The 57,671-nt window shown below is 72.4% G+C and carries 47 protein-coding genes, 2 tRNA genes and 2 pseudogenes (2 of these 51 running past the window's edge); 25 read left to right on the forward strand and 26 right to left on the reverse strand.

From position 1 onward, the window contains the following. On the reverse strand, positions 1–2,074 hold the 5' portion of the coding sequence (locus DDQ41_RS04665) for an MDR family MFS transporter (protein ID WP_262508640.1). It extends 5 nt beyond the left edge of the window; only the first 2,074 of its 2,079 coding nucleotides appear in the window; the start codon lies at positions 2,072–2,074; the stop codon falls past the left edge of the window. 148 nt (positions 2,075–2,222) lie between these two features. On the opposite strand from DDQ41_RS04665, the gene DDQ41_RS04670 reads away from it, so the two are divergent. Further along, positions 2,223–3,380, forward strand: coding sequence for a peptidoglycan-binding domain-containing protein (locus tag DDQ41_RS04670; protein WP_109293335.1), 1,158 nt, complete (start codon positions 2,223–2,225; stop codon positions 3,378–3,380). Positions 3,381–3,796: 416 nt separating this feature from the next. Here the strand turns inward: DDQ41_RS04670 and DDQ41_RS04675 are convergent, their stop codons facing one another. The 3 genes from DDQ41_RS04675 to DDQ41_RS04685 form a co-directional block, all read right to left on the reverse strand. Continuing rightward, positions 3,797–4,507 carry an HAD-IA family hydrolase gene (locus tag DDQ41_RS04675; protein WP_109293336.1) on the reverse strand — a complete coding sequence of 237 codons (711 nt, stop codon included), beginning with the start codon at positions 4,505–4,507 and terminating at the stop codon, positions 3,797–3,799. Positions 4,508–4,935: 428 nt separating this feature from the next. Then, a complete protein-coding gene (locus tag DDQ41_RS04680) occupies positions 4,936–5,520 on the reverse strand; it encodes a TMEM165/GDT1 family protein (protein ID WP_109293337.1) in 585 nt (194 codons plus the stop codon). Between the two features lie 501 nt (positions 5,521–6,021). Then, entirely contained in the window at positions 6,022–6,900 is an 879-nt protein-coding gene (locus DDQ41_RS04685; RefSeq protein WP_262508355.1) for an ABC transporter permease, read from the reverse strand. Between the two features lie 182 nt (positions 6,901–7,082). On the opposite strand from DDQ41_RS04685, the gene DDQ41_RS04690 reads away from it, so the two are divergent. Next, positions 7,083–7,736, forward strand: coding sequence for an HNH endonuclease family protein (locus DDQ41_RS04690; protein ID WP_109293338.1), 654 nt, complete (start codon positions 7,083–7,085; stop codon positions 7,734–7,736). Positions 7,737–7,989: 253 nt separating this feature from the next. After that, positions 7,990–9,867 carry an alkaline phosphatase D family protein gene (locus tag DDQ41_RS04695; RefSeq protein ID WP_109293339.1) on the forward strand — a complete coding sequence of 626 codons (1,878 nt, stop codon included), beginning with the start codon at positions 7,990–7,992 and terminating at the stop codon, positions 9,865–9,867. Between the two features lie 1,202 nt (positions 9,868–11,069). On the opposite strand, the gene DDQ41_RS04705 is transcribed toward DDQ41_RS04695, so the two are convergent. Then, on the reverse strand, positions 11,070–11,612 hold the full coding sequence (locus DDQ41_RS04705; protein WP_309475799.1) for a superoxide dismutase family protein: 543 nt from the start codon (positions 11,610–11,612) through the stop codon (positions 11,070–11,072). Between the two features lie 603 nt (positions 11,613–12,215). Between DDQ41_RS04705 and DDQ41_RS04710 the strand changes: the two genes are divergently transcribed. Then, positions 12,216–12,881, forward strand: a complete 666-nt coding sequence (locus tag DDQ41_RS04710) for a DedA family protein (RefSeq protein WP_109293341.1) — start codon at positions 12,216–12,218, stop codon at positions 12,879–12,881. Here DDQ41_RS04710 and DDQ41_RS04715 read toward each other — a convergent pair. Continuing rightward, positions 12,850–13,110 carry a DUF2277 domain-containing protein gene (locus DDQ41_RS04715; protein ID WP_109293342.1) on the reverse strand — a complete coding sequence of 87 codons (261 nt, stop codon included), beginning with the start codon at positions 13,108–13,110 and terminating at the stop codon, positions 12,850–12,852. The genes DDQ41_RS04710 and DDQ41_RS04715 overlap by 32 nt on opposite strands. A gap of 219 nt (positions 13,111–13,329) precedes the next feature. Beyond that, entirely contained in the window at positions 13,330–13,593 is a 264-nt protein-coding gene (locus DDQ41_RS04720) for a hypothetical protein (protein WP_245991552.1), read from the reverse strand. A 255-nt stretch (positions 13,594–13,848) separates the two neighbouring features. Between DDQ41_RS04720 and DDQ41_RS04725 the strand changes: the two genes are divergently transcribed. Continuing rightward, positions 13,849–14,283, forward strand: a complete 435-nt coding sequence (locus tag DDQ41_RS04725; protein WP_109293343.1) for a protein-tyrosine phosphatase family protein — start codon at positions 13,849–13,851, stop codon at positions 14,281–14,283. A 998-nt stretch (positions 14,284–15,281) separates the two neighbouring features. On the opposite strand, the gene DDQ41_RS04740 is transcribed toward DDQ41_RS04725, so the two are convergent. Both DDQ41_RS04740 and DDQ41_RS04745 read right to left on the reverse strand, forming a co-directional pair. Beyond that, positions 15,282–16,979 (reverse strand): IS1634 family transposase, encoded by a 1,698-nt coding sequence (locus DDQ41_RS04740; protein WP_109297466.1) that lies wholly within the window; start codon positions 16,977–16,979, stop codon positions 15,282–15,284. Between the two features lie 67 nt (positions 16,980–17,046). Continuing rightward, positions 17,047–17,262, reverse strand: a complete 216-nt coding sequence (locus DDQ41_RS04745) for a hypothetical protein (RefSeq protein ID WP_109293345.1) — start codon at positions 17,260–17,262, stop codon at positions 17,047–17,049. Between the two features lie 252 nt (positions 17,263–17,514). Here DDQ41_RS04745 and DDQ41_RS04750 point away from each other — a divergent pair, with 252 nt between their 5' ends. The 4 genes from DDQ41_RS04750 (at position 17,515) to DDQ41_RS04765 (ending at position 22,281) form a co-directional block, all read left to right on the forward strand. Continuing rightward, positions 17,515–18,006 carry a hypothetical protein gene (locus DDQ41_RS04750; protein WP_109293346.1) on the forward strand — a complete coding sequence of 164 codons (492 nt, stop codon included), beginning with the start codon at positions 17,515–17,517 and terminating at the stop codon, positions 18,004–18,006. Then, positions 18,003–18,356, forward strand: a complete 354-nt coding sequence (locus DDQ41_RS32235; protein ID WP_109293347.1) for a hypothetical protein — start codon at positions 18,003–18,005, stop codon at positions 18,354–18,356. Before DDQ41_RS04750 ends, DDQ41_RS32235 begins: the two co-directional genes overlap by 4 nt. Before the next feature lie 396 nt (positions 18,357–18,752). After that, on the forward strand, positions 18,753–20,450 hold the full coding sequence (locus DDQ41_RS04760) for an IS1634 family transposase (RefSeq protein WP_109297466.1): 1,698 nt from the start codon (positions 18,753–18,755) through the stop codon (positions 20,448–20,450). Positions 20,451–20,709: 259 nt separating this feature from the next. After that, positions 20,710–22,281 carry an IS1182 family transposase gene (locus DDQ41_RS04765; RefSeq protein ID WP_262508641.1) on the forward strand — a complete coding sequence of 524 codons (1,572 nt, stop codon included), beginning with the start codon at positions 20,710–20,712 and terminating at the stop codon, positions 22,279–22,281. Positions 22,282–22,809: 528 nt separating this feature from the next. Here DDQ41_RS04765 and DDQ41_RS04770 read toward each other — a convergent pair. Then, positions 22,810–22,950, reverse strand: coding sequence for an HAD family hydrolase (locus DDQ41_RS04770; protein WP_109293349.1), 141 nt, complete (start codon positions 22,948–22,950; stop codon positions 22,810–22,812). A 32-nt stretch (positions 22,951–22,982) separates the two neighbouring features. Here DDQ41_RS04770 and DDQ41_RS04775 point away from each other — a divergent pair. Beyond that, positions 22,983–23,237 (forward strand): annotated as a pseudogene (locus DDQ41_RS04775) (tyrosine-type recombinase/integrase); the annotation flags it as partial. Positions 23,238–23,318: 81 nt separating this feature from the next. Here the strand turns inward: DDQ41_RS04775 and DDQ41_RS04780 are convergent. Then, positions 23,319–23,393 (reverse strand) — tRNA-Val (locus DDQ41_RS04780). 508 nt (positions 23,394–23,901) lie between these two features. Between DDQ41_RS04780 and DDQ41_RS04785 the strand changes: the two genes are divergently transcribed. The 3 genes from DDQ41_RS04785 (at position 23,902) to DDQ41_RS04795 (ending at position 26,531) form a co-directional block, all read left to right on the forward strand. Beyond that, positions 23,902–25,236 (forward strand): hypothetical protein, encoded by a 1,335-nt coding sequence (locus DDQ41_RS04785; protein WP_262508356.1) that lies wholly within the window; start codon positions 23,902–23,904, stop codon positions 25,234–25,236. 452 nt (positions 25,237–25,688) lie between these two features. Beyond that, positions 25,689–26,303 (forward strand): DUF4383 domain-containing protein, encoded by a 615-nt coding sequence (locus tag DDQ41_RS04790; RefSeq protein WP_109293351.1) that lies wholly within the window; start codon positions 25,689–25,691, stop codon positions 26,301–26,303. 9 nt (positions 26,304–26,312) lie between these two features. Continuing rightward, entirely contained in the window at positions 26,313–26,531 is a 219-nt protein-coding gene (locus DDQ41_RS04795; protein WP_109293352.1) for an FmdB family zinc ribbon protein, read from the forward strand. A 295-nt stretch (positions 26,532–26,826) separates the two neighbouring features. Here DDQ41_RS04795 and DDQ41_RS04800 read toward each other — a convergent pair whose 3' ends face one another. From DDQ41_RS04800 to DDQ41_RS04810, 3 genes are read right to left on the reverse strand one after another with little or no spacing between them, the layout of a single operon-like run. Next, on the reverse strand, positions 26,827–27,783 hold the full coding sequence (locus DDQ41_RS04800) for an HAD family hydrolase (protein WP_109293353.1): 957 nt from the start codon (positions 27,781–27,783) through the stop codon (positions 26,827–26,829). Then, positions 27,780–30,821 carry a phosphoribosyltransferase domain-containing protein gene (locus DDQ41_RS04805; protein WP_109293354.1) on the reverse strand — a complete coding sequence of 1,014 codons (3,042 nt, stop codon included), beginning with the start codon at positions 30,819–30,821 and terminating at the stop codon, positions 27,780–27,782. The genes DDQ41_RS04800 and DDQ41_RS04805 overlap by 4 nt, the downstream gene beginning before the upstream one ends. Further along, entirely contained in the window at positions 30,821–32,047 is a 1,227-nt protein-coding gene (locus tag DDQ41_RS04810) for an HpcH/HpaI aldolase/citrate lyase family protein (RefSeq protein WP_109293355.1), read from the reverse strand. Before DDQ41_RS04810 ends, DDQ41_RS04805 begins: the two co-directional genes overlap by 1 nt. 366 nt (positions 32,048–32,413) lie before the next feature. Between DDQ41_RS04810 and DDQ41_RS04815 the strand changes: the two genes are divergently transcribed. Continuing rightward, a complete protein-coding gene (locus DDQ41_RS04815; protein ID WP_109293356.1) occupies positions 32,414–33,232 on the forward strand; it encodes a TerD family protein in 819 nt (272 codons plus the stop codon). A gap of 78 nt (positions 33,233–33,310) precedes the next feature. Here the strand turns inward: DDQ41_RS04815 and DDQ41_RS04820 are convergent, their stop codons facing one another. The 6 genes from DDQ41_RS04820 to DDQ41_RS04845 all read right to left on the reverse strand — a co-directional run bounded on the left by DDQ41_RS04820 (position 33,311) and on the right by DDQ41_RS04845 (position 38,187). After that, a complete protein-coding gene (locus tag DDQ41_RS04820; RefSeq protein WP_109293357.1) occupies positions 33,311–34,048 on the reverse strand; it encodes a TerD family protein in 738 nt (245 codons plus the stop codon). A gap of 146 nt (positions 34,049–34,194) precedes the next feature. Beyond that, positions 34,195–35,331: a DUF475 domain-containing protein gene (locus tag DDQ41_RS04825; protein WP_109293358.1), complete on the reverse strand. Its 1,137-nt coding sequence runs from the start codon at positions 35,329–35,331 to the stop codon at positions 34,195–34,197. Between the two features lie 294 nt (positions 35,332–35,625). After that, complete coding sequence (locus tag DDQ41_RS04830) at positions 35,626–36,201, reverse strand: TerD family protein (protein ID WP_109293359.1); 576 nt, start codon at positions 36,199–36,201, stop codon at positions 35,626–35,628. Positions 36,202–36,291: 90 nt separating this feature from the next. After that, positions 36,292–36,867 carry a TerD family protein gene (locus tag DDQ41_RS04835; protein ID WP_109293360.1) on the reverse strand — a complete coding sequence of 192 codons (576 nt, stop codon included), beginning with the start codon at positions 36,865–36,867 and terminating at the stop codon, positions 36,292–36,294. A 132-nt stretch (positions 36,868–36,999) separates the two neighbouring features. Then, positions 37,000–37,458: a peroxiredoxin gene (locus DDQ41_RS04840; protein ID WP_109293361.1), complete on the reverse strand. Its 459-nt coding sequence runs from the start codon at positions 37,456–37,458 to the stop codon at positions 37,000–37,002. Positions 37,459–37,758: 300 nt separating this feature from the next. Continuing rightward, on the reverse strand, positions 37,759–38,187 hold the full coding sequence (locus tag DDQ41_RS04845; RefSeq protein WP_109293362.1) for a DUF3052 domain-containing protein: 429 nt from the start codon (positions 38,185–38,187) through the stop codon (positions 37,759–37,761). A gap of 338 nt (positions 38,188–38,525) precedes the next feature. Between DDQ41_RS04845 and aceE the strand changes: the two genes are divergently transcribed. Next, a complete protein-coding gene (aceE, locus tag DDQ41_RS04850) occupies positions 38,526–41,273 on the forward strand; it encodes a pyruvate dehydrogenase (acetyl-transferring), homodimeric type (RefSeq protein WP_109293363.1) in 2,748 nt (915 codons plus the stop codon). 72 nt (positions 41,274–41,345) lie between these two features. Further along, positions 41,346–42,125 (forward strand): potassium channel family protein, encoded by a 780-nt coding sequence (locus DDQ41_RS04855; RefSeq protein WP_109293364.1) that lies wholly within the window; start codon positions 41,346–41,348, stop codon positions 42,123–42,125. Here DDQ41_RS04855 and DDQ41_RS32870 read toward each other — a convergent pair. Together DDQ41_RS32870 and DDQ41_RS04865 are read right to left on the reverse strand one after the other, a co-directional pair. Then, positions 42,106–42,450, reverse strand: a complete 345-nt coding sequence (locus DDQ41_RS32870; protein ID WP_316684124.1) for a peptidase inhibitor family I36 protein — start codon at positions 42,448–42,450, stop codon at positions 42,106–42,108. The genes DDQ41_RS04855 and DDQ41_RS32870 overlap by 20 nt on opposite strands. Before the next feature lie 563 nt (positions 42,451–43,013). After that, on the reverse strand, positions 43,014–43,472 hold the full coding sequence (locus DDQ41_RS04865; protein WP_109293365.1) for a hypothetical protein: 459 nt from the start codon (positions 43,470–43,472) through the stop codon (positions 43,014–43,016). Between the two features lie 249 nt (positions 43,473–43,721). Between DDQ41_RS04865 and DDQ41_RS04870 the strand changes: the two genes are divergently transcribed. From DDQ41_RS04870 to DDQ41_RS04895, 6 genes are all read left to right on the forward strand, one after another. Next, complete coding sequence (locus tag DDQ41_RS04870; RefSeq protein ID WP_174720259.1) at positions 43,722–44,942, forward strand: alpha/beta hydrolase; 1,221 nt, start codon at positions 43,722–43,724, stop codon at positions 44,940–44,942. A gap of 77 nt (positions 44,943–45,019) precedes the next feature. Further along, on the forward strand, positions 45,020–45,889 hold the full coding sequence (locus DDQ41_RS04875) for a DUF4429 domain-containing protein (RefSeq protein WP_109293367.1): 870 nt from the start codon (positions 45,020–45,022) through the stop codon (positions 45,887–45,889). A gap of 250 nt (positions 45,890–46,139) precedes the next feature. After that, on the forward strand, positions 46,140–47,687 hold the full coding sequence (locus tag DDQ41_RS04880) for a sensor histidine kinase (RefSeq protein ID WP_167450236.1): 1,548 nt from the start codon (positions 46,140–46,142) through the stop codon (positions 47,685–47,687). Continuing rightward, positions 47,684–48,364, forward strand: a complete 681-nt coding sequence (locus DDQ41_RS04885; RefSeq protein WP_109293368.1) for a response regulator — start codon at positions 47,684–47,686, stop codon at positions 48,362–48,364. The genes DDQ41_RS04880 and DDQ41_RS04885 overlap by 4 nt, the downstream gene beginning before the upstream one ends. A 250-nt stretch (positions 48,365–48,614) precedes the next feature. Next, complete coding sequence (locus tag DDQ41_RS04890) at positions 48,615–49,766, forward strand: alpha/beta hydrolase (protein WP_109293369.1); 1,152 nt, start codon at positions 48,615–48,617, stop codon at positions 49,764–49,766. Then, complete coding sequence (locus DDQ41_RS04895) at positions 49,763–50,965, forward strand: acyltransferase family protein (protein ID WP_109293370.1); 1,203 nt, start codon at positions 49,763–49,765, stop codon at positions 50,963–50,965. The genes DDQ41_RS04890 and DDQ41_RS04895 overlap by 4 nt, the downstream gene beginning before the upstream one ends. Before the next feature lie 76 nt (positions 50,966–51,041). Here the strand turns inward: DDQ41_RS04895 and DDQ41_RS04900 are convergent. Further along, positions 51,042–51,329 (reverse strand): annotated as a pseudogene (locus tag DDQ41_RS04900) (acyl-CoA dehydrogenase family protein); the annotation flags it as partial. 224 nt (positions 51,330–51,553) lie between these two features. On the opposite strand from DDQ41_RS04900, the gene DDQ41_RS04905 reads away from it, so the two are divergent. Continuing rightward, positions 51,554–52,783, forward strand: a complete 1,230-nt coding sequence (locus DDQ41_RS04905) for a hypothetical protein (RefSeq protein WP_109293371.1) — start codon at positions 51,554–51,556, stop codon at positions 52,781–52,783. A gap of 142 nt (positions 52,784–52,925) precedes the next feature. On the opposite strand, the gene DDQ41_RS04910 is transcribed toward DDQ41_RS04905, so the two are convergent. The 3 genes from DDQ41_RS04910 to DDQ41_RS04920 form a co-directional block, all read right to left on the reverse strand. Continuing rightward, positions 52,926–52,998 (reverse strand) — tRNA-Lys (locus DDQ41_RS04910). A gap of 429 nt (positions 52,999–53,427) precedes the next feature. Next, a complete protein-coding gene (locus tag DDQ41_RS04915; protein WP_109293372.1) occupies positions 53,428–55,653 on the reverse strand; it encodes a DEAD/DEAH box helicase in 2,226 nt (741 codons plus the stop codon). Between the two features lie 612 nt (positions 55,654–56,265). After that, positions 56,266–56,859: a hypothetical protein gene (locus DDQ41_RS04920; RefSeq protein ID WP_262508357.1), complete on the reverse strand. Its 594-nt coding sequence runs from the start codon at positions 56,857–56,859 to the stop codon at positions 56,266–56,268. 211 nt (positions 56,860–57,070) lie between these two features. Here DDQ41_RS04920 and DDQ41_RS04925 point away from each other — a divergent pair, with 211 nt between their 5' ends. After that, positions 57,071–57,421 (forward strand): metallopeptidase family protein, encoded by a 351-nt coding sequence (locus tag DDQ41_RS04925; protein ID WP_109297544.1) that lies wholly within the window; start codon positions 57,071–57,073, stop codon positions 57,419–57,421. Positions 57,422–57,540: 119 nt separating this feature from the next. Then, positions 57,541–57,671, forward strand: the start of a protein-coding gene (locus tag DDQ41_RS04930; RefSeq protein WP_109293374.1) for a metallophosphoesterase family protein. Its footprint extends 1,426 nt past the window's final position; 131 of the gene's 1,557 nt are visible here — the first part of the coding sequence; its start codon is at positions 57,541–57,543; the stop codon falls past the right edge of the window.

A 57,671-nucleotide genomic window follows, 5' to 3' on the forward strand; every position in this document is an offset into this window, starting at 1 on the left:
GCGAGGGGAAGCGCCAGGCCTGGTGGTCCCGGTGCGGTTCACCGCCGTCGGGGCGCTCCCCGTCGGAGCCGGACAGCTCGGCGGTCAGCTCCTTCACCAGTTGGACGAGGTCGGTGGGCCGGTCCGGTCCCCACCAGTCGCCCAGCAGCTCCGCGAGCGACTCCTCCCGTGCCGCGGACAGCTTCGCCGCCGCGTCCACGCCCGGATCGGTGAGCATCAGCGACAGGCCCTCCCGCCGGGCGAGCCCGCGCTCCTCCACCTCACGTGACGCGTCGGTGACGGCCTTGACCGGCACATGGGTCGCCTCGGCGAGCCTGGCCGGTTCAACCAGCCCGTGGCGCTTGATGCGCAGCAGGAGCCAGCCGGCCGCCGGGCTGAGGTCGAGCCCGGCCCTGGCGGTGATCTTGACGTAGACCTCCTTGCGGCCCTCGCGCGAGCCGAGGAGGGACAGCGCTCGGGCGCACTCGTCGTACGAGGAGCGCTGGGCCGGGTTGGGGGCGATGGTCTGGCTGGTCTCGGGCGCGGTGACGGAACCGCGCAGCGTGTCCTCCCGCAGGAGGAAGGCGAGGACGAAGCCGACGGCGACAACCGGGGCCGCGTACAGGAAGACGTCGGTGATGGAGGTCGAGAACGCCTCGACGACCACCGGGCGCAGCCCGGGGGGCAGCAGGGTGATCGCGCGTGAGTCGTCGGCGAGCTGCTCGGGGCTCGCTCCGGGCGGCAGGGTGCGGCCGGCGAGCGCTTCGCCGAGGAGTTCGCGCAGCCGTCCGGTGAAGAGCGTCCCGAAGAGCGCGACGCCGAACGAGGCGCCGATGGAGCGGAAGAAGGTGGCGCCGGACGTGGCGACGCCGAGGTCCTCGTATCCGACCGCGTTCTGCACCGCGAGCACCAGCACCTGCATGACCAGGCCGAGTCCGGAGCCGAAGACGAAGAAGTAGGCACCCACCTCCCAGGTCGGGGTCTCCGGCTCCAACTGGTGGAGCAGCAGGAGCCCGACGGCGGTCACTGCGGTGCCGGCCACGGGGAAGGCCTTCCAGCGGCCGGTACGGCTGGCGACCTGGCCGGACGCGGTCGAGGTGATCAGCAGTCCGATCACCATCGGGAGCATGTGGACGCCGGAGACGGTGGGGGTGACGCCCTGGACGACCTGGAGGAACATCGGCAGATAGGTCAGTGCGCCGAACATCGCGAACCCCACGATGAAGCTGATGGCGGAGACGACGGCGAAGGTGCGGTTCCGGAAGAGCTTCAGCGGCAGTACGGGCTCGGCCGCGCGGCGCTCGGTGCGGACGAAGGCGACGAGGAGCAGGGCACCGAGCACCAGCAGGGCGATGATCTGCGGCGAGCCCCAGGCCCAGGTGGTGCCGCCGAGCGAGGCGGCGAGGACCAGGCAGGTGGCGACGGCCGCGATGAGGCCCGTGCCCAGGTAGTCGATGGTGTGCCGGCTCTGCCGCACCGGTATGTGCAGCACGGCGGCGATCACGAAGAGCGCGACCACACCGATGGGCAGATTGACGTAGAACACCCAGCGCCAGCTGAGGTGCTGGGTGAACAGGCCGCCGAGCAGCGGCCCGAGCACACTGGTCGCCCCGAAGACGGCACCGAACAGCCCCTGGTAGCGGCCTCGTTCGCGCGGGGAGACGATGTCGCCGACGATCGCCATCGACAGCACGATGAGGCCGCCGCCGCCGAGTCCCTGGACGGCGCGGTAGGCGATGAGCTGCGGCATGTTCTGCGCGATGCCGCACAGCGCGGAGCCGATCAGGAAGATGACGATCGCCGTCTGGAAGAGCTTCTTGCGGCCGTACTGGTCACCGAGCTTGCCCCAGAGCGGAGTCGCCGCGGTGGAGGCGAGGATGTACGCGGTGACCACCCAGGACAGGTGCTCGAGGCCGCCGAACTCGCTCACGATCGTCGGCAGCGCGGTGGCCACGATCGTCTGGTCGAGCGCGGCGAGCAGCAGACCCAGCAGCAGCGCGCCGATCGCCACGAGGACGCTCCGGCGGTTGGGGCTCTCGCCGGGCCGGGGCGCCGTTCCGGGGCCGGAGGCCGGCGTGCCCGCTTCCCGCGCCATGCAGTAGCCCTCCGGTCCGCAGCGCACACGTCTGCTCCTCCCATCGTGGGCGTTTCGTACGGTTATGGCCCGCCGAGCGGAGGCATCCCGTCCGGGTGCTGGACAGGGGCTGCATAATCGCTGGCAGCGCGAGGGGAGGGAACCCACGATGACGGGACACGTCTGCCCCGGATGCGGCAGGCAGGACGGCACCGGCGGTGGATCCGGCGGTGGATCCGGCGGTGTCGGGAACTGCCGCTGCGGGCAGGGCGCGACGGCGGAGGGATTCGACCCGCTGAGAGTGAGGCCGTATGTGGCCCTGCCGGATCCGGCGGGCACTGCGGGCACGGCGGGCACGGCGGGCACGGCGGGCACGGCGGACACCACCCCGGCCGAGCCGCTGCCCGAGTTGCTGCCCGAGCCGCTGCCCGAGCCGCTGCCCGAGCTGACGCGGGTGCTGCCGCCGGGGGCCGGCGGCGCCGGGCCGAACACCGCAACCGGGCCGAACACCGCAGCCGGGCAGCAGGGTGTTCCCGAGGCACCGTCCGGCGCGTCGCGCACGCCACGGGACGGGGTTACGGACGACCACCGGCACGGACACGGCCTCGCGTACGACATGACCGGGGCGGGGCCGGGGCCCGCGCCCGGAGGCCGCCGGCGGGCACGCGGCCGGAACGGGCGGCACATGGCGGTGGCCGCCGGCGCCGTGGTGGCGGTGCTGCTGGCCACGGCCTACGCGAGCGGGCTGCTGACGACGGACGGCGGCGGGGACGACCGGGCACTGCCCGACGGCGAGACGACGGCCCCCTTCGTGTCGGCCGCGCCCGAGGCGCCCGAAGCGCCGCCGTCCGCCTCGCCGTCCCGGACGCGGAGCGCGTCGTCCTCCGCGCCGCCGTCACCCTCGGAGTCGGTCCCGGCCTCGGCACCGGCCCCGTCCGCCCCGGCCCCGTCCGCCACGGGCCTGTCGTCCCCGGCTCCGCTCGTCACAGGCCCGACGCCCACGCAGGCGACGGCCACCCCGACGGGCGCGACCCCGCCCGGCCCCTCCTCCCCCGACCCGGGGGTCACCCTGCGGCGCGGGGACGTCGGCCCCGAGGTCGTCGAGTTGCAGGAGCGCTTGGAGCAGGCCGGCTACTACCGCGGACGGGACGACGGCCGCTACAACCGCCGCGTCGAGAACGCGGTGGCGGCCTACCAGTACCGCAACGGCATCCAGGACGACCCCGAGGGCGTCTACGGCCCGGCGACCCGCCGCGCCCTGGAGGCCGAGACGCGCTATCCCGAGGACGGCCAGGGCCACGGCGACGGCGTCTGGGACGGACGCTGACGGCGAACACCGGGGCGAAGGCGACCGGGACAAACGCTGGCGGACGCTGACCGACGCTGATAAACGGTGGCGGACACCGCCGAGCACGGCGTCCCGCGGCGGGCGCCTACCGCGGCGACCGGGTCGGCACCCGGGGCCGCACCCGGGGCGGCGAACGCCGCGGGCGCCGCATGACGCGGGCGGCATGTGCGGCCCGGTCGCGTCCCGAGTCGCGCGGATGGCGTCGCGCGGATGGCGTCGCGCGGATGGCGTCGCGCCGGCGCCCGCGGCTCGGTCCGGCGGCGGTCCGGGCACCCGCTACACGGGACACCGAGGGGCGCCCGGCCGGCCGACCGCGCCAAGGGCCGCCCGCGCCAAGGGCCGGCCGCTGAGGGCCGCCCGCGCAAGGGCCGCCCGCGCAAGGGCCGCCCGCCGAATCAGCCCTGGCGCACGGGAGCGAACGCCAGCGCGCCCGTCGCATCGGCCCGGACATCGACGCCGGTGAGGTCGGGCGCGTGGGCGTCCGGGGCGAAGGCGGCGGCACGGGGGCCGATGCCGAGAACCCGCATCCCCGCGGCACGCGCGGCCGCGATACCGGCCTCGGAGTCCTCGAGCACCACGCAGTCCGCCGGTGCGAAGCCGAGTTCCGCCGCGCCCTTGCGGAAACCCTCCGGGTCCGGCTTGCTCGCGCCGACGCACTCGGCGGTGATCCGAGTGTCGGGTATACGCAGCCCTGCCGCGTTCATCCGGGCCGTTGCGAGCGCCGCGTTCGCGGAGGTGACCAGCGCGTGCGGCAGGGCGGCGATGGCCTCCATGAAGGCGGGCGCCCCGGCGATCGGCACGACGCCGTCCAGATCGGCCGTCTCCTGCGCGAGCAACTGCCGGTTCTCGGCGTGGTTCTGCTCCATCGGCCGGTCCGGGAGCAGCACGGCCATGGTCGCGTACCCCTGCCGCCCGTGGACGACCTTGAGCGCCTCGTCCGGGTCGAGCCCGTGGCCGACCGCCCAGGAGCGCCAGACGCGCTCCACGACGGCGTCCGAGTTGACGAGCGTGCCGTCCATGTCGAGCAGCAGCGCCCTGAAGACGCCGATGGTCTCGGGGCGGGATCCCGGGTCGACGGTCGCTGCGGGCGTCTCGGAGCTGGGCATCGGGCCGTCCTGGGAAGTCGGTGCGGAGGGCAGGGCCGCCGACGGCAGACCGTGGCCATGGGTGCAGAGCGGCCTCCGCCCACCGGTCAGGGGTTGCGGGCGGAGGCCACTTTGTTCCTTCACGATACAAACCAAACGGCTTCCGCGCCAATCCGAGTCCGGAACGCCCTCGGCGGGGACGGGCACGGACGCCCGGCACCCGGGCGAACCCGCACCCGGGACGCGCGCGGACGAGACACCCGGGCGGACTGGCGGGTGGAAGGCACAGATGGAAGGCACGGGCGGCAGGCACGGACGGAACGCGAGGTCCCCGCCGGGCCCGCATACCTCGCCGTACCGCCGGGATCGACTCGGCCCGCGATCGCCCCGTACAGGCTCCCCGTACAGACTCGGCCCGCGATCGCCCCGTACAGGCTCCGCGCACAGACTCAGCCCGCGATCGCCTCGTACAGGCTCAGCCCGGCGAGCACCAGCATCAGCCCGGCCGCGATCCTCGTGATCAGCTTCAGCGGCAGGTACTTGAGGAGCGTCCGGCCGCCCACGATGCCCAGTGCGGCCACCGCCCACAGCGCAAGGACCGCGCCGAGGCCGACGGAGAGCGGATTGTCGTAGCGGGCCGCCAGGTTGGCGGTCATGATCTGGGTCAGATCGCCGAACTCCGCGACCAGGATCAGCATGAAGCCGGCGCCGGAGACCTTCCAGAAGGACTGGTCGGACGGGGCCTTGATGCTCTCGTCGTCGTCATCGGGCTTCTTCAGCAGCAGCATCGCCGCGCCCGCGAGAAAGAGCACGCCGACGACCGCCTGCACCAGCCGCTGCGGCAGCAGGGTCAGCACGCTGCCCGCCGCGATCGCCAGCGCGACATGCACGGCGAAGGCCGCGGCGACTCCGACGAAGACATACGAGGCGCGGTAGCGGGTGCCGAGCACCAGTCCGGCCATGGCCGTCTTGTCGGGAAGCTCGGCGAGGAAGACGACGCCGAAGGTGATCGCCATGGTCGTGATACTGAACACGGATGGAGGTTCCTCGATCGGTCGGGCCCTGCCGCGCCGAGAGACCTGAGCGAGTGCGTTCCAGGGGTCGCCTCGGCACCGGCAGCAGCCATGGACGGTCATAAACGGTCATGGTCACTGCTTGCCGAAGGTCTCGCCGGCGGACCGCTGCGCGGCCGCCTCCGGGCGCCGGCCGGGCGAGCCCGGCAGTATGTCGACGTTCCGGCACAGGGCTACTCCCCTTCTGCTGCGTACAGAGTACGGGACGCCTACGGGAGACGACGGGGGCCGGTCGCCGACGCCGTCACGTACCCGGCCCGGCGCCGGCCCCGATGACCCTGACCCGACCCGACCGTCGTCACGTAACCGGCCCCGATGACCCCGACCCGGCCCCAGCCCGACCCCGGGTTCGGGGTCGGGGTCGGGGTCGGGGTCGGGCGGAGTCCGGGCCGACCCGGCCCCAGCCCGGAGCCGGGGACCCGGTCCGGTGGGAATCACGGACCCGGTATCCCGCCTCGTCCGTCACGAGCCCGGTCCGGTCGGCATCACGGACCCGGGCCCCTCCTCGCCCCTCACGAGCCCGGTCCGGTCGGCATCACGGACCCGGGCCCCTCCTCGCCCCTCACGAGCCCGGTCCGCGCCCTTCGCCGACCCGGCCGGGAGGTCCCGGTGCAGCCGACCGCGCGACACCAGCTCCAGTACCACCGCGACCGCGACGGCCTGCACCGCCATCAGCGCGACGAGGACGAACAGCTGCACCGCACCCGCCTGGAGCGGTGACGCCCCGCCGAGCAGCATCCCGACGAACGCGCCCGGGAGCGTGACCAGCCCCACCGTCCTGGTCTGGTCGAGTCCCGGCAGCAGCGCGTCGGCGGCCGCGTCCCTCACCACCTCGAGCCGGGCGTCGCGGTCGGACAACCCGATCGCCATTGCGGCCTCGACCTCCCCGTGCCGGGTGGCGAGTTCGTCGAGCGCGCGCCGTCCGGCGAGCACCGTCGCGGTCAGCCCGCCGCCGATGAGGATGCCGGTCACCGGAATGAGCGCGATGCCCTTCACCGGGACGAGCCCGGTGAGCAGCAGGGCGGCGACGACCGGCACGACACCCGCGCCGATCGGCAGAGCCGTCAGCCACCAGGTGCCGTTCGGGGTGACCCGCCGGCCCGCGGTGCGTACGGCCACGGCGTACATCACCAGCAGGAAGGCGAGCAGCAGCGGGACGGAGCGGACAGCCCAGCCGATGACGAGCGAGACCGCGCCCAGCTGGACCGCGGCGCGCAGACCGGCCACCACCATCTCGCGGGCACGACCCGGCCCGAGGTGGGCGACGGCCGCGACACAGGCGGCGGCGGCCAGGAGCACGGCGAGGACGATCCCGAACGTCACATTGACCGGCAGCAGCACGCGCCAACCCTAAGCCTGCCGGGGGGAATTGCCGGTGCCGCGAACCCTTGAAGTGACGTGTTCATGTCGTCACTCTGTTACCTGGCGCCCATCCCCGGGCAATCCGGCGCCGCAACCATGGCGCGGGCCCGGCCCTTCGGGGTCCGGTCCGGGCAACGCCCCCCACCAACAGAGGAGTTCTCATGTCAGGTCTCTACGCGCGTCGAGCCACCCGGACCGCGGTGCTCGCCGCGTCCGTCGCCCTCGCGTCGGCCACCGCGCTGCTCACCGCGCCCGAGGCCCAGGCCGCCCCGCCCACGCCGGTCAGCGCGGCCACCGCCCGCACCTATCTGGGCCAGCTCACGGTCAAGGCGGAAGGTTCCTCCTCCGGCTACAACCGCGACAAGTTCCCCCACTGGATCACCCAGTCGGGCGCCTGCAACACGCGCGAGGTCGTCCTCAAGCGCGACGGTTCCGACGTCGTCCAGGACTCCGGCTGCGCCGCCGTCAGCGGAAGCTGGTACTCCCCGTTCGACGGCGCCACCTGGTACGCCGCCTCGGACGTCGACATAGACCACATCGTGCCGCTCGCGGAGGCCTGGCGCTCCGGAGCCGGCTCGTGGTCCACCTCCGCGCGCCAGGCGTTCGCCAACGACCTGACACGGCCGGCGCTGATAGCCGTCACCGACAACGTGAACCAGTCCAAGGGCGACCAGGACCCCGCCGAATGGATGCCGCCGAGCAGTTCCTACCACTGCATGTACGCCCGTATGTGGGTGCACACCAAGCACCACTGGAACCTGTCCGTCGACTCCGCCGAGAAGTCCGCCCTGCAGTCCGTCCTCAACGGCTGCTGACCCGCCGACGGCCACGGCCACGGAACGAGCACGGCCTTGGCACGGGCACGGCCTCGGAACGGGCACGGCCTCGTCCACACCCTCGCCACGGCCACAACCGGACACCGGCACCGGCCGGAGGCACCGATACGTCCGGGGCCCGGACGCGCGACCGGCCCTCAGCGGGCAGCGGCCGAACGCCCCTCCGGCATGGAACCGCGCCGCCCTACCCCGTCGTTCCGTACCGTACGGGTGGGGCGACGGAGGAGGGCACATGGCAGCGGGGCTGCGCCTGGGACCGCTACTGCGTTACGTGGACTGGGAGACCGGTGAGCACGCGACCGTCTGGATCGAGGCGGACCGGCCGTGCACGGCAGAGGTGCGGTGCCTCGGCGCGCCCTCCGGAGAGGGTCCCGGCGAGGTCCCCGGGCCGACCGCCGGGGGCGCGGGAGCGAGCGGCGTCCCCGGCGACGCGGGTGCCCAGGGTGCCCAGGACGCCCAGAGTGCCGAGGACGCCCAGAGTGCCGAGGAGGCGCAAAGCGACCAGAGCCCCCAGAGCCCCGACAGCACCCAGAGCACCGGCTCTACGGGCGGCCCGTCTGCCGTCTCGCCGAAGGGCGCGGGCGGCTCCGCCCGCACGTTCCGGATCGAGGGCCACCACTACGCCCTGATCCCGGTCTCCGGCCTCTCCCCCGCCTCGTCGACGGAGTACGAGGTACTGCTCGACGGCCGCCGGGTCTGGCCCCCGGCCGACTCGCCGTACCCGCCGAGCGTGATCCGCACGCCGGCCATCCCCGCCGAGTCGGTACGGGTCGCCTTCGGCTCCTGCCGGTGGTCCGCGCCACCGGCCCGCAAGCGCGATCCGATCGGACCGGACGCGCTGGACACCCTGGCCGCGAGGCTGGCGGCCGAGCCGGAGGCCGAGCGTCCCGACCTGCTGGTGTTGCTGGGCGACCAGGTGTACGCGGACGCCACGTCGCAGGAGACCCAGCGGTGGATGGCGACCCGGCGCGATCTCGGCCGGCCGCCCGGGACCCAGGTGGCGGACTACGAGGAGTACACCCGGCTGTACGAGGAGTCCTGGCTGGACCCGGAGGTGCGGTGGCTGCTGTCGACCGTCCCCAGCTGCATGATCTTCGACGACCACGACGTCATCGACGACTGGAACACCAGCGCCTCCTGGGTCGCCGAGATGCGGGCGACGCCCTGGTGGCGGGAGCGCATCCTCAGCGGCCTGATGTCCTACTGGGTCCATCAGCACCTGGGCAACCTCTCCCCGGCCGAGCTGGCCGTGGACCCGGTCTACGCGGCCGTGCGGGACGCCCCGGACGGCACGGAGGCCCTCCGGGCGTTCGCCGCCCGGGCGGACACCGACCCCGCCTCGGTCCGCTGGAGCTACCGGCGCGACTTCGGCAGGACCCGGCTGCTGATGATCGACACCCGTGCCGCCCGGGTCCTCGACGAGCGGTGCCGGGCGATGCTCGACGACGAGGAGGCGCGCTGGCTGCGCGACCAGGCGCTTCAGGCGCCGGGCTCGTACGACCATCTGCTCATCGGGACCTCGCTGCCCTGGCTGCTGCCCCCGGCCATCCACGACGTGGAGAGCTGGAACGCGGCGCTGTGCCGGGGGGCTCGGGGCGCGCGCTGGGCACGTGTCGGGGAGAACCTGCGAAGACGGGCGGACCTGGAGCACTGGGCGGCGTTCCCGTCCTCGTTCGAGGAGCTGACCGCCCTGATCAGGGAGGTGGGCAGTGGCCCGCTGGCGCCCTCGACGGTCTGCGTGCTGTCCGGGGACGTGCACCACGCCTATGTGGCGGAGCCCCGCTGGCCGGATCCGGCGCCCTCCGCCCGGGTGTTCCAGCTGACCTGCTCCCCCGTGCACAACTCCGTCCACGCCTCGGTGCGGGTCGGTTTCCGCTTCGGGTGGAGCCGTGCGGGGCGGCGGCTCGGCCGGGCCATGGCCCGGCACGGCAGGACCGGGCGGCCGACGGTCCGATGGGACAAGAGCGGCGGCCCCTGGTTCGGGAACCAGCTGATGACCCTGACCCTGAACGGGCGTTCGGCCGGACTCCGGCTGGACCAGACCGGCACGGACCGTACGGGTACGCGGCTCCTGACCGTGGACGAGCGGAACCTCACGCATGGCCCGTGACCCTTCACCCGGCCGGAGGCGAACCTGACCGCCACCCCGGACTCCTCACACGGCAGGGGGCATGCCGAGGCGGACGCTCCCCTTCCCGCGCCACCGTGCACCCCGCCTCGGCCCGGGAGTCAGTACCCTGCCCGCGTTCCCTCCGGCCCCCTCCGGCCCCCTCCGGCTCCCTCCGCCGCAGCCCTGGTCGGCGCGGGTCCCCGCGGTACATCCGGGAGGCCCCGAGGCGACCGGGCGCCCGGACCAGGTCGTGCCCCGCGATGTGGTGTAGGTGATCAAGTGCTCCACGTTCCGGTTCGAGGCCCATGGCGATCTCCGTGGGGACGGCGACCCACGAAGCGTCCCGCTGAAACGGGTTGAACATCCAATCCGGCCGAGTCACCGTCTCCGACCTGCGGCTTCCGCCGTCCTGATCCCCTACACCACCCGGCGGGACGCGATCCCGGACCACCTGACCGGCCGTCAGGGACGGGTGCGTCCGGGCAGGTTCGCCGTCGGGGTGCCCACCGAGGGAGTGCACTGGTTGACGGCCCCCGGCACACGGCCGGGGGTGGACTCCGTGACGCTCTCCGACACCGGCGCGGCGGGCCCGCGCGGTGCTCCGCGTGAGCGCGCGGCCCGGACACCCCGCAACGGGCGGCCGCCGCCCGAACGGCGAACTCGCGGGCATCGACCCGTTCCGCCCTGCCGGCGCCTCGTGGCTCCATGCCCCGGACCGGAGGAGACCCCCGACGCGGCCGCGCGGCGGATCACCGCACGAGCGGCTACGGCCGGGCCGGGCCGTAGCCGCTCGGCGCGTTCCGCGTCCTCGACGGCCGGCTGTTCACCTGCGACGGGACGTGGGCGCTCCCGGCGCACCGGCGGCGAACGACGCGGTGGCCGCTACCACCCGGTGGACGGCGGTCCGCTCCCCACCCGGATCCGCCGTCCACCGGTCCGCTCCCCGTTCGGGCCGCGCGCCACCGGTCCGCTCCCCACCCGGGTCCGCCGTCCGACGGGTCCGCCCGCGCCGCGGTGGTTCCGGGACCACCGCCACGCGGCCGCCCCAGAGCCGGAGCCAGGGCCGGAGCCGGAATCGGAGCCAGGGCCGGAGCCGGGGCCAGGGCCGAGGCCGGAGCCAGGACCGAGGCCGGAGCCAGGACCGGGACCGGAGCCAGGACCGGGACCGGAGCCGGGCCCGGGACCGGAGCCCGGGCCCGGGCTCACGGCGTGCCGTAGCCGCCGAACGGGACCGTGAAGCAGGCCACCCGAGCGCCCGCGCCGCCCTGTTCGGCGTGCAGGACGACCGACTGCGCCCCACCGCGCCGCAGCCCCCAGTCGTGCCGGGTCTCGGCGTGGCCCTCCCCTGCGCCGTCGGCGGTGAAGTCCAGCCACAGTTCGTTCACGGGATCGGCGCCCGGCGCTGCCCGGTGCTGGTAGTGCGGTCCCGCCCCCGCGGGATCCGCGTCGCACGGCGCGGTGTGCACATGGGCGCCGAAGGCGTGCCCCGGCCTCAGCCCGCCCACACGGGCCCGCACCACGGTCCCCGAGCGCTCGGACGACTGCTCCACCACGATCCACGCCCCCGCCGGCACAAGCACCCGATCGTAGGTGAACGCCGTCGACGGAACGAAGGAACCGGGCGGGGTGAACCGCCCGTACGCCCGCAGGACCACCCCCTCGCCCTCGGCGGGCGCCCCGCCGGAACCGGTGAAGCGGGCCCCGCCGGAAACGGCGGAATGGGCCCGGCCGGTAAGACGGCTCACGTCCGACGGCCGGACTCCGCCGGCACGGGCCCCGGCGGGCGGGGACCCGGCAGGCGGGACGCCTCGGGACGGGACCACACCGAATGGCACATAGCCGTACGAAGTCACACCAAGCGGAACATCTCCTGACGGGTACACGCCGATTGGGGCGTTTACTGACGGAGAAACACCGAGTGGGACATCTCCGAACAGGGCCGCTCCACCGGCCCCGGCGACCGGGTCGTGCCGATCGTGCTCCCGGGGCCCGTCGCCCGCTCCGTGAACCGCGCCCAAGGCCCCCACCGCCAATGCCACCAGGGCCGCCGCCCCCGCCAGTGCGCCTGCCGCCGCCATGTGCCACTCCCCGTTCCCGGTGCCCGCGATCCGTGTGCGCGCCGAGCCGGCACGCGCCCCGGCCCTCGTACCGCGAGCGGACCGGCGGTGTCCCGAGCCGCGCCCGGCAGGGCGCGACGGCCGGAGGGACTGCACCCGTACGGCCCTGTCCGGCTTCACCCCGACCCTGGCGATCTCCCCGATCTGTACAGGCGTACGCTCTATGGCGGTCATGCCGCCCCTGCCGCTCCCCTGCGACATCGCGGCGTTGTCATCCGGTGGGGAGTCGTGGTGTTCGAGGCTGTGGGGCTGCTGCTCGGCAGCCCGTGGATCTACGCGGTCGTGGCGCTCTCCGTGCTCCTCGACGTTTTCCTGCCCGTGCTGCCGAGCGGTGCGCTGGTGATCACCGCCGCGACGGCAGCGGCGGCCGGGACGACGGCCGCGGCGGGACAGAGCGCGGCGACCGGGTCGAGCGCGGTCGCATCGGCCGCGGTCCAGACGTCCGGCGACGCGCCCTCGGTGCCGGGGCTGCTGCTGTGCGCGGCGACCGCGTCCGTGCTCGGCGATCTGGTCGCCTACCGGCTGGCGCGACGCGGCGGCGAGTGGCTGGACCGTGCCGTCGCCCGCTCCCGGCGGCTGGCGACAGCCAGGGAACGACTCGGTACCGCACTGAGCCGGGGCGGTGGACTGCTCGTCGTCATCGCCCGGTTCGCGCCGGCCGGCCGGTCCGTGGTCTCCCTCGGCGCGGGCGCGGCGCACCGCAGGGTGTGGGAGTTCCTGCCCTGGTCGGCCCTGGCCGCCGTGGCATGGGCGGGCTACAGCGTCGGCCTCGGCTGGTTCGGCGGGCAGTGGCTGGGCGCGACATGGGTGGGCGTGGCGGTGTCCGTCGCCGCCCTCTTCGCAGCCGGTTCCGTCGCTGCCTACATCATGCGGCGTCCGGTGCCGAAGGCTGCGTAGCCTTCCGCCCGGCGCCTGCGCCGCCTCGCACCTCCAGCCCGTCGAGGAGCTTCCGCGTCGCTTCCGCCACCTCGTCCACGGCCCGGTCGAAGACCTCGCGGTTGTGCGCGGCGGGCGCCCGGAAGCCGGACACCTTCCGTATGAACTGCAGGGCGGCTGCCCTGATGTCCTCCTCGGTGGCTTCTTCGGGGAGGACCGGCGGTCGAAGAGTCCTGATGCTGCGGCACATGGTTACCAGTGTGGGCCACACCACTGACAAACGGGCCCCCGGGGAGGCCATCGGCCACGGCAGCGAAGGCGGTCCGTACACGGCGCGGGCCGCCGCAGGCCCCGGCGGGGCCGCCTCCGCCCCGGTGGTCACCGGGGCGGAGGTGTCGGCAAGCGGACGGGACCCGGCCCCGGCGCGGGGCAGGCGGCGCAGGTCGCACCGCGGGGCAGGCGGCCGGGGTCAGGCGGCGCGGGCCAGCCGAAGGACCGCGCCCGCGCGCGGGGACCCGGCCGTGGCGCCGGCCGCCCCGGGCTCCTCGTCGGCTTCGTCGGCCTCGGTGCGCTCGGCGGCCAGAGCCGCGGCCCACTCGACGAGCAGTTGCTGGTACCTCGCCTCGTCCGCGGGGGACAGCCGGCTCCCGGACTTCTCCCACAGGGCACGAATCGCCGCATTCACCACGGCTGCGGACCGTACGGAACCAATCTCGCGAAGGGATGGGGACATGGGCACAAGGTTACGCGGCAGGACCGACAACCGTGACCCGCCGGACCGCCGCGGTGACCCGCGCCACCGGCCCGCGTACCACGATCGTGGCTGGTGGGGACACCCGGCACCCGCACTCGACGTGTCCTCTCTCACACCCTCTCAACACCTCCCCTCCCGACCGGACTTTACGAAAACATTGATCCGGCGTTCACCGGGACCGTCGCAGTCCCCTTCCTCTCCGCTCCCGGGGAGGGCAGTCCTTGGAGGCTTCCCATGACCGAGCCCTGGCCACCGGCGGCGGCCGGTGTCCTCCGCCTCCCCTCAGGACGGCTGGTGCGGGGACGCGGCCTGCGCTGTCCGCCGCCGGACGGGCCCGTTCCCACGTACGCGCTGTATCTGCTGGACCGGCCGCCTCCCGACGTTCCCTGGGATGCCGAGTGGCTGCGCTGGCCCGACTTCCGGCTCCCCCGCGACCGGGACCGCGCGCACGCCGCCCTGCGGGAGGTCCGGGCGCGCGCGGCCACGGAGCGGGTGGAAGTCGCCTGCGGGGGCGGGCGCGGCCGTACCGGAACGGCCCTCGCGTGCCTCGCCGTCCTCGACGGCGTACCGGCCGCCGAGGCGGTGGCCTTCGTCCGGCGCCACTACGACCGCCGTGCGGTCGAAACCCCCTGGCAGCGCCGGTACGTTCGCCGCTTCCCGCTTCCGTGAGCCCGGCTCGGGGAGGGTGACGAAGCCCGGCCTGTGCCCCGCCCGGCCGAGAGCGGCCGCCGGGCGTGGAGGCTCAACGGGGCTTGAGAGAGACGACTCGAGGGACTTCAGGGGCTCGAGGAGCTTGATGAGGCGAGGGGCTTGAGGGGCGAGGGGATCCGCCCGGCACAGGACGCGCGGTCCGGATACCCCGGCCCGGTCCCCCATCCGGGTGGCGGCACCGGGTCCGCTCCACCGGCCGGAGCCCGAAGCACCACGCTGGAGCGGACCTGAAGGAGAGTCGCATGGTGCCGAAGCCTCCGTCGTGCCCGCAGTGCCCTTCCCGCCCGCAGCTGTGGAAGGACACCACCCGCACCGCCCCCGGCCACGAGGACCGGTGGCGCTGGTACTGCACGCACTGTGCGAGGCGCTGGGCCCCCACGCCGGAACACCGGCTCAAGTTCACGGTCTTCCCTCCCGCACCGCAGCACCCCCCGCGATGACCGCTCACCGCTCACCGGTCGCCCACCGCCCGGTGTGCTCGACAGCACGCCCGACGACCCGCTCCCGGAGGGCGGATCACTGCTGGAGAGCGGCCTTGAACCCCGCGATCAGCAGGCCGAGGACCAGGTCCGACCACCCCGGCCGCGAGCACGACGCACCGGCACCCCGGCCCTGAACGCCGCCACGACCGCCCGGCCGACCTACCCGGCACATCACCTCCCCGGGCCGCGGCCCGACCGTGGGTGAACGCCCGCATCGGTATCAGGAGTAGATGCCAGGAGTAGACGTCAAAGGCCCCCAGCCATGATCGGTTGGGGGCCTTGGCACTGGTGGGCGCGGACGGTTTCGAACCGCCGACATCTGCTTTGTAAGCCTGGCGCCGATCTCCGACCGGCCGTTCCCCTGAGTTCCGCAGTTGGTAGGCATGCGGATGAGTCGAAAACAGAGATTGAGCTGCGGAAACGTCGGGATGGCGCCCGTGCGGGCGTGTGCCCACGTGGGCACGTTATGGCTGGTCAGGCCGGGTCTGCGGCGGTGATCCGTGGCGGCGGTTTGATGCCGCAGGCGCGGTAGAGGGCGGCCTGCTGGCTGGTGAGCGGGGTGGTCTGGGTGATCTGTCCGGCGTCGCCGGTGAGGGTGACCTCGTGCACGCGGCCGAGTTCGGTGCTGATCCGGTTCCAGGTCTGTCCGGTGCGGCGTTCGGCGACGCGGATCAGCAGCAGTGCGAGCCAGCACAGCAGCACGTGGGCGCGGATGCGGTGTTCGAGACGGTGAAAGACCGGTCGTAGTTCCAGCACCGTTTTCAGATCACGAAATCCGCGCTCGGCTTCCAGGAGAGCCTTGTAGCCGACCGCGATCTCCTCGGCACTCAGGTGCGGATCGGAGCTGGTCAGCAGGTACTTGCCGTCGAGACGCTCCTCGGCCTTGACCTTGGCGCGGTCGATGGCCAGCCGTCCGTTCTTCGACGTTCTCAACCACCGCTTCAGGGTGGGGTGTTCGATCAGCGCGCACTCGGCGCGCACGTGGGCGGCCTCCGCCCGCTCCCGCGCCTTGGCTGTGGTCGCGCGCTTGGCGTCACGTTCACGCTGGGACCGGATCCGCTCCAGTTCGGCCTCGATCCGCTTGATGGCCTCCTCGCGATGGCGACGGTCGCGTTCCTCCTGGGCAGGGTTGTGGCAGATGACGAAGCGCCGGCCCGGGGCCTGGTCGAGCTTGACTTCCTTGACGCGCAGGTTGTCGCGGACGCTCTGGTAGCGGCCCTGCCGGGCGAGCGCGGCCTCGGCCAGGTCGCCTCCGTCACGCATGCGCATCCCGGCGATGTAGTGGCCGCCGGCGCGGGTGAGGTAGGCGAGATTGTCCGCGGAGGAGAAGCCGCGGTCGACCACGGTGATCACGCGGCCCAGCTTCCAGTCGCGCATGTCGTCCTTGACCTGCGGCAGGATCGCCTGGTCGCTGGTGCCGCCGGGCCAGCACCAACACCGGACCGGGACGCCCTCTTTGGTGACAGCCAGTCCGATGGTGATCTGCGGCAGGTCGTCGCGGTGGTCCTTGCTCTTGCCGTAGGCGCGGAACGGGGTCTCGCCCTCGTCGGGTTCGTCGCGTTCGAAGTAGGTATTGGTGGTGTCGAAGAACAGCAGGTCGACTTCGAGGTTGAGGAGGTTGGCGACCGCGAAGAACACCGCTTCCTGCACTTCAGCCTGGGCGTCGGCCTCCACCAGCAGGTCCATGGCCCGGTATGCCTGGTTCTCGTCCATGGCCTCCAGGCCGGGTATCACCGCGTCGCGGCCGGCCCACTCGGCCGCCGACAGCTTGGAGGCCGGGGCGATGGCACGGTTGGCGGCCAGTGCGAACAGCACGCGCTCGACGTCGGTGCGGAACCGGCGCGCGCCGAGGATCTTCTTCAGGGCGGCGTCGATCTCCAACTGCCGCCACAGGCCCTGCAGAAGCCAGACCGCCCCGAGCGGGCGCGAGCCGGTCACCTGCAGGCCGCCGCCGGCCGCCGGAGCGGCCGCGTCAGCGCCGTCCTCGCCCAGGTAGCGGTTGATCGAGGCGACCAGACGGCGCAGGCCGTCGGTGTCGAGCTGGTCCTCGCGGCCGAAATTGTGCACCACCTCGGCCTGCGTAGTGCCGCCCACCCGCCGGTTGTGCGCGAGCTGAACATAGCGAACCGTCGTGCCGTTCTTGTTCTTCCGCTGGGTGGTCCGCAAGTACATGCCCACAGCATCAACGATCACAGCAAGAAGATCAATACCTCATGGACTAGGCGTGTGCCCACGCGATTCACGCGACGCGCATGCACCGAAACACCGTGACCTGCGCAGACACTGATCGACAGACCCGTATGTGCCTACGAACTGCGGAACTCAGGGGGATGGTGACGGCGGCTGCGGGGATGCCTTCGGGGGCGAGATTGAAGAGCCGGCTGAGTTCGCTCTTGCCGAGCTGGCAGGTGATGTAGACCGTGCGGACTTCGGTCTGCTGGGTGGCGGTGGACATGCGGGGATCTTGACGGCCGCGGCGGGGCCCTGTCGTCGGGTCGGCGGATCGGTGACCAAGTTGAGGCCCGGCGGGGAACCGCAGTGCCCGCGACCCCTCTGGATGGCCGGCTCTGTCGCGCCTGGGTCACTAGTCCTCTGACCTGCGACTATGCCCGCATCGAGTCCTTACGGCGACGCTGAGTGATTTCCGGCCTGATCGGTGTCCCGTTCCCGGTGGACGATTGCAGACTTCTGAACTACTTTAGAAGTCATGACCACCATGCTGGCTGAAGTGAACTTCTCGGAGCTCGTCAAGAGCCCCGTAGCCACGGTCGCGCGGCTGCAGGACACCCCCCGCAAGGGTCTGCTGCTGCACCGTCGCGGTGACGAGGAAGACCTGTACCTGACGACAGCCGCGCGCGCCGAGCAGGTCACGGAGGTCGTCGACTCGACCACTCGACTCTTTGTCGCGCTCATGAAAAGCAGCCCCGAGGCGGTGACGATGCTGACCGCAGTGTTCCCTGAGGCGTTCCCGTGGGTCCGCTTCCTGCCGCAGAAGGCAGTCCAGGAGTTCCTCGTCGAGTTCATGGAGACCGCACGAGCCGCCTCCGATCTCGGTACCGTTGGGCCGATCGTGCCGCTGATCGCGGCATGGAAGTCGACCGCCGAGGTGTATGCGGACCAGGAACTCTACAGCAAGCTGACCAGTCCGGAGGCGGGCGACTTCGGAGAAGTCGAGCCTCCGGAGGTACCTACAGATTGAGCAATAAGAGGGGGGACCTCGCCGTCCCGCCGCCCAAGCCGGGCGAATACAAGATCCGCTTCGGGGCCAGGGATGTAGGGGTGGGGTGGCAGGCCCTCTGTGCCGAAGCCCCTACCAATACCGCCGATGCCTGGTTCACGATGCGGACCGGTCCGGCGCCTGCGGTGCAGACCAGCCGTCACCATCAGTTGAAGTACGACCTTGCGACTGCGTTCTTCAACGGTAAGGACCGTGATCAGTGGCAGATCGAGGTCACGAGCGGAGGTCGTGTCTGGTACGTGGTCGAGGAGGAGCGCAAGACTGTGTGGCTCCTGCATGCCGCGGCCAAGCACCCCAAGCGGACTGAGTAACCGGCGAGCGAGCCCGCCAGCCTCTCGGGTGGCAGGGTCAGGTCGAGCCACAACCGTGCCGGAACAAGCGGTCAACCATGGCCAGTCGGGGCATGTGAGAGGCAGATACCGGCCGGCAGATGCAGCACGGCGGCAGGTCTACTGACCTGGAACCCTGAGTTCCGCAGTTCGTAGGCACATACGGGTCTGTCGATCAGTGTCTGCGCAGGTCACGGTGTTTCGGTGCATGCGCGTCGCGTGACCTGAGTTCCGCAGTTCGTAGGCACATACGGGTCTGTCGATCAGTGTCTGCGCAGGTCACGGTGTTTCGGTGCATGCGCGTCGCGTGAATCGCGTGGGCACACGCCTAGTCCATGAGGTATTGATCTTCTTGCTGTGATCGTTGATGCTGTGGGCATGTACTTGCGGACCACCCAGCGGAAGAACAAGAACGGCACGACGGTTCGCTATGTTCAGCTCGCGCACAACCGGCGGGTGGGCGGCACTACGCAGGCCGAGGTGGTGCACAATTTCGGCCGCGAGGACCAGCTCGACACCGACGGCCTGCGCCGTCTGGTCGCCTCGATCAACCGCTACCTGGGCGAGGACGGCGCTGACGCGGCCGCTCCGGCGGCCGGCGGCGGCCTGCAGGTGACCGGCTCGCGCCCGCTCGGGGCGGTCTGGCTTCTGCAGGGCCTGTGGCGGCAGTTGGAGATCGACGCCGCCCTGAAGAAGATCCTCGGCGCGCGCCGGTTCCGCACCGACGTCGAGCGCGTGCTGTTCGCACTGGCCGCCAACCGTGCCATCGCCCCGGCCTCCAAGCTGTCGGCGGCCGAGTGGGCCGGCCGCGACGCGGTGATACCCGGCCTGGAGGCCATGGACGAGAACCAGGCATACCGGGCCATGGACCTGCTGGTGGAGGCCGACGCCCAGGCTGAAGTGCAGGAAGCGGTGTTCTTCGCGGTCGCCAACCTCCTCAACCTCGAAGTCGACCTGCTGTTCTTCGACACCACCAATACCTACTTCGAACGCGACGAACCCGACGAGGGCGAGACCCCGTTCCGCGCCTACGGCAAGAGCAAGGACCACCGCGACGACCTGCCGCAGATCACCATCGGACTGGCTGTCACCAAAGAGGGCGTCCCGGTCCGGTGTTGGTGCTGGCCCGGCGGCACCAGCGACCAGGCGATCCTGCCGCAGGTCAAGGACGACATGCGCGACTGGAAGCTGGGCCGCGTGATCACCGTGGTCGACCGCGGCTTCTCCTCCGCGGACAATCTCGCCTACCTCACCCGCGCCGGCGGCCACTACATCGCCGGGATGCGCATGCGTGACGGAGGCGACCTGGCCGAGGCCGCGCTCGCCCGGCAGGGCCGCTACCAGAGCGTCCGCGACAACCTGCGCGTCAAGGAAGTCAAGCTCGACCAGGCCCCGGGCCGGCGCTTCGTCATCTGCCACAACCCTGCCCAGGAGGAACGCGACCGTCGCCATCGCGAGGAGGCCATCAAGCGGATCGAGGCCGAACTGGAGCGGATCCGGTCCCAGCGTGAACGTGACGCCAAGCGCGCGACCACAGCCAAGGCGCGGGAGCGGGCGGAGGCCGCCCACGTGCGCGCCGAGTGCGCGCTGATCGAACACCCCACCCTGAAGCGGTGGTTGAGAACGTCGAAGAACGGACGGCTGGCCATCGACCGCGCCAAGGTCAAGGCCGAGGAGCGTCTCGACGGCAAGTACCTGCTGACCAGCTCCGATCCGCACCTGAGTGCCGAGGAGATCGCGGTCGGCTACAAGGCTCTCCTGGAAGCCGAGCGCGGATTTCGTGATCTGAAAACGGTGCTGGAACTACGACCGGTCTTTCACCGTCTCGAACACCGCATCCGCGCCCACGTGCTGCTGTGCTGGCTCGCACTGCTGCTGATCCGCGTCGCCGAACGCCGCACCGGACAGACCTGGAACCGGATCAGCACCGAACTCGGCCGCGTGCACGAGGTCACCCTCACCGGCGACGCCGGACAGATCACCCAGACCACCCCGCTCACCAGCCAGCAGGCCGCCCTCTACCGCGCCTGCGGCATCAAACCGCCGCCACGGATCACCGCCGCAGACCCGGCCTGACCAGCCATAACGTGCCCACGTGGGCACACGCCCGCACGGGCGCCATCCCGACGTTTCCGCAGCTCAATCCCTGTTTTCGACTCATCCGCATGCCTACCAACTGCGGAACTCAGGATCCCGGGTTCCGCATAATTCGGCGGTCTAGGTGACTGGTGTTAATCGTGTGGGCTCGCGTTGGCTCTTCGATCTGTGCCAGGCTGCCGGGTGTTGGTCGCTGGGTGTGGGGAGAGGTTGAGCGATGGCGGTGGGCCGGACTCCGATGCAGCCGGGGTTGCTCTCCTCCACGGCGGGTTTCTGCGAGGGTCGGCTGGCGCCGAACTCGGTCTATGCGGTGCTGCACCGTGAGTGTGGTGCGTTGTTCCCGGATGAGATGTTCGCGGATCTGTTCGCGGAGGACGGTCGCAGGTCGGTGCCGCCGATGATCGTGGCGGTGGTGATGGTCCTGCAGCGTCTGGAGGGCTTGTCCGATCGTGAGGCGGTCGAGCGGTTCGCGTTCGATGTGCGCTGGAAGTACGCGGCCGGCGGGCTGGACTTCGATCATCCGGGGTTCGTGCACACCGTGCTGGTGGACATGCGGGCGCGGCTGGCCGCTTCCGCTCGCCCGGACCGGATCTTTGAGCGGACGGTGGAGGTGGCCGCTCAAGCGGGGCTGGTGGGCCGCAGGCGGGTGCTGGACTCAGCGCCCGTCTATGACGCGGTGGCGACGCAGGACACCATCACGCTGATCCGTTCGGCGGTTCGTGGCCTGCTGCGGGCGGCCGATCACGTACTGCGGGCCGCGCTGCGGGCGGTGATCTCCAGCGGGGACGCCTACACCAGTGCGGCCAAGCCGGCCATCGACTGGACGGATCCGGCCGAGCGGGAGGCCCTGATCGATTCGCGGGCCCGTGACGGGTTCGCGGTGCTGGCCGTGCTGGAGGGGCGGGTTCTGGGGCAGGAGGTGGACCAGGCCGCACGCCTGCTGGCCATCGTGCTGGGCCAGGACCTGGAAGAGGACGACGACGGGGTGTTCAGGATTGCCCGCAAGGTGGCCCGCGACCGGGTCATCTCCACGGTCGATCCCGAGGCCCGGTACGGGCACAAGACCGTCCGCCGCTCCTTCGACGGTTACAAGGGTCATGTGGCCGAGGACCCCGACAGCGAGATCGTCACCGCGACCGCGGTCACCGCGGGCAACGTCGGCGACGCCGAACCCGCCGCCGAGCTGCTCGACGACATCCTCCACCCGGCCACCCCGGCCGAGCAGGCCGAGCAGGCCGAGCAGGCCGAGGTCTATGGTGACGCCGCCTACGGGACCGGGCCGCTGCTGGCCGAGCTGGCCGATGCCGGCATCGAGGTGATGGTCAAGGTGCAGGCGGCCAACGCGCCGGGCGGGCGGTTCTCCAAGGACGCCTTCAGCATCGACCTGGAAGCGGGGCAGGTCACCTGCCCGAACCAGGTGACCGCCGTGATCCGCTCGCACCGCGACGGCGGCGGGGCGGCCCGCTTCCGGGCCGCCTGCGCCACCTGCCCGCTCGCAGCCCACTGCACCACGGCCAAGGACGGCCGCGTGATCAGCATCGGCCCGCACGAGGAACACCTGGCCCGGGGCCGCGCGCGCAGCGCCGACCCGGCCTGGCTGGCCGCCTACCGGGCCACCCGGCCCAAGGTCGAACGCAAGATCGCCCACCTGATGCGGCGACGGCACGGCGGACGCCGCGCCCGCATGCGCGGCCGGGCCAAGATCGCCGCCGATTTCTCCCTGCTGGCCGCCGCCGTCAACATCGCCCGGCTCGGCGCGCTCGGAGTCACGTCCACAGCCGGTGGAAACTGGGCGATCGCGGCCGGCTGACCACCCGGAAGGGGCTCAGAGGCACGCGAGCGACTCGACCGCGGTCGCATCACCCCCTCAACAGCCATCAGGCCGGACACGAACCGTCCACAAGTCGCCCTGCCACCAGCCGCCGACACGATCCTGACACCCTCCATGGCGAACCGGCACGCTCAGGAAGACCCGCTTAACACCAGTCACCTAGAGAGCCGAATTATGCGGAACCCGGGCCCATGGCTGCTGCGTAAAGCCGCGGAGACGACCGCCCCAGCCACGGATCTGCTCTTACCTGCTGTCCGCACTGTCCCCAGCCCCGGCCTGGCCTTTCGCCCCTCTGTGGGCGCGGGCGGGCGACGACGCGCGGTCCCGGTGGCGGAGACATGGAGGGAGCCGGGTGGCGGCGTCCGGCCGACGCCGCCGCGCTGTGCGCGGCACCTCTGATCTCTGCATCAGACTGCTTGCAGTTCCAGGAGGCCGGGATCATCGGCGAGCGGAGCGAGCACTTGATCAAGTAGAGAAACTCTTACCGCGTGGCCTGGTCGGCGGTTTCTAGGCGTCCTGGATCAGTTGGGCCATGTCTTCGATCACCACGGTGGCCCCGGCTTGGCCCAGGCGCTCGGCCTTGCCGGGCTTGTTGGCGTAGCCGATGGACATGGTCCCAGCTGCGCGGGCGGCTTCGATGTCCGTCACCGAGTCGCCGACGAATACGGCGTTCTCGGGAGCGGAACCTCTACCGCTCGTTCACTCGGGTCGCCGACTCCGCCGGTCTCCGCGTCATCCGACCGCACGACGCCCGGCACGGCTGCGCCACCCTGCTCACCGCGGCCGGTGTGGCTCCCCGCGTCGTGATGGAGATCCTCGGGCACAGTCAGATCGCGGTGACGATGAACGTGTACACGCACGTCGTCCAGGACACGCAGCGCGAAGCCGTCAGCCACATGGACCGGCTGCTCAAGCGGCGGCCCGACCGTGGGTGAACGCCCGCATCGGTATCAGGAGTAGATGCCGGGAGTAGATGTCGGAGGCCCCCAGCCATGATCGGTTGGGGGCCTTGGCACTGGTGGGCGCGGACGGTTTCGAACCGCCGACATCTGCTTTGTAAGAGCAGCGCTCTACCCCTGAGCTACGCACCCGAGAATGAGGCAACAGCCTACATGGACCCCGGGTGGGTGCCGCAAACCAGACCACATGGGACCTCCATGGTGAGCGGGGGTAGGCGGGCCCCGGGGCGTCCGGCGCGGGCCGCCGGCTGGTGCTGCGCGGGGAGGCGGAAGCACGGTCGGATACTCCGCGGGTGGGGAGCGGCCGGGGGCGGGTCGGTGCCGCAGGTCCCGCGACCGGTGCAGCGGCGGGAGTCCGGTGGAAGATGGGGCTCGTCACGGGGGTAGGGGCTTCGTCCCGGGGGAAGGGGCTCGTAGCGGGGGAAGGGGCTCGTAGCGGGGACGGAGCGGCGGCACCGCCCTGCCACTGCGATCCACGAGCCTCGCGGTGGGTGAGCGGCGTCCGCAGGCTTGTCGCGCGAAGTGTGAACTATCAGGCTCGTGTGTTCGTCCTTACCCGGTGGGAGAATGAACCGGCAGGGCGGACACGGCACGGGAGAGGGATGTGACGGCGACACACGCACGGCCGCGCGCAGGAGCGATGGCGAGAGCGGGAGTCGTGCGTGACATGGCCGCACTGGTGCTGGTGCCGTTGCCGCTGGTGATCGCCGTACTCCCCGCCGCGTTCGCCGGAGGCGGGACTCGGCGGTGGTTCGGTGGCCGGGGCGAGAGCCAGCGGGCCGACGCGCAGGCCGCGAAGGACGCCGCCGCGGCGGCCTTCTACGAACTGGACACCGCCCAGCGCGACCTGCGGATCTCCATCGAGACCATCTCGGCCGTGGACAGCTCTGCCGGCGCCCGGCGCGCGGTCGAGGAGTTCACCGCGCTGGGACACCGGATCGACGAGGTCAGCCACACGTACATCACCGCCGTCGACGCGCACGACCTCGACCGGGACGACCTGGACCCGTCGGTGGCGGTGCGTGCACGACGGGACCTGGCCGGGGCGAAGGACTCGCTGGTCCGGGTCAGGGGCGAGCTGGACCGGTTCGCACAGGGCCTCGGGCCGCTGCTGGAGAAGGCTGAGACCCAGCTCGCCCGGCTCGCCCCCGCGGTCGAGCGGGCCCGGCAGGCACTGCTCGCGGCGAGCAACGCCCTCGACGCGGTTCGCGCCTCGGGTATGCGCGCCGACGGCCTGGCGGCCCGGCTCGCCGCCCTCGCCCCCGAGCTGACCAGGCTCAACGAAGGCGCAGGCCGGCACGGCGTGGCCGAGACACTGCAGCGTGCCGACCGGGTGGTGCGGGAGGCCGAGACGATAAGGGCCGAGGCCGGGCGGCTTCCCGAACGGGCGGCCGAGATCGACAAACGCCTGGTGTCGCTGCGTACCCGCGCCCAGGCCCTCACCACACGCACGGAGGGCGTCGAGCCCGTCCTCAGCGAGCTGCGCCGCCGCTTCTCGGCCGCCTGCTGGCAGGATCTGCAGCCTGTTCCCGCCCGGGCCGGTGAGGACGTACGCCGCGCCGAGGAGAAGCTCAAGGAAGCCGCCAAGGCGCGCGACGAGCAGCGCTGGCCCGATGCCACTGCCCTCCTCACCACCGTGCGGGCCCTGCTGAACAGCGTCGACGAGGCCGTCTCGGCCGCCGGTGACCGGCTGCGGCGGCTCGACGCCGTCGCCAAGGACCCTGAGCAGGAGATCCAGCGCACCCGGTTCGCCATCCGCGACGCCCAGCGCCTCGCCATGGCGGGCCGCAACACCCCGGATCCGCGGCATGCCCGCCCCCTCGACGACTCCGTCGCCCGGCTCGATCGGGCCATCGCCGGTCTCGAGGGACGCCACCCCGACTACTGGCACTTCCTGACCGAGTTGGAAGCGGTCCGGCAGACCGTGGCACGCGTCGTGGGCCTGATCCGCAGCGAGCGCGGCCCGGCGGTGTGACCGCTCCGCGGGGCAGTCGCACCTTGCGGCCGCGGCGACAAGCCCGCCCCGACCTCGCGGTCGGCCGGGCGCAGCGCGCTCACCAGCCGAAACGACCACCCGCCGGGTAGCCGCTGCACATGGCGGCCGACCGTGCCCGCGGCCGCGGGCACCCGTCTGCTCCTGTCCGGTACCGTCCGCGCCCCAGGGACGGACGACCCGGCCCGCCGACGTCCCTTCCGGGGGCTGTCTCCGGTGCCGCCGCTCACGGCGCGCGGACACGCGGACAGGCGAGCACGCGGACACGCGGACACGCGGACACGCGGACACGCGGACACGCGGGCTACGGCTTCCGCTGGTGACGGTCCGCGCCTGCGCCGACACGCCATCCCACCCGTGCGCAGGTCCCGTTTGTCCGGGTGCCGCGGCGGGCGGATCCTGTAGGGAGGTACGCACGGCCAAGGGAGGCCGCAATGGCATCCACCAACGCGTCGCAGGACACGAGGCACAGCGGAGACGGGCACGTCACCCTGAACGAGCACCTTCCCGTGGACCACAGGCTCAACAAGGTCTACCGCTATGGCGCGGGGCTCATGGGCGTGATCCTGCTGGTGTTCGGGATCCTCGGGCTGACGCACAACCTGGGCTTCTTCGACACGGGCAACGACACCATCGCGGGCCTCAACACCAACGGCGCGCTGAGTGTGCTGTCCATCTGCGTCGGGCTGCTGCTGTTCGTCGGCATGGTCATCGGCGGCAACTTCGCCTCCACGCTGAACATGGTGCTCGGCATCCTCTTCATCTTCAGCGGCTTCGTGAACCTGGGCCTGCTGGACACCGACGCCAACGTCCTCAACTTCCGCATCCAGAACGTCCTCTTCAGCTTCGTCGTGGGGGTCATGCTCATGTGGTTCGGCATGTACGGACGGGTGAGCAGCACCCTCCCCCACGACAACCCCTACTGGAGGGCCCGCCACCCGGAGGAGGCGGCGAGGGAGGAACGGGCCCGGGCGGGGCGGACGCAGGCGGGGCGGATGCTGCCGCGCGAGGGTTCGGAGCCCGGTCGCCAGGACCGACGCCCCGGCTAACCTGTCCCCATGCCCCGTTACGAGTACCGCTGCCGCACCTGCGACAACACCTTCGAGTTGAGTCGGCCCATGGCCGAGTCCTCCGCTCCCGCGCCCTGCCCTGCGGGGCACGACGACACCGTGAAGCTGCTCTCGGCGGTCTCCGTGGGCGGGACGAGCACGGGGGCAGCCCCTGCGCCGACCGGGGGCGGTGGTGGTGGCTGCTGTGGCGGCGGGTGCTGTGGCTGAGCGGCTGACACCCGACGACTGACGACTGACGACTGACAGCTGACAGCTGACAGCTGACAGCTGACAGCTGACAGCTGACAGCTGACAGAATTTGTCAGCGAATGTTGGCTTGACCGTGTCCGGTCCTCATCCCGGACACCCGTCCGAACCCCTACTACCCGCCGACCCGCCGACCCGCCGAGTTCACCGTGTCCCGGGTTCGGCGCCAGAAAGAGCTTCCGCCCGTCGCCCGTCCGCCCGTCGCCCGTCCGCCCGTGCGTCTACCCGCCCGTGCGTCTACCCGTCCGCCTCGCCCCTACGGCGCGGCCGGCGCCTCCGGCCCACCGGATGCCGGGAGCGTCGCCGTGGCAGCCGGCGTGGCGCCGGCGGCCGCGGTACGGCCCTGATCGCCGGAGGGCGCGGCCGGCGCATCGACTCCGCGTGCAGCTCCCGTCAGGCCGTGTCCCGCTTCCGTGACGGTCGCCGTGAACCGGCGCAGGATCTCCTCGCCCGCCGCGACCCCCCGCTCCGGGAGAGCGGTCACATGCCGCGGCGCCCAGCAGGTGTCGGCGAGTTCGCCGTGACCGGGGCGCCATGCGTGGTCGGCGGCCAGCAGCAGATCGGCGTCGAGGAGTGAGTCGCCCGCGGCGAGCACGCGCTCGGCTCCGGTGCGCCTCACGAGTTCCCGGACGGCCGCGCTCTTGGTGAGCGGCTTCGGCACGGCGTAGACCTTGCGCCCCTGCAGGGAGACCGTCCAGCCCTTCGTCTCCGCCCAGGCGGAGAGTTCCCCGATCCAGTCGTCCGGGAGGAGCGGGCGCTCCACGACCAGATAGGCGAAGAGGTCCTCGGCGACCCGCTCCTTGAGCAGCCAGGCCGGGTCCGCCGCGTCGAGCAGATGGGCGCGGATCTCCGCGAGGGAGGCGCACTCGCCGGCGAGTCTGGCGGCCACCGCGCGCTGCCAGTCCCGGTCGGACTCGCCGTCGACCAGCAGATGGCCGCCGTTGGCGCAGATCGCGTACCGGGGGGCGGGGCCGGGCAGCCGGATCCTGGCGTACTGCTCGCGGGTGCGGGTCGTCGCCGGTACGAAGACGGCGTGGCCGGCGAGTTCGCCGAGCAGTGCCGCGGCGGCCTCCGTCATGTACGACAGCGGCTTGCTCTCGTACACCTCGACGCACAGCAGCCGGGGCGCCATGGCGTCGGGCCCGGTCAGCCGCAGTGCGGCCGCGGAGTAGATGAGCGTCCGGTCGAGGTCGCTGGTGATCAGGGAGGTCACCGCGTCGCCACCGCCTTTCCGTCCGCGCCGGTCGCTCCTCGGGTGAAGCGTGGGTGGATCAGGCCGACGCAGCTGTAGGGCAGGTCGTCGGCCTCCTCGACGGGTACGCCTCGCTGCTCGGCGAGCAGGCGTACGTGGTCCAGGTCGGCACCTGCGCCGCGCCTGGCCAGGATTCTCCAGGGGACGCGGCGCAGCAGCACCCGGGTGGTCTCGCCGACGCCGGGCTTGACGAGGTTGACGTCGTGGATGCCGTAGTCCGCGCTGATCCGCTCCACCGCCGCCCAGCCGGCCCAGGTGGGTGCGCGGTCCGCGGCGAGCAGTTTCTTCACATCGGCGTCGACGGCCCCGGCCACCTCGTCGAAGCGCGCCTCGACGGTGTCGAGGAAGTGCCCGGACACGTCGGCGCCGGACAGTTCGCGGTAGTACTTCGCGCCGTGGAAGTCGTGCGGCCCGACCAGGTCGGTACGCAGTACCGTGCGTGAGACCAGCCCGGACACCGTGGAGTTGAGGCAGGCGGAGGGGATGAGGAAGTCCTCGCGGGTGCCGTAGGTGCGGACGCAGCCGCCGGGGTCGGCGAGTACCGCGATCTCCGGTACGAAGCCGTCGAACCCGCCGAGTGCGGCGGTCAGTTCGCGGGTGATGGCTCCCTTGCCGGTCCAGCCGTCGACGAAGACGACGTCGGCCGGGTCGTGTTGGGCCGCGAGCCAGCGCAGCGCGTTGGCGTCGATACCGCGGCCGCGCACGATGGAGACGGCGTAGTGGGGCAGGTCAAGGCCGTGCCGGTGGCGGGCCCAGCGGCGCATCAGCACGCCGACGGGCGTGCCGGCGCGGGCCAGTGAGACGAGGACGGGACGGCGCTCGTGGTGCGGGGTGCCGGGGCGGTGGCGCTGCGGGTGCTCGGCGAGGACGGTGTCGGTGACGGCTCCCACGGCCCGGGCGATCCGGGCTGCGGAGGTCTCCAGGGCGGCTTGGAACAGTGCCTGGTACGCGTCGCTGGGCTGGTACTCGACGGGCAGCGATTCGGCGTAGTGCGCGCCGCCGCTCTGGATCGCCTCCTCGCGCTCCTCGGTGGGGGCCTCGAGTTCGGCGTCCGAGAGGTCCTGGAGCAGCCAGCCGACCTCGTCGGGCGCGTAGGAGGAGAACTCGGGTCCGCGGAGCGGCTCGGGCAGCATGGGTTCCGTTTCGGGAGCCGGTGCGTGGACGGCGGGTGTGTGGTCGGCCGGTGCGTGGACGGCGGGTGTGTGGTCGGCCGGTGCGTGGACGGCGGGTGCGTGGACGGCGGGTGCGCGGCCGGCCGGTGCGCGGCCGGCCGGTGCGCGGCCGGCCGGTGCGTGGACGGCGGGTGCGCGGCCGGCCGGTGCATGGACGGCGGGTGTGTGGACGGCGGGTGTGTGGACGGCGGGCACATGGCTGGGGACCACGGCGAGCACGACGTGCGGTACGTGCGCGGCCAGCTGTGCGAGCAGTCCGTCCGGGGCGTGCAGGGCCGCCGTGTCGGCGGTCGAGTCCACGACGGCGACGACCGCGTCGAAGCCTCCGCCGGCGACGTTGTAGGCGTATCGCTCGCCCGGCCCGTCGGCCGGTTCGTCGTGGGCGGGGAAGGCCAGCCGGGTGCGTATGGCGTAGCCCGGGTCGTCGACGGCGAGGACGGGGGACCTCGTGGTCGTCGAGTAGCGCACCTCGCGCGCGCCGCCGCTGCGCTCCAGTTCGAGCGCCAGCCGCAGTGGCGCGTACATCAGCTCCTCGAAGCCGAGTACGAGGACACGCGGGGAGCCGTTCGCTTCCGGCGCCGCGGCGGCCCCGGCCGTATGCGGCCGGGCGTCGACGGGTTTCGCCGGGCGGCTGCCCGCCAGGGCTTCCGCGACGCGCTGCGCCATGGCGGGCAGGGCCGCCTCCAGCCCGGCGCGGTGCGCTGGTGTGAAGCCGTGCCGGCCTCCGTCGGGGACACCCGCGGGCCAGCCCAGGTCGACGCGTACGACGTGCGGGGCGTACGCCGCGCGCCCCGCAGGGCTGTGCGCGCCGTCCGAACCGGGACCGCCCTCCCCCACCGCGCCCACCGCGCCATCCGCGGCATCCGCCCGGTCCGGGGTGTGCCGCGTGCCGGGAGGACCGGCAGGACCGGCAGGACCGGCAGGACCGGCAGGACCGGTAGGACCGGTAGGACCGGCTGTGCCGTAAGGACCGGCAGGACCGGAGGGGCGGTATGTCGCTGCGGGGGAGGTCCCGGCAGCGACGGCCGGCCCGGCGCCCGCGGCCGCTCCGGTGCGTGTCGCGGCCGGTCCGGCGGGCACCGGCCCGGCCGCGGGCGCCGTGCCTTCGGTCTCGTGCGCCGCGACCAGGGCCCGGCCCTTCTCGAGGACGCCCTCCGGGAGGCTGATCGTGCCGCCGGCGTGGGCCACCAGGTCGATGCGGGCCCCGATCTCCCGGGCGAAGCCGTCCAGCCGGCCCAGGTCGTCGGCCGAGCGCAGGTCGACGAGGGCGACGACGACGTATCGGCCGCGCGGATGGCGGGTGTGGAGGTCTCGGATGGTGTTCAGCACGGTGTTGCCGGTGGAGAACTCGTCGTCCACGAGGACCAGCGGCCCCTCTCCGGCCAGCAGCTCCGGGTCCTCGGGCAGCAGCAGGTGGGAGGTGGCGTGCGAGTGGGCCTCCTCGAAGCCTCCTGCCCGGCGGACACCGTCGACGGGGCGGCGGGTGGAGTGGAGGTACGGCGCGGCGGCCAGGCCGTCGGCGACCGAGTGGCCGAGGCCGGTCGCCGTCTCCGCGTAGCCGAGGACGACGGCCCGAGCGGCCTCGTCGTGGCCGAGGAGGTCGCGGACGCGCAGGCCGAGCCGGTAGCCGTGGCCGTACACGACGGACGGCTTCTGCGGCACGTGCTTGCCGAGCACGTGTGACACCAGCAGGTGCGCGCGCTTGGGGTTGCGCCGCAGGGCCAGCCCGAGCAGCTCCTTCAGCCCGTCGTCGCCGACGAGCTCCACGCCCAGTCGCTGGGAGACCCAGCTGCCCGACCACACCACTTCTTCGTCTTCCTCCCTCATCAGCCTGCCAGACCCGCGGTCAGCAGCTCCACGAAGCCGACGTCCTCGCGTGCGACGCCGAAGGCCTCGGCGCGCCGGAGCGTGCGCTCCGCCCAGGCGCGGTGCGGCTTCACCTCGTTCATCTTGTTGGTGTAGGCGGAACGCATCACTCCGCCGCCTCCCCGCTCCGGACGGAGGATGTCCTGCGCGTCGCTGAACTCCTCGTGACTGACCACCGACAGAGCGTGGACGGGCAGCACATGCGAGGGGTGGATGCAGGTCTTGCCGACAAGGCCGTTGGCGCGGTCCAGCTCGATCTCGCGCAGCAGGCCGTCGAGGTCGTGCTCGATCAGCGCCGTGCGCAGCTTGTCGGCCTGCAGCTCCATGAAGGGGCTGCGGCGCAGCTGTGGTTTGAAGATGCGTTCCTGGAGGCGGAAGTACTCCCAGACCGGGCCGGTGATGGTGAAGCCGGTGCCGTCGGAGCGGCCGAGGACGTTGACGACGTCCGCGATGACGCCGGCGACGATCTGGACGTCGTAGGCCGTCATGTCGGGGGAACGGCGGAGCCCGTAGGCGGAGCAGAAGTCGGTGACCCCGAGGCGCAGGGCGAGTATCCGGTCGCGGTGGCGGCCGACGGAGCGGGCGATACCGGTCAGGGTCTCGTGCCGGGTCTCCAGATGGAGGAGTTCGGGCGATTCGAGCACCGGCATCACGTAGAGCATGCGATCGGTCATGGATTCGGCGGCGGACACGGCCTCCATGAAGGGGCCGCAGCGCCCTTCGGTGAACTTCGGAAGTACGAAACCGGACAACAGCCGGCTCACCGGACCGAGACGCCGGACGAGGTCCTCGATCTGGCCGGGTTCGCGCACCCGGACGAACAGCAGCGGGAGCTCGGCGCCGGGTGCGCCGCGTTCGCCGGGTTCGCCGGGTTCGCCGGGTGCGCCGCGTTCGGCGAGTTCGGCGAGTTCGGCGAGTTCGGTGAACTGGCGGACGAGGTTCTCCTCGGCGGCGGAGACCTCGGCGTCGTCGATGGAGTCCTCCAGGCAGAGCACCATGGAGACCACTCCGCGCGCGGCCTGCTTGAGCACGTCGCCGGCGAGGTGGGGCCGGGTCGCGGGGCTGTAGAGCGTGGCGCCGAGCGCCACGGAGAGCAGGCCCGCGGAAGAGCCGGCGTCGAACTCCACTGGCTCCTGATGGAACAGTTCCTTCCGGACAACGGCCGGGATATGACCGAAATGCCGCATATGAATCCCCCGTACTGCCTGGGCGGCACTGTGGTGTGGGTGGCCGGTAATAGTACGTAGGGACAGGTGTCGCGAGTTCCCCGGCCGTATGAACTACAGGTAACGCGCGCGCTCCGGTCCCCGACTCAGCCTGCCCTCCGCCTCCGCGGGACATGCCCGGCCGGCCCCCTCCGCGCCTGCGGCGGGTCCACGCCGCAGTACACGCGGCAGGCCCGTGCGGGGAGCCGCGGGGCAGGTCGGGTCCCCCGCACAGGACGCCGCGCGGGATGCCGCACGGTCCGGAGCCGGGCCGGGCACGGTGCGCGGCGCCCGGAAGCGGCGGCCCCGCGTTGTCCGCACGGGCCGTGGGAGGGCAGGATGACGGGCATGACGCACGCGATGCTGAAGGGCTCCAACGTTCCGCTCGGAGCGACCTCGATCCGAGCCGTGCTGCGCTGGACTCCCGGCGCGGGAGTTCCGGACGTGGACGCCTCGGCACTGCTCCTGGGCGCCGACGGCCGTGTGCGCGCCGACGAGGACTTCGTGTTCTACAACCAGCCCCGGCACCCCTCCGGCTTCGTGCGGCTGCTGCCCAAGAAGCGCACCGCCGAGGGGCTCACCGACACGGTGCAGGCGGACGTCGGCTCCCTCGACGCCTCCGTGGACCAGGTGGTACTCGCGGCGTCGTCCGACGGGGGTACGTTCTCCGGGGTCCCCGACCTGCGGATCGTGCTGTACGACGCGGCGGCGCCGGACGGCGGGCCGCTGGCCGTGTTCGATGTGCGGGCGGAGACGGGCGAGGAGACCGCGGTCATCTGCGGCGAGCTGTACCGGCGCGGTGACGGCTGGAAGTTCCGTGCGGTGGGGCAGGGCTATCCCACCGGGCTGATCGGTCTGGCCACGGCCTTCGGTATCTCGGTGGACGACAGTGAGCCGGCCTCCGGCGCGTCCGCATCCGAAGCCGCGGCACCGGCGCGGACACAGGCCCACACGCCGGCGCAGACTCCGTCGCGGTCCGGTCCCCCGCAGGCCGACCAGACGCCGCAGCGGCCCGATCCGCACGCCGAGCCGTCGTACGGGTACCCCCGGCCGGCCTCCCCGGCGGCACAGCCCTCATACGGCTACCCCCAGCCCGCAGCCGCGGCCGGTCCCGTGCCCGACCCCGACTTCCGGCTGCCGCCGATGGGGCCGCAGTTCGTCCCGTAGCGGTGTGTGCCGCGGGGCCCCGGCGGGGGCCGGCGGCAGGGCGGAGGGCGGGAGGAGGGCGGGAGGAGCGGCCGGGGCTCAGGTCTTGGTCTTGTAGCCGCGGCCCCACTGGAGACCCCAGCCGTACAGCCGGTCAAGCTCGGCCTGGAAGCCGTACACGAACTTCACCTCGCGGCGCACGATCAGTTCGCCCTTGACGTTCTCGACCATGAACACGGCGCACGAGCGTGCCTGCGGGGCGCGCTCGTCGAGTTCGATCTCCACCCGCGGGCCGTTGCTGGGGTACAGCGTCACCTTCGCGTGCGTGCGGTCGAACGCGGGCGTCCGGTCGTAGATGTAGACGAAGAACAGCAGCCGCCTGATCTCGTCCCGGTGGTCCAGGTTGACGAACAGCGTCTCGCCGGACGGCGCGCCGAAGCGGTCGTCCCCGCTGAGGCGGACGTACGGCACCTCGTTCAGGCTGCCGAAGAAGCCGCCCAGCGGCTGCACCACGCCCTTGCTGCCGTCGGCCATCTCGTAGAGGCAGCCGAGGTCGAGGTCCACGTTGACGACGCCCTGGGTGTGCGCCTGGACCACCTCGGGGCGGAAGAGCTTCGACGGATTGCGCAGCAGGCGGCCGCTCTGGCGCGACCGCCCCTCGATGTCGGAGGTCCGCATCCGCCAGGAGAGGTTGACCCGGAGGTTGCCCGTGGCGGCGCTCTGCTTGGAGAGGGAGACCTGGGGGCGGCGCCTGGTCAGCTCGATGGAGTTCGACGCGGCGCTGCCCGAGTCGAACTGCGCTGCCCGGCCGCGTCGCAAACCGTCCCAGAAAGCCATGTCCCCACCCCTGACTGCCGCCGACTCCCTCCCGGAGCCGGTCCTGACGCACCGCGCGGCCCCGTGCCCCGGCAGCGCGCGGGGCGGCCCGGAGACCCTGTGCCTCCCGGCCGCCCCGCAGAGAGCGTTCCGCAAACCCGGCGGTGTCACACTTCGTTTGCCGCGAGTGCCACTTCTTCCTTCTCCTCGTGTGCCCTCAGGCGCTGGTTGCGCCGCACGGAGGACCAGAAGGACCAGGCGATCAGGGTCACGCCGATGAGGCCGGTGACGACCTCGGGGACCTCGTACTGAATGGTGACCAGCAGGATCACGGCCAGTGCGCCGATCGCGTAGTGGGCGCCGTGCTCCAGGTAGACGTAGTCGTCGAGGGTGCCCTGGCGGACGAGGTAGACCGTGAGGGACCGCACGTACATCGCGCCGATACCGAGGCCGAGCGCGATGACCACGGGATCGTTGCTGACCGCGAAGGCGCCGATGACACCGTCGAAGGAGAAGGACGCGTCCAGCACCTCGAGGTACATGAACATGAAGAACGCGGCCTTGCCGACGAGCTTGGTGGCCGAGAGCGGCTTCCCGGTCCTGCGGGCCTCCTCCTCGGCCGCGTGTTCGCGTTCCTCGTCCTCTTCGAGCTTCTCCTCGAAGAATCCGGAGAGACCGCCCACGACCATGTACGTGACGACGCCGGCGACACCCGCGAGCAGCACCGTGGACGACTTGTCGACGTGTACGCCGCCGTACTGGTGGGCGTTGACCGCGAAGGTGGTCGCGGTGATCAGCAGGACGATCAGCGCGACGCAGGCGGCCAGCATGTCGATCTTGCCCAGCTTGGCCAGGGGCCGCTCCAGCCAGGCGAGCCACCGGATGTCCCGGTCCTCGAAGATGAAGTCGAGGAAGATCATGAGCAGGAACATGCCGCCGAACGCCGCGATGGCGGGGTGGGCGTCGGTGACGAGTTCCTCGTAGCGGGCGTGGTCGTTCAGGGCGAGGTCGACCGCCTCGATGGGGCCGAGTTGCGCGGTGACCGAGACGATCACGACGGGGAACACCAGCCGCATGCCGAAGACGGCGATCAGGATGCCGATGGTGAGGAAGATCTTCTGCCAGAACTCGCTCATCTTCTTCAGCACGCCGGCGTTGACCACGGCGTTGTCGAAGGAGAGCGAGACCTCCAGGATCGTCAGGATCGCGACGAGCCCGAAGGCCGTCCATCCCCCGTAGAACACCGCAGCGACCAGGCCGAGCGCAGTGACTGCGAACGACCAGCCGAAGGTTTTCAGTACCACTGGCTACCCAATCGTTGTGTACGGACCTCCCCCGCAGAGAGCGGGATTCCCCCCGCGCCGCACGCGGCGTCGCGCTGCATTGTCCCCCGGAGGCCGGTGCCGGGCTCCGGCAGGGTCCCGGGGCGGCCCCGACCCGGGGACCGGCGCCGCCCCGGGATCCGGCCCAGGGCCCCGACCCCCGGCCCCGACCCGGGGTCCGGACTCCGGTGCACAGGCCGGTACGGTGCGTGAACAGTGCTCTGGCACTGCCCGACCAGTGCCCGACCAGTGCCCTACCCGTGCCCTACCCGTGCTTCAGGAGACGTTGACCCCGAAGTCTAGAGCGATGCCGCGGAGCCCCGACGCGTACCCCTGGCCCACCGCGCGGAACTTCCATTCGCTCCCGTACCGGTACAGCTCACCGAAGATCATCGCCGTCTCGGTCGAGGCGTCCTCGCTCAGGTCGTACCGGGCGAGTTCCTGCCCGTCGGCCTGGTTCACGACCCGGATGAAGGCATTGCTGACCTGGCCGAACGTCTGACCTCGGTTGTCCGCGTCATGGATCGAGACCGGGAAGGTGATCTTGTCGCAGTGCGGCGGGACCTTGGTGAGGTCCACGATCAGGGACTCGTCGTCCCCGTCCCCCTCGCCCGTGAGGTTGTCGCCGGTGTGCGAGACCGAGCCCTCCGGGCTCGTCAGGTTGTTGTAGAAGACGAAGAACTCGTCCCCCAGCACCCGCCCCGACTGGCAGAGCAGCGCGCTGGCGTCGAGATCGAAGGGTGCTCCGGTGGTGGAGCGCGCGTCCCAGCCGAGCCCGACGAGGACCTGGGTGAGGTTGGGTGCGGCTTTGGAGAGGGAGACGTTGCCTCCCTTGGCGAGCGTGACGCCCATGTCGGTGTCCTCCCCTGAACGTACGGAACTGCAGGCGCGTCCGGCGCCGCACGGTGTGTGCGGCGCCGGACGCTTCGGGTGCGGTCGGGCTCAGACGTTGACGCCGAAGTCCTGCGCGATGCCGCGCAGGCCTGAGGCGTAGCCCTGGCCGATGGCACGGAACTTCCACTCCGCGCCGTTGCGGTACAGCTCGCCGAAGACCATGGCGGTCTCGGTCGAGGCGTCCTCGCTCAGGTCGTACCGGGCGAGTTCCTCGCCGTTGGCCTGGTTCACCACGCGGATGAACGCGTTGCGGACCTGGCCGAAGGACTGCTGGCGGGTCTCGGCGTCGTAGATCGACACCGGGAAGACGATCTTCTGGACGTCGGCGGGGACCCCGGCCAGGTTGACCTTGATCTGCTCGTCGTCGCCCTCGCCCTCGCCGGTGAGGTTGTCGCCGGTGTGTTCCACCGAGCCGTCGGGGCTCTTCAGGTTGTTGAAGAACACGAAGTTGCCGTCGGCCCCGACCCTGCCCTCGGCGTTCGTCAGCAGGGCGCTGGCGTCGAGGTCGAAGTCGGTGCCGGTGGTGGTGCGGACGTCCCAGCCCAGACCGACGGTGACCGCGGTCAGGTTGGGGGCGGCCTTGGTCAGCGAGACGTTGCCGCCCTTGCTGAGGCTGACTCCCACGAGTCCTCCCATGTGGTTGCAGGGGCAGCGCCCCCGTCGTGCGTTGGCATTCGGATCAACGACTGGATCCTAGTGACGGGTTCCCGGGCGAGACAGACGGTCGCGCCGGGGGTCACAGGGTGTCGGGCTCCGTCACAGCGTGTCCAGTGCCTTGACGTAGTCGTTCAGGTCGCGGGCGTCGGGGAGGCCGTTGACGACGGTCCAGCGCACCACGCCCTCCTTGTCGATGATGAAGGTGCCGCGCACCGCGCAGCCCTTCTCCTCGTCGAACACGCCGTACGCCCGCGAGGTCTCGCCGTGCGGCCAGAAGTCCGACAGCAGCGGGTACTCGAGGCGCTCCTGCTCGGCGAAGACGCGCAGGGTGGGGACGGAGTCGTTGGAGACGGCGAGCAGCTGGGTGTCGCCGTTGACGAACTTCGGGAGTTCGTCGCGGAGCGCGCAGAGCTCGCCCGTGCACACTCCGGTGAAGGCGAAGGGGTAGAAGAGCAGCACCACGTTCTTCTCCCCGCGGAACCCGGCGAGGGACACGGTCCGCCCGTGGTTGTCCCTCAGCTGGAAGTCCGGGGCCTGGGTGCCCACCTCGATCGCCATGACTGGTGCTTCCCTTCGTCGGCCGTTTCGGCGCCGGGGCGGCGTCGAAGCCCGGGGGGCCGCCGCGGCTCCGGCGCCGCTGATGCCGCCCAGCCTACGCACCGGCGCCGCGCACAGGGCCCGCGCACCGGCGCCCGCGCACCGGACCGGCCTCGGCGGCCATGTCGCGGACGCTTCGGACCACCGCACCGGCGCCCGCGCACCGGACCGGCGCACGGGGCCCACGCACATGATCCGCGCACCGGACCGCACAGGGCCCCCGCCGGCGGTGCGCCGGCGGGGGCCCTGGTCGGCTGCGGATCAGCGCTTGGCCTTGGGCGTGGCCAGCCTGCTGCCGGTCCAGTCCTTGCCCGCGTTGATGCTCCTGGTCTGCGAGAGCCCCGCCGTCTGGGAGGCCTCGTTGATGTCACTGGGCTCGACGTAGCCGTCACGGCCGGTCTTCGGCGTCATGAGCCAGACCAGTCCGCCGTCGTCGACGAGGCCGATGGCGTCCACGAGCGCGTCCGTGAGGTCGCCGTCGTCGTCGCGGAACCACAGCAGGACGACGTCCGCGACGTCGTCGTAGTCCTCGTCGACGAGTTCCTGGCCGATGACGGCTTCGATACCCTCACGGAGCTCTTGCTCGACGTCATCGTCGTAGCCGATCTCCTGGACCACCTGTCCGGGCTCGAACCCCAGCCTCGCCGCCGGGTTGGTCCGCTCCTCCGCGTGGTCCGCGGTCGCGCTCACGGCTTGCCTCCTGATCTTGTTTCGGAAACTGCTTCAGCCGCGCGCGTACGCGAGGCGTTGGCCGTAGTCCACACGGGCGGGACGGATCGCGCAAGTACCCGGCCGCCGAGACCGCCGAAACGGTGACGTTTGCGGCCGTGTCGCCCCAACTCCGGGGCGGGCCTCCGTGCGCCCCGGTGAGTCGCACTCACCCCTTCGCACCCTTTGTACGCTTCCGTGCCGCCGGTTCGCCAATCGGGGCCGGTTGGTTACCGTTCGGTAGAGATGACGTTTTGCTCCCTCGGGGTACACGATGGGGAGCGCGTGACGACATACCAACCGACCAGCGAAGGAACAGCGTGGCTTCCGGATCAGATCGCAACCCGATCATCATTGGCGGCCTTCCGAGCCAGGTCCCGGACTTCGATCCGGAGGAGACCCGGGAGTGGCTCGACTCGCTCGACGCCGCCGTCGACGAGCGCGGCCGTGAGCGGGCCCGCTACCTCATGCTGCGGCTGATCGAGCGGGCCCGCGAGAAGCGCGTGGCCGTGCCCGAGATGCGCAGCACGGACTACGTGAACACCATCGCGACCAAGGACGAGCCGTTCTTCCCGGGCAACGAGGAGATCGAGCGGAAGATCCTCAACGCCACCCGCTGGAACGCCGCGGTGATGGTGTCCCGCGCCCAGCGCCCCGGGATCGGCGTCGGCGGCCACATCGCCACCTTCGCCTCCTCCGCCTCCCTCTACGACGTGGGCTTCAACCACTTCTTCCGCGGCAAGGACGAGGGCGACGGCGGCGACCAGATCTTCTTCCAGGGCCATGCCTCGCCCGGCGTCTACGCCCGCGCGTTCCTGCTGGACCGGCTGAACGAGACCCAGCTCGACGGCTTCCGCCAGGAGAAGTCGAAGTTCCCCGACGGTCTGTCGTCGTACCCGCACCCCCGGCTGATGCCGGACTTCTGGGAGTTCCCGACCGTCTCGATGGGCCTCGGCCCGATCGGGGCGATCTACCAGGCGCGGATGAACCGCTACATGGAGGCGCGCGGTATCGCCGACACCTCCCGCTCGCACGTGTGGGCCTTCCTCGGCGACGGCGAGATGGACGAGCCCGAGTCGCTCGGCCAGCTCTCGATCGCCGCCCGCGAGGGCCTGGACAACCTGACCTTCGTGGTGAACTGCAACCTGCAGCGGCTCGACGGCCCGGTACGCGGCAACGGCAAGATCATCCAGGAGCTGGAGTCGATCTTCCGCGGCGCCGGCTGGAACGTGATCAAGCTGATCTGGGACCGCACCTGGGACCCGCTGCTCGCGCGGGACCGCGACGGAGTGCTGGTCAACAAGCTGAACACGACACCGGACGGCCAGTTCCAGACGTACGCCACGGAGACGGGCGACTACATCCGCCGGCACTTCTTCGGCGACGACCAGCGGCTGCGCGCCATGGTCGAGAACATGACCGACCACCAGGTCCTGATGCTGGGCCGCGGCGGCCACGACCACCGGAAGATCTTCGCGGCGTACTCCGCGGCCCGCGCCCACAAGGGCCAGCCGACGGTGATCCTCGCCCAGACGGTCAAGGGCTGGACGCTGGGACCGAACTTCGAGGGCCGCAACGCGACCCACCAGATGAAGAAGCTGACGGTCGACGACCTCAAGGGCTTCCGCGACCGGCTGCACCTCCCGATCGGCGACCGCGAGCTGGAGTCCGGCCTGCCGCCGTACTACCACCCGGGCCGCGACTCGGAGGAGATCCAGTACATGCACGACCGCCGCAGGGGCCTGGGCGGGTACGTGCCGACCCGGGTGGTGCGGTCGCAGCCACTGGCCCTGCCCGGCGACAAGGCGTACGCGGCCGTGAAGAAGGGCTCGGGGCAGCAGTCGATCGCCACCACCATGGCGTTCGTCAGGCTGCTGAAGGACCTCATGCGGGACAAGGAGATCGGCAGGCGGTTCGTGCTGATCGCTCCGGACGAGTACCGCACGTTCGGCATGGACTCGTTCTTCCCGAGCGCCAAGATCTACAACCCGCTCGGCCAGCAGTACGAGGCAGTGGACCGCGAGCTGCTGCTGGCGTACAAGGAGTCGCCGACCGGGCAGATGCTGCACGACGGCATCTCGGAGGCGGGCTGCACCGCCTCGCTGATCGCGGCCGGCTCGGCCTACGCCACCCACGGCGAGCCGCTGATCCCGGTCTACGTCTTCTACTCGATGTTCGGTTTCCAGCGGACCGGCGACCAGTTCTGGCAGATGGCCGACCAGCTCTCGCGCGGATTCGTCCTCGGCGCGACCGCCGGGCGCACGACCCTGACCGGCGAGGGCCTGCAGCACGCGGACGGCCACTCCCAGCTGCTGGCCTCCACCAACCCGGCCTGCGTCGCGTACGACCCGGCGTTCGGCTTCGAGATCGCGCACATCGTCCGGGACGGCCTGCGCCGGATGTACGGCGGCGACGCCGAGCACCCGCACGGCGAGGACGTCTTCTACTACCTGACCGTCTACAACGAGCCGATCCAGCACCCGGCCGAGCCCGAGGACGTCGACGTGGACGGCATCCTCAAGGGCATCCACCGCTTCCGGGAAGGCCAGGCGGGCCGGATCCCGGCGCAGATCATGGCGTCCGGCGTCGCCGTCCCCTGGGCCCTTCAGGCCCAGCGGATCCTCGCCGAGGAGTGGGACGTGAAGGCCGGCGTCTGGTCGGCGACCTCCTGGAACGAGCTGCGGCGCGAGGCCGTGGCGGCCGAGGAGTACAACCTGCTCCACCCCGAGGAGGAGCAGCGCGTCCCGTATGTGACGCGGAAGCTCGGCGGCGCCGAGGGACCCTTCGTGGCGGTGTCCGACTGGATGCGCAGCGTCCCGGACCAGATCGCCCGCTGGGTGCCCGGCCGCTACACCTCGCTGGGTGCGGACGGCTTCGGCTTCGCGGACACCCGGGGCGCGGCCCGCCGCTACTTCCACATCGACGCGCAGTCGATCGTGCTGGCGGTCCTCACCGAACTCGCCCACGAGGGCAGGGTCGACCGCTCGGTGCTGAAGCAGGCCCTGGACCGCTACCAGCTGCTGGACGTGGCGGCGGCCGACCCGGGCCCCGCGGGCGGCGACGCGTAGCGCCACGGGGGCGCACGTCCCCGGGCGGGTGCGGAGCGAGGGCCCGCTCCGCACCCGCCTACCATCCCGGACATGAAAGAACGAACGGCACTGATGCGCTGGGAGGCCCGCACCCAGGGTCCGCTGCTGGTCCTCGCCGTGGTGTTCGGGCTCGCGTACGCGGTGCCGATCCTGCTGCCGGCCGCCCCCGCGTGGGTGCACCGAGGCTCCCAGCTCGTGGAGTGGGCCGTGTGGACCGCCTTCGCCGGGGACTACCTGGTACGTCTGCGGCTGGCCCCGCACAAGTGGCTCTTCGTACGCAGGCATCCGCTGGACCTGCTCGCGGTGCTCCTGCCGCTGGTGCAGCCGCTGCGGCTGCTGCGGGTGGTGTCCACCCTCCTCCTGGCCGGACGGCGGGCCCGGATGGCGCCGCAGGTCACCCTCACCACCTATGTGGCGGGCGCGGTGGCGGGGCTGATGATGTTCGGCTCGCTCGCGGTGCTGGCCGTCGAGCGGAACGCCCCCGACGGGAACATCCGCACCCTGGGTGACGCCGTGTGGTGGTCGTTCACCACGATGACGACCGTCGGCTACGGCGACCATGCGCCGACGACCGGCCTGGGGCGGGTGCTCGCGGTCGGGCTGATGCTCTCGGGTATCGCACTGCTGGGTGTCGTGACCGCCAACATCGCGGCCTGGTTCATCTCCCGATTCGAACGCGACGACGCCGAGGAGCGCCGCCAGACGGCCCTGCTGGAGGCCCTGACCCAGGAGGTCAGGGAACTGCGCGCGGAGGTCGCACGGCTGTCGGCGGCACCGGTGGCCGCGCCGGAGCAGCCCGCCGTGCCGCCGCCTAGTTCTCCCACACCCTGAACGCCCGCACCCGGTAGGGGGTCTGCGGCACCCAGGTCCCGTCGCCCGGGTACGTCTCGAACTCACCGGTCTCCGCGCACTCGGCCGACTGGTAGGCGGTGACGGGGCGCCCGGTGCGGTTGGCGAGGGCCTGGGCACCGGCGGCGGCCGGGAGCGGGACGCAGGACTCGATGTCGACGGCGGACAGCTCGTGGACGTGTCGCGTACCGGTGAAGCCCGGCTTCGCCCAGAGGCAGAGTTCGCCGGGGCCGCAACGGCCGAGCCGTGGCTGCGGTGGCGCGGACCGGGCCCCGGCGGCCGAGGGCACCGAGAACGCCGAGGGCACCGAGAACGCCGAGGGCACCGAGGATGCTGAGGACGCCCGGAAAGGCGAGGAGGCCGGGGAGGCCGCAGAGGCCGCAGGGGCGAGGGAGGCCGCAGGGGCTGCGGGGGCGAGGGAGGCCCGGGCAGCGGCGGGAGCCGCTACCGGCAGGCACAGCGTGGCCAGTACGGCGCTGGTGAGTACGGTCGTACGCATGAGGATCAACCCCCGTGTCGGTGTGCCGGCAGGCGCCCGTGCGGTCTCCGGGGCCGGTCCGTGCACACCGGGCCGGTCCCGTGTCTCCGTCGCGGACCACCTGCCCGCACCCTGGCCGATGGCACGGGTGCCCCGGAAGACCCGCCGGACCGGTTCACCCTGACAGGCGACAGCCCGGTGGGGCCGCCCGGTGCACCGGGCACGTGCGGCAGGGGCCGGCCCGCGCCGTGTGTCGGCCGGCCCCTGCCGCGGCGCACGGCCGCCGGACCGTCGCGGGCCGACACCGTACCGGCACCCGCTCCGGTACCGGCGCCGGGGCCGGCCGTGCTTCGCCCGCCGGTACCGCTGTCGGCGGGCGAAGGCGGGCCGGGTCAGGAGGTGGCGCACTTCCGGCCGGTGATCACTTCCAGCTCGTAGAGGCCTCCCTCGGGGTCCGACTCGATCCTGACCACGCGGATCTGACCGCGGGCCTCGCAGTACCTGCCGGTTCCCCCGGTGATGGCGATGAGATAGGGCGGCTCCGGGTCGCGTGTGGCGCTCTGCCAGGTGATCTCACCGTCCTCGAGGACATAGGACCCGTAGCAGGTGGTGGTCGTGGGCGTGGATACGGCCTGGGCGCAGTTGGTCGTGACGAAGCCGGCGTCCTCCCCCTTCCGGTCGAGCAGGTCGGCGGTGACGTGGGGGAAGACCCCCTGGGAGTTGGTGGTGGTGAGCGCGAACTTCGTCACCCGGTCCTTGTCGTGGCCGGTGTCCGCGTGGGCCGCAGGCGCGGTGAGTACGGCGGGGACGAGGGCCAGTGCGCACAGCGGCAGCGCGAGCGAGGTCTTCATGAGGGTGTCCGTTCTGCGGGGAGGGAGTCCTTCCGTAGGCGATCCAACGCGGGGCCGGACCGTTCTTCCTGTTGTGTACGGCCGGACGGGTGGGCCCGCCACCCCACCGGAAAGTGAAGGCGGTGCGCACGGGGAGTAGCCGTACGGGCCGTACGTGTGCCTCCGGACGCGTGATCTCCCTCACGGTCGCCGTGACCTCTCTCACGGTCGCCCCGGGCGCCCCCCGGCTCGGCCTAGGCTGTCCCCTCAGTGACTGCTTCGCACCCCTCCCCCACACCGAACGTCCGGCGCACCCTCCTCGCTCTCGCCGTGGTGTTCGTGCTGCTCGCGACCACCGGCTGGACCGCCGTGCGGCAGCAGGGCGGTCCCGTCGAAGCCCGGACGGCCGCGCTGGCCGCGTGGGGACAGGACCGCCTCGGGCATCGCGCGCTGCCGGACCCGACGTCGCCCCCCGGTGCCGTGGCCCGGTTCTTCTCCTCCATCGGAGCCGGGCAGGCGGCCTCCCTGGCGGACCGGCATCCGCTCGTCGTGGGCAATCTCAACGGCGTGCCCGTGACGCTGCGCTACCAAGCCAACCGGACGGCGCTGGCCGAGGAGCGGCGGGTGGAGCAGTGGCGGGCCCGTGACGGAAGGCTCTCCGCCGCGGGCCGCGACGACGCGAGCCGGCGCGTGCACCGGTACGAGTCGCTGCTCCGGGCCGGCCGCCAGATCCTCGCCTTCGACCCGACCGGGAAGGGCCGGGTCGCCGAGGTCTTCGGCGACCTGGACCGGGCCCAGCGGGTGTCCGTGATCGTCCCCGGCGTCGACACCGACGTCCTGACCTTCGAGCGGAGCAGCCGCAGGTACTCCGCCCCGGTGGGCATGGCGCAGTCGCTGTACACCGCGGAGCGCGCCGCCGCGCCTTCCGTGCGTACGGCCGTCATCGCCTGGGCCGACTACACCTCGCCCTCGGGCGTCGGGCTCGACGCGTCCACCGGCCGGCTCGCCGCCGGCGGCGCGGACCGCCTGGTCGCCCTGGCGGCGGCGCTGCCCGGCCGGGCCGAGGTGTCGCTGTTCTGCCACAGCTACGGCTCGGTGGTCTGCGGCGTCGCCGCGCCTGAACTTCCCCGGCGGGTCCGCGACATGGCGGTCGCCGGCAGCCCCGGAATGCGTGCGGAGAGCGCCGCCGGGCTCGGCACGGACGCTCGGGTGTGGGCGATGCGCGACGCCGACGACTGGATCAAGGACGTCCCGTATCTGAAGGTCGGCGGGCTCGGCCACGGCCCCGATCCGATGACCCCGGGCTTCGGGGCGCGGGTGCTGTCGGCGGCGGGAGCGGTCGGCCACACCGGGTACTTCGAGCCGGGCACGGAGAGCCTCAGCAACTTCGCCGAGATAGGCGTCGGTTCGTACCGGACGGTCAGCTGCGGGGACGGCAACTCCGCGTGCCGCAGTGGAATTTACGGTGCGAAGGGGGCCCGACGCGCGTAGAGCACTGTGGCGAGGTGCATATGACCGTCTTGTTCACGGGGGCGACGCGCGGGCGCACGCCGCATACGATGAGCCGCATGGGTGATGTGCTGGCCGGAATACATGCCGCCTGGGAGTTCGCGCCGGACTCCGTGCTCATCCGCTTCACTCGGGGGAACCGCGGCACGCCGAAGCTGTTCCAGGTGCTGGGCGAACGGCGCATTCCCCTCGAAGCGCTCGAGTCGGTGACGGTCTCCCCGGGCAAACGCGGCACCGTGGTGCTGCACGCGGTGCCGAGGCCGGGCGCCGATCCGCTGATGGACGCGGCGGCGGGGCAGCTGAAGGAAGCCGCGGACCCGTACCGGCTGGTGCTGCCCGCGGAGCGCGCGACACTCGCCGAGTACCACGCCGGCGAGCTGCGCGCCGTGCTGCCGGGTCCGGGCGCCGGACCCGCGGCCCGCCGTCTGGTCCCGTCCGTCGGCGCGCCGCTGCAGTTCAAGGCATACGACGGCAAGGCCTCGTTCGACGGGGAGAAGGTGTCCTTCCGCTGGTCGTGGACCGGTGCCACGTCAGCGAAGTGGAAGGCCGGCGACCAGAGTTGCACCGTCTCGGAGCTGGCAGGGGTCGAGTGGCGCTCCCCCGAGGCGCCCGACGGCCATCTGCGCCTGCTGTTCCGGGGCGGCGCCCCCGGCGGCGGCGGGGAGCGGCCGGCGCGGGCGGACCAGGACCCGGCGGCGGTCGTCTTCGGCCTCGGCTACGGGCCGGTGCACGAGTCGCTGCCGTTCGCCGCGGCCGTGCTGGAGGCGGTGCGCGAGGCCGCGCCCGCGGTGCCGGCCGCCGCGGTGCCTGCGCGCGACCCGGCGGGCGTCGCGGAGCGGATACGCCACCTCGGCGAACTGCACAGCGCCGGCCTGGTCACGGACGAGGAGTTCCGCTGCAAGAAGGCCGAACTCCTCGCGGAGCTGTAGGGGAGGCCGGCCGGCAACCGGCCGCGGGCACGGGGCACGGCACTGGACCCGGCACGAGGCACAGGACACGAGGCACAGGGCACGGCACTGGACCCGGCACGAGACACAGGACACAGGGCACGAGGCACGGGGCCACCCGGACTCGGGCCGGAACCCGAGGGGTACCGGCCCCCGTGCGCGGGGTACGTCATCCCGCCCGGCCCCGGGTATGACGCGGCGGCCCCGTCGGGACGCCTACGCTGAAGCGGTCATGACCACCACGCCCCCCGCCGCCGGGAACGGCGGTCCGCCGCCGGACCCGGCAAGAGCGCCCCGGCCGCGGTGCCCGCTGCCGACCGCCGCCCGTTCCGCCGCCCGTTCCGCCGCCCGCTCGGCTCCCCTACGTCACGCCCGTTCCGCCGCGCGGGAGGGGCTGCGTGCGCTCGGTACCGCGCTGACCTCGCCCGCCCCGTCGTCCGGTCCGCCGTTGCCGAGGACGTCCCCGCGCGTCCTGCGGTGGCTGCCGCACCTGCTGGGGCTGGCCGCGGTGGCCGCCCTGCTGCCCGTCACGATCACCGTCCTGGTTCAGGACTACCGTCTGAGCGGGGCTCTCGCCGGGGCCCTGGCCACGGCCCAGACCGCCCCGCTGCTGCGGGCCGTGACCCGGCCGCTGCAAGCATGGTGGATCGTCTTCGCCGCCGATGTGCTCGGCGCGCTCGCCCTGCTGGGCGCGGACGGCACGGAGGGCAGGAGCTGGCCGTGGACACCGATGGCCGTCGTCGGCTACCTGCTGCTGATGCTGTGCCTGGGGCTGCGCGAACGGCGGCGCACCCTGGTGGCCGTCTGGCTGGTGACGGGCGCGGCGGGCTTCCTCCTCGAGCCGGTCGCACCGCGTCCCGGCGGCGGCGTCCATGCGCTGCTGTTCGTACTGAGCGGCGTCGTCCTGCTGGTCGCCGACACCCTGCGCACCCGCGGCGAGGTCCAGCGCAGGCTAGCCGAGCAGGAGACCATCAGTGAGGCCGAACGGGCCCGGCGCACCTTGCTGGAGGAGCGCGCCCGCATCGCCCGCGAACTGCACGACGTGGTCGCCCACCACATGTCGGTGATCACCGTGCAGGCCGACTCGGCGCCGTACCGGATCGAGGGGCTGCCCCACGCCGCCCGGGAGGAGTTCGCCACGATCGCGGCCGGGGCCCGGGAGTCCCTGACCGAGATGCGGCGGCTGCTCGCGGTGCTGCGCAGCGAGGGCTCCGCGGGTGAGCGCGCCCCGCAGCCCGGCCTCGGCCGGCTGCGGCAGCTGGTGGAGGCGACGGTACGGGCGGGGGTTCCGGCGGAGCTGTCGCTCCCTTCGGGCCTGGGCGACCTGCCGCAGGCCGTGGACCTCTCCGCGTACCGCATCGTGCAGGAGGCGCTGGCGAACGTGGTACGGCACGCGCCCGGCGCGGCGACCCGGGTGTCGGTCGGCGCGGGCGACGGCCACCTCACGGTGCTCGTCGTCAACGGCCCCGCCGTGCAGCCCCCTTCACGGCTGGAGACCTCCGGGACCGGGCACGGACTCGTCGGGATGCGTGAGCGCGTACGGTTGACCGGCGGCACCCTGGACACCGGGCCGCTGCCGGACGGCGGCTTCCGGGTCGCCGCGCGTCTGCCCCTGGCGCCCGCGAGCCCATCGGGCACGGCGCCCGGCGCGGCCGACTCGTCCGCCCCGACGGACACGACCTCCACGACCGTCCCGACCTCCACGACTTCCACAACCTCCACGACCTCCACGACCTCCACGACCTCCACGACCTCCACGACCGGGAAGGAACCCCGTTGACCATCCGCGTGATCATCGTCGACGACCAGGCCATGGTGCGCGCGGGATTCGCCGCTCTGCTGGCCGCACAGGCGGACATCGACGTCGTCGGCGAGGCCCCGGACGGCCGCCGGGGCGTCGAGGTCGCCCGCGCCGCGCTCCCCGACGTGGTCCTGATGGACGTGCGGATGCCTGAGCTGGACGGGCTCGCCGCGGCCCGCCGGATCCTGTCGCCGCCGCCGGGGGTGCGGCGGGTGCCGAAGGTGCTCATGCTGACCACCTTCGACGTGGACGACTACGTGTACGAGGCGCTGCGCGCGGGCGCGTCCGGGTTCCTGCTCAAGGACGCCCCACCGGCCGATCTGATCTCCGCGGTCCGTGTGGTGGCCGCCGGCGAGGCGCTGCTGGCACCTTCCGTGACCCGGCGGCTCATCGCCGAGTTCGCGGCCCAGCGCCCCGCGCTCCGCAAGGACGGCGTCTCGCTGCGGCTGGGCGGGCTCACCCCGCGCGAGACGGAGGTCCTGGAGCTTATCGCCCGCGGGCTGTCCAACCAGGAGATCGCCGGCCGGCTCGTGCTCGCCGAGCAGACGGTCAAGACGCACATCGGCCGGGTGCTGTCGAAGCTCGGACTGCGCGACCGCGCCCAGGCCGTGATCTTCGCCTACGAGTCGGGCCTGGTGGCACCGGGCGGCCGTTGACCGCGGGGGCCCGCCCGGTGGGCGGCCCGGTGGGCGGCCCGCCCCCGCGCCGATCACCCGCGCCGATCCCCGGGGCCGATCCCCGGGGCCGCCTCTCGGTGGCCGTACGCGGCCGGTACACCCCCTACCCCGGTGCCATACCGCAGTACCGGGGTAGCACAACGGAGTTGGCTCCCCGGTGTGACGCTCCCCCGCCCTTCCCGTCCCTACCTTCCTCACCGTCGGCAGGACGGACGAGGAAGAGGGGATCATGCGACGGTTCAGCAGGGCCGCGGTCACAGCGGCGGTCGCGGCGGTCGCGGCGGCCGTGGTCAACGGAACGGCGGGATGGGCCTCGGATACCGCCCGCAGACCCGTCACCGGACCGCCGCCGGGAACGCAGGAGTGGCGGTCGGACCGCTCACCGGGACGCGCCCTGCCCGACCCCGGCAGCGCCTCACCGACTGAAGTAGCGGCGTTCTTCGCTGATCTGACGGAAACTCAGCGACAACGGCTCACCGCACGGCACCCGTCCGTCGTCGGCAATCTGGACGGAGCCCCGGTCGCCCTGCGCTACCGGGCCAACGCCCTCGCGCTGGGAGTGCCGGGAGTACCGGGAGTACCGGGATCCGGTACGGAGAGCCGGCAGATCCTCGTGTACGACCCGCGCGGCCGCGGCCGGATCGCCGAGGTCTTCGGGGACCTCGCCCGCGCCCGCCGCGTCGCCGTCGTCGTCCCGGGCTCGGACATCGACGCCGGGACCTTCGACCGTACCCGCGAGACGGCCCGGTCGCTGTACGAGGCGGCGAACGGTCCCGGCGACGGGGGCGCCGCCCGGCGCGGCCGGGCGGGTGGCGGCGCGCGGAGCGGCACCGGGGACGACCGGGCCGAGGACGGCCCGAGGAGCGACCCCACCGGGAACGACCCCGCCGTGACCGTCGCCGTGATCGCCTGGGCCGGCTACACCACTCCCGTCGGGGTGGGCCTCGACGCGGCCACCGGAGACCTGGCCGAGGACGGGGCCGAACGACTGGCCAGGTTCACCCGCGGCGTCGCCGCGACCGGCGCGGCCCGACCCGCCCTCTTCTGCCACAGCTACGGGTCCGTCGTCTGCGGCCTCGCCGCGGAACGCGCCGGCGCCACGGACATCGTCGCGCTCGGCTCGCCCGGGATGCGCGCGGACACCGTCGCCGACCTGCGCACCGGGGCACGTGTCTGGGCCGCCAAGGCCCCGTCCGACTGGATCTCCAGAGTCCCCAACGTCGAGTTCGCCGGACTCGGCCACGGAACCGACCCCACCGCACCGGAGTTCGGCGCCCGGCGGGTACCGGCCGGCGACACCGCCGGCCACGACGGCTACTTCGCGCCCGGCACCTCGTCGCTGCGTGCGTTCGCCTCGATCGCCCGGGGGGAGGCCCGATGAGCACGCTCGCCCCTCTCGTCGCGAGGATCGACGCCTCGACCCCTCCCCACCGCGACCGCGCGATCGACGGGCTGCGCGCGCTCGCCCTGGCCGCCGTGCCGATCGGGCACTGGCTGCTCGGGGGCTTCACCCTCGACGCGGACGGTGCGATCCGCAACGCGAGCCCGCTGTCGGCCTTCGGCGCGTTGGCACCCGTCAGCTGGGTACTGCAGATGCTGGGGATCTTCTTCCTGGTGGGCGGCCGCGCCTCGGCGCTCTCCCACCGGCGCCGGACGGCCGGTACCGCCGCATGGCTGAGGGGCCGGGTGGCGCGGCTCGGACGCCCCGTGCTGGGCGTGACCGCCGTGTGGGCGGTGCTGATCGCGGTACTGGCGGCGGCGGGGGTGCCGGAGGACACCCTGCGGACCGCGGCGACGCTCGTCGTGCAGCCGCTGTGGTTCGTGGGCGTGTACGCGGCCGTCACCGCCCTCACGCCGCTCTGCGTACGGGCCGCCCGGCGCCTCGGCGGCTGGGCGGCCGCACCGCTGCTGCTGTGCGTCGCGACCGTCGACCTGCTGCGGTACGGGCCCTACGCGGACGCCGTGCCGTCCTGGCTGAGCGTGCTGAACATCCTTCCCGGCTGGCTGTTCGCCTACCAACTCGGCGTTTCCTGGGGCGAGAAGCGCATCGGCCGGGGTGGCGCTGTGCTGCTGGCGGCCGGCGGTGCCGTGCTGTTCGCCGTGCTGGTGGCCGTCTTCCACTACCCGGCGTCGATGGTCGGCGTTCCCGGCGAGGCCCGCACCAACTCCCACCCTCCGTCCCTGCTGGTCCTCGCACTCGCCTCGGCGCAGAGCGGCGCGGCGATCCTTCTTGCCGGGCGCCTTGCCCGGCTGCTGGCCCGGCCCGCGCTGTGGGCGCCGGTCGTGGTCGTCAACCTCTCGGCGATGACGGTCCTGTGCTGGCACCAGACGGCAATGCTGGCCGCGGCGGTACCGGCCTCGTACGCGGGTGCGGTCCCGGGACTGACGACGGCACCCGAAACGCCGGGCTGGGTGGCCGCGCGCATGGCGTGGCTGCCGGTGTTCGCCGTTCTGCTGGCCGTGATCGGCCGGTACGCGCGGGCCTTCGAGTCTCCCTGGCACGGCGTGAGCGCGGCCCGGCGCGCGACGGCCGGAGTCCTCGCACTGGGCTTCACGGCGTTCGCCCTGGGGCTGACATAGCCGCTTCCGTACGCGGTCGGCGGCGGCCCCGGGCCCCGGGGCCGCCGCGCGTGGTCCGGCGCCGCCCGTGGTCCGGCGCCGCTCCCATCGCGCCCCAGACGATTCCGTAGCGGGCGTGCGAGAGGCAGCCGAGCGGGCCCTTCAGTCCCGTCACCCCCGGCAGGACGGCGTCATGCGGCAACCGCACGTCGTCCAGGACGAGTTCGCTGGTGACGGAGGCCCGCAGCGACCACTTGTGCCGGATCTCGGGGGCCGAGAAACCGGGTGTGCCGGTGGGGACGGCGAAGCCGCGGATGCCGTCGTCGGTCCGGGCCCAGACGACGGCGACACCGGCGACGGAGCCGTTGGTGATGCAGGCCGCCCTCTACCGCGCCTGCGGCATCAAACCGCCGCCACGGATCACCGCCGCAGACCCGGCCTGACCAGCCACAACGTGCCCACGTGGGCACACGCCCGCACGGGCGCCATCCCGACGTTTCCGCAGCTCAATCTCTGTTTTCGACTCATCCGCATGCCTACCAACTGCGGAACTCAGGCGAGGAAACAACCAGGTTTCACCCTGCCGAAAAGCACCGCAAGATTGCTGTCGTGGAAAACGAGAGCAGGCTGTCCATAACGCTGATCACGATGGACCGCGCGGCGTCGTGCACGGTCTTCACCCGCTCGGATGGGAAGGAGGCCCGGCTTCCGCTGGACCCCTCCCCGTTCGAGGACACGAGCGTCGTGGCCAGACTGGACTTCAGCCCGGCTTTCGGGGCCCTCCTCGCTACCACCCTGACGGGCGACCAGATTCTCTTCGAGATGCCGCTGGAAGGGGCCGGTGATCAGCTGGCAGGACGGCTCGTCGTGTACCTCGACCAGAACCAGTGGAGCACGCTGAGCAACGCCTGCCACGACGAGCAGAAGAGCAGCGGGGAGAACCAGGCTGCTGGCCGAAAGCTCATGGAATGGGTTGAGCAACGCCGGATTGTCCTGCCTGCTTCTGCCGGCCACTACTACGAGACCGGCAAGCGGTTCAGCACGGACAAGCGCTACAACCTTGGGCTCACGGTCTTGCAGTACAGCCGGGGATGGCAGATGCGCGACCCCTTGCAGGTCCGGCGGAACGAGCTTCACGATGCCTTCTGCCACCGACTAGACCGACCCCGCAACGTACGCTCCGCTCCGGTCTTCACCCTCGACCCGGACGCCCTCTATTCGCCCACCCGGTGGACTGGCTCCGAGCTGCCGCGGACGTTGCCGAGCCAGTTGGCATTCCAGACCAAGGCATTGATCGCTGCCGCCTCTTCCATCGACACCATGCTCGACACCGAGCGGGTCGAGGAGGGGCCGGGCACCGGCTGGACGGCGGCGAGCCAACGGTTCAGTGACTGGCTGGACAAGCTGGATCAGGACTCGCAGCAGAAGCGGAGGGCCATCGACATCCAAATCGTGAAGGATCTGCAGCAGGACCTTGCTGAGGAGGCGGCTGCGGCGGGGGTTTCGACAGAGCTGTTCCGGCAATGGGGCTTCAAGGGACTGGTGCGCGCCATCGGCGGGTCCCCGGCCGTCGGCCTCTTCCGGGAGATGCTCCACAGTCGGCACCTCAACAAGGGCACGACGTGGCGACCCAATGACCTGACGGACATGATCTACCTGTCCTGCGCAGCCGGGTACGCGGACTTCGTCGTCTGTGAGAAGCACATGCGCGATCCGTTGCAGCACGGCCTGAAGCGCATGGGGCGTTCGGCACAGGTCTACCGCCGGCTTGCCGACGCTGTAGCGGCCATCGAGGAGACTCTGGAAGCACCTTCCGTGCCCGTCGGCCCCGCGCAGTAGCGCTGGATGGGGCTCTGTCTCGGACCGTCCGCTCACGCATCGCTCACGCACGAGGCCGGGAACGACGGAGCGCCCCGACCGGCTGAGACCGATCGGGGCGCTCCGTAGCAGGTCAGAGAGGGTATCCCCTCCCTGCCAGCGGTAGGCCGTGTGGGACTCGAACCCACAACCAACGGATTAAAAGTCCGCTGCTCTGCCAATTGAGCTAACGGCCCTCGGCGAGCCATCCCCGAGCATAGCCGTACGGCGGCGGGCATCCGATCGGGTACCCCTCTCCGGCCGTCGCCGCAGACGGAAAGCGCGGTCCTGCCGGGCATGCGCGCACCCGTCGGAGCGATACGGGGAACGGATGTGCGCCGGAAGGCGCGGGGGTTCGCAGATGTGTTCCGGACACGGTGCGCCGGAGGCTCCGAGGCGTACGCAGGTCCGTGCCGGGCGCGGTCGCCGAAGTCGGGACGCCCGATGCGAGCGTGCCTTCTCCCGGCGGAGGACCCGTGGGGCGCGGTGCCGAGCGGCGCGCCGCCGCACGGACGGTGGCCTCCGGCGCCCGGCCCCGTTGCCCAGCACCCGGCAACGGGGCAGGGCCCGTGCCCCTGGTGGGGGACACGGGCCCTGCTCGGCGCGTCGGGTGTCAGGCTCAGGCGTCAGCCGTTGCGCTTCCAGCGCGGCTTGTCGTCGCGGCGGCCGCCGCCGAAGGAGCCGGAGCCCGAACCGCGGTGGTCGTCGCGGCGACCGTACGGGCGGTCGTGGCCACCGGAGCGGAAGCCTCCGGAGGGGCGGTCGTCGCGGCGGTCGCGGTTGAACGGACGGTCGTGGCCGCCCCGGTGCTCCCGGCGCTCGAAGGAACGGCCGCCACGGTCGTCACGACGGAAACCACCGCGCTCACCATCACGACGCTCGTCCCGGCGGAAACCACCACGCTCACCGCCACGCTCACCGTCACGACGCTCGAACGAACGCCCACCGCGGTCGCTGTCCCTGCGCTCGAACGAACGGCCGCCACGGTCGTCACGACGGAAACCACCGCGCTCACCATCACGACGCTCGTCCCGGCGGAAACCACCACGCTCACCGCCACGCTCACCGTCACGACGCTCGAACGAACGCCCACCGCGGTCGCTGTCCCTGCGCTCGAACGAACGGCCGCCACGGTCGTCACGACGGAAACCACCGCGCTCACCGTCACGACGCTCGTCCCGGCGGTCGCGGCGCTCGAAGTTGCCCCGCTCGTCACGGCGCTCACGGCGCTCGTACGAGGGCCGCTCGTCGCGGGACGCCTCGCGGTCCTCCCGCACGCCCGCCGCACGCGGCTCCGGCACGGACGCCCCGAAGTCCGCCGCCTCGGTGACGGCCGCCTCGGCCTCCGCCGTCTGCGCGGCCTCGGCGACCGCGGCCTCCGGGTCCTCGCCCCGCTCTCGCGCCGCCCGCGCGACGAGGCGGTCGGCCTCCTCGCGCAGTTCGGCGGCACGGCGCTGCAGGCGCTCCAGCTGCTTGGTGAGCTGGTCGACCTCGCGCTCGGCCTGCTTGGCGGCGTTGCTCGCGGAGTCCGCCTGGACCTCGGTCAGCGAGCGGGCGCCGGTGATCTCGGCGACCTCCGGGTCGAACGCGCCCGCACCGCCGACGATGTGGCGCGAGGCGTCGACGCCCGCGTCCTCCATCAGCCGGAAGATCTGGCGGCGCTGGTGCGGGAGCGCCAGCGAGACGACGGTGCCGGACCGGCCGGCGCGGGCGGTACGGCCCGAGCGGTGCAGGTAGTCCTTGTGGTCACCGGCCGGGTCCACGTTCAGGACCAGGTCGATGCCGTCGACGTGGATACCGCGGGCGGCGACGTCGGTGGCGACCAGCACGTTCACATAGCCGTCCTTGAAGTCGGCGAGCGTGCGGGTACGGGCGCCCTGCGTCATGCCGCCGTGCAGCGCGTCGGCGCGCACTCCGGCGTCCCGCAGCTGCTCGGCGACGCGGTCCGCGCCGAGCTGGGTGCGGACGAAGATGATGGTGCGGCCCTTGCGGGCGGCGATGGCGGCCGTGACCGGGGCCTTGTCCTTGGGCTTCACCACGAGGACGTGGTGGGTCATGGTGGTGACGGCACCGGCCGACGGGTCGACCTCGTGCGTCACCGGGTCGACCAGGTAGCGCTTGACGAGGCTGTCGATCTCGTTCTCCAGCGTCGCGGAGAACAGCAGCCGCTGGCCGCCCTCGGGGATCTGGTCGAGCAGCTCGGTGACCTCGGGGAGGAAGCCCAGGTCGGCCATCTGGTCGGCCTCGTCGAGCACCGCGATCCGGACGGACTCCAGGGAGCAGGCGCCGCGGTTGATGACGTCCCGCAGCCGGCCCGGGGTGGCGACCAGGATGTCGACGCCGCGCTCCAGGGCGTAGATCTGGTTGCCCATGGACGTACCGCCGCAGACGACCTTCATCTTGAGGCCGAGGACGTCGCCGTACGGCTGGAGCGCGTCGGCGACCTGCATCGCCAGCTCACGGGTCGGGGTGAGGATGACGCCGCGCGGCTTCTTCTTCTCGGTGTGGCCGCCGGCCAGGGTGGCGAGCAGCGGAAGGCCGAAGGAGAGGGTCTTGCCGGAACCGGTGCGACCGCGGCCGAGGATGTCCTTGCCGGCCAGGGCGTCCGGGATGGTCGCCGCCTGGATCGGGAACGGGACGGTGACACCGTTCTGGGCGAGCTTGCGGACGACGCCCTCGGGGAGGCCGAGGTCGCCGAAGGTCACCTCCGGCGCTCCGGGCGTCTCGACGGCCGCGGCGGCCTCGTCGGCGGCGTGGGTGCTTTCGGTGCTGCCGGCGTCCGCGGTCTCGACGATCTCGACGATCTCGTCGTTCCCGAGCAGGACGGCACGGTCAGAACTGGAAATGGACATGCGAAATGCGAAACCTTCCGGAGTCTCGGCACGCGCCCAAACTCCGTGATTCGCAATTCGACCGCCTCGATGCGGTCTGCCACGGCAAGGGAGAGTACGCGCCACACGCGGCGCGCTTCGGTGATGGCGCCGGGCAAATGGGATCAAACGATCTACCACCATACGCACCCTCCCCCGCCCAAGGCAAACCGCTTCGGTGCGTCGCTCGTCACACCCCCGGCCCGCTCGCCGCACCGGCCCCGCTCGCCGCACCGGCCCTGTTCGCCGCACCGGCCCCGTTCGCCGCACCGGCCCCGTTCGCCGCGCCGGCGCCGCCGGACGCTCCACCGCTCCACGCGGGCGCTGCCCGGACCGCTCGGCGGGTCACGAGGTCGCGCCGCCGGGTCACCCATGCCGCCGGGCCGGTCCAGCGGGAGCCGGTCGGACCCAGACCGGCCGGACGCACACCGGTCGAACGCAGACGAGCCGAACGCAGTACCGGTCCAGCGGGAGCCGGTCGGACCGGTTCTGCCGGGCAGGGACCGGTCCGACGGGGTTCTGCCGGCAAGGGATCCGTCCGAGGGCCGCCGCCCGGCGGGCTCCGGCAGAAGACGGACCGTCAGAGGGCGGCCGTCAGACGGGCGCTGTCTGCGGTGACGCCTCCGGCTCCGCGCTCGGCTCCCCCTCCCGCGTGCCGAAGGCCTCCCGCATCGCGCCCATCTGGGTCTCCGCGGCCGGTGACTCCGTGGGCGGATCGGTCGGTTCCCCGGTGGGACCGGGATCGGGGCTCGACGGCGCGGGTTCGGCGGGCGGTGTCGGCTCGGCCGTGGCCGTGGCCGTGGGCCCGGCGGGCGGCGTCGGCTCGCCCTGCGGCTCGGTCGGCCGCTTGGTGGGCGGCGGCTTCTGACCGCCCGCCGCCGCGGGGGGCGAAGCCGACGGCACCGCGGACACCGCCGGGCCCACCGACGCCTCCGCGGCGCCGCTGCCCGTGCCGGCACCGCCGGAGGGCTCCGTACCGCCCATGCCGGTACGGCCCCGGCCTCCGGAGCCGCCCGGCGCGGCGCCACCGCCGTCCGGTTCGGCGGTGGCGCCGCGCCGCTGCGGCGACTTCGCCGGCTCCGGCCCGTCGGCGTCGTCGCTCACGCTCACACAGCCGGCTGAGGCCGCGACCGCCAGGGCGGTGGCGATCCAGACGGCACAACGGCCGGGGGCGGACAACTGGCGCACGGGTGGCACCTCCGGGGCACAGGACGCGGTTTCCCTGCCCAACTCCCCGAGCCCCGCGGGGGACACGCCCGGTGCACGGCCGCCCGGACGCACGGCGGGCGCCGCCACCGGCCCGGCCCGGCGCCCGCCCGCCCACGGCGCCCCGGCGACCGTCGCGCCCCCACGGGACGGAGTAGCACCCATACCGGCCGTCTTCCCCGACAATGGACGTGTGCTGGAGATGTCGCGGGAAGCATTCGAAGAGCTGGTGAGCCAGGCGCTGGACACGATCCCCCCGGAGCTGACCCGGGTCATGGACAACGTGGCCGTGTTCGTCGAGGACGAGCCCGACCCGTCCGACCCCGAACTGCTGGGGTTGTACGAGGGGACGCCGCTCACGGAGCGCGGGGAGTGGTACGCCGGTGTACTCCCCGACCGCATCTCCATCTACATGGGCCCGACGCTCCGCTACTGCGAGACCCCCGGCGACGTGGTGCACGAGGTCGCCGTGACGGTGGTCCACGAGATCGCACACCATTTCGGCATCGACGACGAGCGGCTCCACGAGCTGGGCTGGGGCTGACGGCTCACCGGGGACCGTGGTGCGCCGGTTCCCGGCGGGCGCCCGGCAGTACGGCCCGGCAGGCCCAAGCGCCCCCCGCCGGGGGCATAGTCCGGCGCGGGCGCGGGCATACGCGCCCAATGGCCCGCGCCCACGAACTCCTGCAAGCCGGCCTCGTCCGCCTCAGGCGCCACCGCCCGTCCCACCGCTCGAGCCCGGTCAGCACGCTGGTCCACAGCCCGCATCCGTACGGCCGGGCGTTCGGGCTCAT

Source organism: Streptomyces spongiicola (assembly GCF_003122365.1).
GTDB classification, from domain to species: Bacteria; Actinomycetota; Actinomycetes; order Streptomycetales; family Streptomycetaceae; genus Streptomyces; species Streptomyces spongiicola.

Excerpts from the sequence above, each read along its gene's own strand:
- DDQ41_RS04840 (WP_109293361.1), bottom strand. The coding sequence starts at position 37,458 with ATGGCGATCGAGGTGGGCACCCAGGCCCCGGACTTCCAGCTGAGGGAC.
- DDQ41_RS04810 (WP_109293355.1), bottom strand. The coding sequence starts at position 32,047 with ATGCGGCATTTCGGTCATATCCCGGCCGTTGTCCGGAAGGAACTGTTC.
- DDQ41_RS04855 (WP_109293364.1), top strand. The coding sequence starts at position 41,346 with ATGAAAGAACGAACGGCACTGATGCGCTGGGAGGCCCGCACCCAGGGT.
- DDQ41_RS04765 (WP_262508641.1), top strand. The coding sequence starts at position 20,710 with ATGCAGCCGGGGTTGCTCTCCTCCACGGCGGGTTTCTGCGAGGGTCGG.
- DDQ41_RS04715 (WP_109293342.1), bottom strand. The coding sequence starts at position 13,110 with ATGTGCCGCAGCATCAGGACTCTTCGACCGCCGGTCCTCCCCGAAGAA.
- DDQ41_RS04830 (WP_109293359.1), bottom strand. The coding sequence starts at position 36,201 with ATGGGCGTCACGCTCGCCAAGGGAGGCAACGTCTCCCTCTCCAAAGCC.
- DDQ41_RS04880 (WP_167450236.1), top strand. The coding sequence starts at position 46,140 with ATGACCACCACGCCCCCCGCCGCCGGGAACGGCGGTCCGCCGCCGGAC.
- DDQ41_RS04805 (WP_109293354.1), bottom strand. The coding sequence starts at position 30,821 with ATGAGGGAGGAAGACGAAGAAGTGGTGTGGTCGGGCAGCTGGGTCTCC.
- DDQ41_RS04785 (WP_262508356.1), top strand. The coding sequence starts at position 23,902 with ATGGCGAGAGCGGGAGTCGTGCGTGACATGGCCGCACTGGTGCTGGTG.
- DDQ41_RS04865 (WP_109293365.1), bottom strand. The coding sequence starts at position 43,472 with ATGAAGACCTCGCTCGCGCTGCCGCTGTGCGCACTGGCCCTCGTCCCC.
- DDQ41_RS04750 (WP_109293346.1), top strand. The coding sequence starts at position 17,515 with ATGACCACCATGCTGGCTGAAGTGAACTTCTCGGAGCTCGTCAAGAGC.
- DDQ41_RS04760 (WP_109297466.1), top strand. The coding sequence starts at position 18,753 with ATGTACTTGCGGACCACCCAGCGGAAGAACAAGAACGGCACGACGGTT.
- DDQ41_RS04670 (WP_109293335.1), top strand. The coding sequence starts at position 2,223 with ATGACGGGACACGTCTGCCCCGGATGCGGCAGGCAGGACGGCACCGGC.
- DDQ41_RS04915 (WP_109293372.1), bottom strand. The coding sequence starts at position 55,653 with ATGTCCATTTCCAGTTCTGACCGTGCCGTCCTGCTCGGGAACGACGAG.
- DDQ41_RS04720 (WP_245991552.1), bottom strand. The coding sequence starts at position 13,593 with ATGTCCCCATCCCTTCGCGAGATTGGTTCCGTACGGTCCGCAGCCGTG.
- DDQ41_RS04890 (WP_109293369.1), top strand. The coding sequence starts at position 48,615 with ATGCGACGGTTCAGCAGGGCCGCGGTCACAGCGGCGGTCGCGGCGGTC.
- DDQ41_RS04790 (WP_109293351.1), top strand. The coding sequence starts at position 25,689 with ATGGCATCCACCAACGCGTCGCAGGACACGAGGCACAGCGGAGACGGG.
- DDQ41_RS04740 (WP_109297466.1), bottom strand. The coding sequence starts at position 16,979 with ATGTACTTGCGGACCACCCAGCGGAAGAACAAGAACGGCACGACGGTT.
- DDQ41_RS04695 (WP_109293339.1), top strand. The coding sequence starts at position 7,990 with ATGGCAGCGGGGCTGCGCCTGGGACCGCTACTGCGTTACGTGGACTGG.
- DDQ41_RS04795 (WP_109293352.1), top strand. The coding sequence starts at position 26,313 with ATGCCCCGTTACGAGTACCGCTGCCGCACCTGCGACAACACCTTCGAG.
- DDQ41_RS04875 (WP_109293367.1), top strand. The coding sequence starts at position 45,020 with ATGGGTGATGTGCTGGCCGGAATACATGCCGCCTGGGAGTTCGCGCCG.
- DDQ41_RS04820 (WP_109293357.1), bottom strand. The coding sequence starts at position 34,048 with ATGGCTTTCTGGGACGGTTTGCGACGCGGCCGGGCAGCGCAGTTCGAC.
- DDQ41_RS04745 (WP_109293345.1), bottom strand. The coding sequence starts at position 17,262 with ATGTCCACCGCCACCCAGCAGACCGAAGTCCGCACGGTCTACATCACC.
- DDQ41_RS04690 (WP_109293338.1), top strand. The coding sequence starts at position 7,083 with ATGTCAGGTCTCTACGCGCGTCGAGCCACCCGGACCGCGGTGCTCGCC.
- DDQ41_RS04895 (WP_109293370.1), top strand. The coding sequence starts at position 49,763 with ATGAGCACGCTCGCCCCTCTCGTCGCGAGGATCGACGCCTCGACCCCT.
- DDQ41_RS04815 (WP_109293356.1), top strand. The coding sequence starts at position 32,414 with ATGACGCACGCGATGCTGAAGGGCTCCAACGTTCCGCTCGGAGCGACC.
- DDQ41_RS04675 (WP_109293336.1), bottom strand. The coding sequence starts at position 4,507 with ATGCCCAGCTCCGAGACGCCCGCAGCGACCGTCGACCCGGGATCCCGC.
- DDQ41_RS04725 (WP_109293343.1), top strand. The coding sequence starts at position 13,849 with ATGACCGAGCCCTGGCCACCGGCGGCGGCCGGTGTCCTCCGCCTCCCC.